Raw genomic sequence first — 57,671 nt, 5'->3', positions numbered from 1 at the left:
CACCAAGCTCCATGCCGTCTGCGACGCGAAAGGTCGCCCTCACGTCCTGCTCCTGACGCCCGGCAACGTCCATGACTGCAAGGTGGCGAGGCTGTGTATCGAAGCCCTGCCGCCCACCGCGCAGCTCGTCGCGGACAAGGGCTATGACAGCCAGGCTCTGCGCGAGTGGCTCGACGAGCGCGGTACCGAGGCTGTGATCCCGCCACGTCGAAATCGCAAGGTCCAGTACGAGTACGACCGCGCCGTTTACAAGCAGCGCAACGTCATCGAGCGTATGTTCTGCCGTCTCAAGGACTGGCGTCGCCTCGCCACCCGCTTCGATCGCAACATCAAAAACTTCATGGGTGCCGTCGCTCTCGCCGCAGCCGTCATCTGGTGGCTCTAGTGAGTCCGGACCCTAGGGTTGAAAGGCGCTCCACATTGCCCAGTCCTTTGCCCACAATGACACCATGTTCCGCAAGATCTCCGCGCAGAGCGTTCACCATCTGCGTTCGTTGGCCGACAAGAAGATCGCGAGTTCGGAATAGCATTGCCCGAGCTTGCTGATTTGACGTCTTCACAGCGACCGTCCGCATGGTCGGCCGCATCGCAGCTTCTGCAACAGCCTCAGCATCGGCAGCATCGTTCTTCTGGCGCTTGACGAAAGCCTTTACATAAACCGGCGGGATCAGCCGAACGTCATGGCCGAGCCCTGCCAACTCGCGCCCCCAATAATGGGCTGTGCCGCAGGCCTCCATCGCGACTACGCAAGGGGGCAGTGTCGCCATGAATTTTGGAAACTGAAGACGCGAGAGCTTCTTACGAAACAAAACCCGGCCATCCGATGCTGCGCCGTGAACCTGGAAAACCTGCTTTGCAAGGTCGACGCCGACGATGCTAACTTCCTCCATCGATGCCTCCTCCTCTGTGGGTGACGTAACGCATCACCATCTTGGCACACTGCGATGCCGGTGGGAGGGGCATCCAACCCATCAGTGCAAATCAACAGTCTGGAGCTTTCCCGGCAATCAGGGCGATCTCTACGTCTCCCCCGTCCTGCTGCAGGACTATGCCCGCTGGCAGAGCGTTAAGTTCGAAGCCATTGCCGGAGCCTTTCGCCAGGGGTTAGGAATGCTGAACGGCAACGAAAACCCGGAAGGAGGCGCTTCCGTGCCCCAGAACCGAGGGATGGGTTGAAGGCCGCCGATTGCGGAAACGCTCCTCAGCGGTCCCCGATGAGTCGGCTATCGGGATGTTTGCTTCCTCAATCGTCTGCTCCGATGCAGGGTCGGGCTGACACTTACCGGTTCGGCTCTCTGGCGCGCTTGGCTTCGCTGACGTCGTAAAACTCAGGTATCTTTCCGGAATGAAGCGCGGGCCGTTTTCTGTCTGTGGCGCATCCCGCGCCAATGCCTCGGCGATTTCCGCCGTCGATACCTGCAGGAACTGGCGCCTCGCCATCCCCACCGCGATTGCGGGAATCTCGAGGTGCGTGCCCATCCGCCGATACGCTGCGAAGCTGAGGCCCTCGATCAGCTCTTCGTCGACGACGAGGCGGTAGGTTCCGGCTTCCAACGGCTCCTCGAGGGCTTTCAGGTTGAACGGATGCATGAATGTGATTTCGGTTTCCGTGGTTCTTTCGGTCATTTCGATGCTGCTTTCCCATTGCGCCAACGACGGCCGACGAAGTGCGCCGGCTGAACCGGCCCTTTAGTCTTCGGGGCTCCGCCTTGCCGAGGCGCCCTCGTTTCCCCAGACATCGAGGTCGAGGTTGCGGTTTTTGTACCGGGCGTTTTGCGACAGGGGATACTTCTCGGCGCCGATCGTCACGCCCTTGATGAGGCGGATGAGATTGCGCGCTTCGCCATGTTCCGTGCCGACCCCGGCCGACAGGTTTTCCGTCTGGTAATCGGCGTCCTTGAAGATTTGCCGCAGAACGGTTCGTTGCCGGCTTGCAGCCGACCGCGCACCCTTGAAGACAAGGATCACCATAACCATCGCTCGATCAGAATGTAGACGACCATCGCAAGACTTGCCGCCGATACGGCGTAGCCGGCGATGTCCGCGTAACTTAACTTCCTGGTGTAGTGGAATACGGAAGACATGATGTCCTCCTCGCTTTGGGGCTAGGGTATTCAACCCTCAAACAGCAGCGCCCGTGAGATGGCTGCTGGAACGAAGACACTGGACCCGTTCCCCGGTCTTGGCAACAGATCAATTGCGGCGCAACCGTCGCGCGGATCAGGTTGAGGTGCGGCAAAGGTGGTGTCCGGCGCCCGAACAGCCCCGATTGTCGAGCGTAGGATAGAGGCCTACCCCTTGCTTGCCACTTCCCCGCTTTCCGCCAACACCACCAGCCGTGCGAGGGCAGGCAGGGAGCCGACCTGAAGTCGCCGCATGATCGCGGCCCGGTGCACTTCGACCGTTCGCTGGCTGACGCCCAGATCCATTGCGATCACCTTGCTGGGTTCGCCGGCGAGCACCCGGTCCAGGACTTCCCGCTGGCGCTCCGTCAGGCGCGCCATACGGGTCTTCGCCTCCTGCTGCCGGGCGGCCTGCTCGCCCTTGTCGCGGTTGGACTCCAGTGCCCGGGAAACGCTTGCCAGCAGCTCGGAAGGCCCGATCGGTTTCTCGATGAAATCGGAAGCGCCCGCCTTCATCGCCAGGACCGCGGTCGCGACGTCGCCGGCGCCGGTGATCATGACCGTTGGCAGCGTGGCCCCCCGGTCGCTCAGCGCCCGCAGTACGTCCAGACCGCTTATTCCCGGCAGCTTGACGTCCGCGACGAGGCACCCGGGCAACGCGTCGTTGAAGGCTGCGAGAAAGGTTTCCCCGTCGGAAAACGCCAGTACCCTGCGCCCGTCGGCCTCCAGGCTCTCGCGCAGCGCCTCGCGTGTCGTATCGTCGTCGTCGATGACATAGATCGCCGGCGCACCGGGGGGCGGCGCCTGCGGCTCGCCCTGCCGCTCGCCATGGGGCTCGATCCTGCCGGTGCGCAGCAGAAGCTGGATCGCCTTCAGGAGTTCGCCCAGACTTACCGGTTTCGGCATGTGCAGGCAGTTCTCGGCCGAAAGGATGCGCAACGTCTCCGCCCTGATGTCTCCCGTCAGAACGATCGCGGGAATGCTGCGGCCGAGAAGCGCACGAAGGTTTTTGGTGACGTCGAGGCCGTTCAGCTCATTCGGCAGGTTGTAGTCCGCCAGGATGAGCGCTGGTACCACCATGCCGCTGGAAACGAGCTCGATCGCCGCCGCGCTGCTGTCTGCGGCGTAGACCAGGTGATGTTCGTCGCGGAGCGCGATCTCGATCAGGCTGCGGACCTTCTGGTCGTCCTCGATGAGGAGCACGGTGCCGCGCAAAGGGGGCGCCTGCGTGTTTTGCTCGATCGGCGGCCGGTCCTCCTGCCGCTCCTGCCGCCCGAGCGCGACACGGAGCAAGAAGACCGAGCCCTTACCCGGAACGGAACGGACCTCGATCTCGTGGCCCAGCAACATGTTGAGGCGCTTGACGATGGAAAGGCCGAGGCCGAGGCCAAGGTCCGCCTCTTCGCCGGCGGCCTGGTGGTACTCGTCGAAAATCGCCTGGAGCTCTTGGGATGGAATGCCGACGCCGCTGTCCCAGACCTCGATGGCGAGTGCATCCTTGTGTCGCCGACAGCCGAGCAGGATCTTGCCTTGCCGGGTGTACTTGAGTGCGTTCGCCAAAAGGTTGCGAACAATCTGCTCCAGAAGGCGGGGATCGGTGCGCACCAGCAGGCTGGAAGGCACGAAGCGCAGGCGCAGGCCCTTCTCCGCGGCGCTGTAGCCGAATTCGTCGGCCAGCCGCTGCAGCACGTCATTCACGGGGCACGTAATGATACGCGGTTGGACCGTGCCGGCCTCTATCTGGTTGATATCGAGGAGGGCGTTCAGCATTCCGGACATGGAGCCGAGCGTATCGCCGAAGCTTCTGACCAGCTTCCGGGCCTGCTCGCCTTCCACCGATTGTTCCAGAAGGCCCTGAAGCAGGACCAGCGATTGCAACGGCTGGCGCAAGTCGTGGCTTGCCGCGGCGAGGAAACGGGATTTTGCCGCATTGGCGCGTTCGGCCGCCTGCTTCGCCCGGTCGAGCGCTTCGTGGGCACGATGCTGGGAGGTCACGTCGGCAAAGGTGATCACCACGCCTTCCATGCCCTCTTCCTGGGTTCGGTACGGCATGACCCGGCGCATGTACCAGGTGCCGTTTCCTGTCCTGACCTCGCGCTCCCGGGTGGCGCTACCATTCAAGATGGCGGAGGCGTCGCCGAGCAGGGTCGCGTCGGGCACGCGCGCGTTGAGGTCTACCAGCGGCCGGCCGATGTCGCCCATGATGACGTTGAAGATCGAGCGCGTCGCCGGTGTGAAGTAACGGATGTTCAATCCGGGATCGAGGAAGATCGTCGCGACGTCGGTGCTGTACAGCACGTTTTCGAGGTCGTTTGCCGTCGCGCGCTGGCGTTCCAGCGCTTCGTGAAGCTGGGCGTTGAGGGCGGTCAGCTCCTCGTTCAACGATTGCAGCTCCTCCTTGGAGGTCAGCAGTTCCTCATTGGCGGATTGATATTCCTCGTTGAGCGAGAGCGTCTCCGCATTGATCGCCTTCTGCTCTTCCGCCGCATTTTCCAGGTCCCGGATCGCCGCCTGCAGTTCCGTGCGTGTGGTGGCCAGCTCCCGCTCCAGGGCGCCGGACCGATCGTCGGGGGTGGCATCTTCGGGACGCTCACCGGCTTCAGGTGGCTGGGCGGTGTCGAGGAAGCTGACGAGAAACAGGTCTTCGCCGTCGCTGACGACGGGCTGAACCGCAATCTCGTAGCGCGACAGGGTGTCGTCCGCATCGTGGTAAAGGCCGGTCGCCACGATGCGGGCGTGCTCCTGCCGGGCGCGGTGGAGCGCCGAGCGGAGCTTGGTGTGCACGCTGCGCGGCGTCATTGTGAAGAGATCCTGGCTCGGATAGCCCTGGGCGATGCGCAGGTAGCGCTGTACGGGGCCAAGCGAATAGAGATACTCGTGTTTGCGGTTGATCAGCACCGTGGCCGGGGCATACGTGTCGAGAACCATGCGGCGGCAGAGATCGGCGAGCGCGGCCTGTCGGCTCGGCGCCTGCCCCTGCTGCGCCGGCACCCGGACATTGTCCGTTGCGTTGATGGCAAAGCCATAGCGGCCGCGCTGTCCCTTGCGGCGGAAGATCCTTGCTGACTTGTCGAGTACATCGAAGCGGTTGGTCGCCGTGCCCACCGTTTCCGTATTGCCGAGCAGCAGGATGCCGTTTTCGTTGAGGGCGAAGTGGCAGAGCGCGATGACCTTTGCCTGCGCCTCCGGGCCGAGATAGATCAGCAGGTTACGGCAGGAGATGAAGTCGACGTTGGAAAAGGGCGGATCGCTGAGGACGTTCTGGACCGCGAAAATGACGGACGAGCGAAGCTCCGAAGCGATCCGGTAGCCGTGTTCCTCCTGGGTGAAGAAGCGTTGCAGCCGCTCGGGCGAGACGTCCGCGTTGATCGCGAGCGGATAGAAGCCGTCGCGCGCGAAGGCGACCGCCGCCTCGTCCGCATCGGAGGCGAAGATCTGCATCTGGATGTCGCGTCTGGCCTGCGAAATGCACTCCTGGACGATCATGCCGAGCGAATAGGCCTCCTCGCCGGTGCTGCACCCTGCGACCCACAGGCGCAGCGTGCGCCCGGGCGGATGGTTCTTGACGAGTTCGGGCACGATCGTCGCGCGCAACCGCTCGAAAACCTCGGGGTCGCGGAAGAAGTTCGTCACATTGATCAGGATGTCGGTGGCAAGCTGGGACAGTTCAAGCGGGTTTTGTTTAAGGACGTCCAGGTAGCGTGCCGTGTCGGAGGAGGCGATCCCTGCCATGGCCATACGCCGTTCCATCCGGCGAAGCAGCGTTCCCTGCTTGTAGAGGGCGAAATCCTTGCCCGCCGTTTCGCGGAGCATGGTGAGGATCCTGTCGACGGTCGCCTCCTTCGAGGGCGGCCTAGCGTCGTCCCTGGCGGGCGGCGGCCGGTGCAAGGCCCCAGCGATTGCCGCCAGCGGCATGACGTGTTCAGCCATTCCTGAAGCGATCGCGCTCTTCGGCATCCCGTCATAGTCGGCTTCGTCCGGATCCTGGACATAGACCCGGCCGCCCGCCGCGCGGATGAGTCCGATGCCGATGCTGCCATCCGTCCCGGTGCCGGACAGGACCACTGCCGTCGCACGCGCGCCGTATTCCGCGGCGAGGGCCTGCAGGAGGAAGTCGAAGGGCATGCGCGTGCCGCGGCGGTCGGGCGGCGTGGTGAGGCGTATCGTGTCGGCTTGCACGCCCATGTAGCGGCCGGGCGGAATGATGAAGAGATGATCCGGCTCCAGCTTCTGGCCGTCCCTGGCTTGGATGACCGTCATGGGGGTGTGGCGGGAGAGGAGTTCGGCCAGCAGGCTCTCGTGGACGGGATCGAGATGCTGGACGAGAATGAAAGTGTTGCCGCCACCCGACGGCATGGCCTCAAGCAGGATGCGGCAGGCATCCAGTCCGCCGGCCGACGCGCCGATCGCGATAATCCTGCCGGAGGTGCCGTCGAACCCCGACGAGGCGTGCGCAAAGGGATGGCTCGAATTCATGGGCGACTTCTCGGGGATTTTGCACGCATTCTGAGGGTTCAATATGCGCGAATAGGAATTTGGCACAGTATGGGTATTGTCGCAGAAATTGTATACCCTTGACTATACGTATTATCCGAATCTGTTCGTGCAGATTTTTTTTGATAAATAATTAGTAACTAAAAAATAAATCGGACCGAACCGGATGGTGTTTTCTTGGCGAGTGTTTTTCACCTTGCCTCTCAAAGCATTTCTGCGTTGCATAAATATCTTCTTTTTTGCGGATACTATTCCCGGTTTAGATCGATTTTCCCGAAGGCGAGGCGCCTTCCATTGCCGGCGTCTACGCGTTCGAAGAAGAATTTTCGCGAGGCCGACGCTGCGATATCGAGGGGAACCAGACCCTGCCGATCGCGGAATCCCTCAAAGTGCTTGCGCAGCGCGCGGTGGCCGCAGGAATGCGGGACGGGCGTGTCACTTCGACCGATAGACGAATGAGGGCCACAATGGCGAAAGACAACGAGGGGGCTTGCGAAGAGGAGCCGATCAAAATTCTCCAGGCCCGAGATTTAGCCGGCAGCGATATGCGAGCCTATTCCAGGGAAAACGTGGACGGGGAGCCGGAGGGATATGCGCCGAGCGACTATGTCGCGATCTTCGACAAAAGGAACCTCGACCGGGAATGTCTTGCCAACAGTCTTGATACGCATCAGTTCGGCATCAGCATTTTCACCTTTTCCGGGCTTGTCAGCTGGCAGCAGCGCAAGGCAGGCCTTGGCACGCTCCGCGTCGCTCTTGTCAACATCGTCGGCAGGGACGTCGTGGCGCCGCAGTTCATGGACGAGATCGCGCAGTTCGTGACGACGCTTGAGCCAGTGCCTGTGGTGATATTGTCCGGCATTCAGACACTTGATCACGTACTGCAGGTCATCGACCGAGGCGTGCAAGGCTTCATTCCGAACACCGTCGATATCGATGTCTGCATCAAGGCACTTGCGCTTGCCATCGCCGGCGGTCGGTTTGTTCCGGCAAGCAGCGTGCTGGCGGTGCGCGGCCGTTTGGGCCGCTATTCCCGTGAGCGATGTGGCCATCACGTTTTCACGGCGCGTCAGCTGTCCGTTGCCGATGCGCTGCGCCGTGGCAAGGCGAACAAGCTCATCGCCCTAGAACTCAATCTCTGTGAGAGCACGGTGAAGGTGTATATTCGCAGTATCATGAAAAAGGTTGGCGCCACCAACCGGACGGAGGCCGCCTGCAAGGTCGGTGATATTATGTCCGACGAAGCCTGTGAAATCGGCAGGGCTTGAACCCGGACCCGGATCGGGCTCTGCCGGCTGCCGGATTTCTGGCCCGGGAGCTTTTATCCGGACCGGGCTTTTGCCGTCCTGATCGCGCTTCGGTCTATCGCGCGAGGATCAGGACAATGTACGCTCGCAGTCGAAGGTGACCTTGCTGAGAAGGTCCGCCGGCACCTGGATATCCGCCAAGGCGGCGGCGAGTTCGTCCCTCTTGGCGCGGATTTCATACCCCTTGACGGTTGCCAGATCGGTGCTGCTTGCGGTGGCGGAACATATGCCCTCAAGCGTCTCCACGCGCGCGAATTTCACGGCCTCGGCTTGTGCACTGGCGGTCGAAACCCATCCCGCGTTGAACGCGATGAGCGGCGCGGCGACAAGGCCGAGAATGAAACCCACCAGATAGTGTTTTGCATTTTCGATGCTGAGATGGAATGGCATGACTTTATTCCCTCTAATCGATGATTATCGGGATCTATAAGGCCCACGCTCGGACCTGGAGCCAATGGCAATCCGGACAGTTTTATCTTGCGCCTTGGGGCAGGGGAAGCAAATGAAACTCGCCGTTCTTCCTGTTAAATTGCCTTGAAGTTGTTGCTCTAATACCAACGCGCGCTGACGGCCTCTCGTAGAGGGGTTCCCAAATCATCGAATTTCTGACTCCCTGTGTCGAACGGAGGTTCGGCATGACGAGAGCGATCTCGTTGCGGATGGACTATGACGGCTCGACGTTGAGACGGCTTGCGAAGAAAGCCAGGGACGCCGCGCAAGTTCGCCGGCTTCTGGCTCTGGCTTCGATCTATGACGGCGGGTCCAGGCAGTATGCATCCGAGATCGGCGGCGTGACGGTACAGATCGTTCGTGACTGGGTCGTGCGCTTCAATGAGCGCGGTCCCGATGGATTGATGAACACCAAAGCGCCCGGGGCTCGGTCGAAACTGAACGACGCGCAGCGCAAGGCGCTGGCTCAACTTGTGGAAAGCGGCCCAATTCCGGCCATTCATGGCGTGGTGCGCTGGCGGCGCAAGGACCTGGTCCAGTGGCTGTTCGAGGAGTTCCGCATTTCCATCGACGAGACGACGGTGGGCCGCGAACTCAAGGCCCTCGGCTTTGCCAAGCTTTCGGCCCGTCCTCGTCATTATGCGCAGAACGAACTGGAAGGCGACGTTTTCAAAAAGACTTCCCCGCCGCTCTGGCAGCGATCAGGGAAAAATGCCCGCCCGGCACGGATAATCACCCCTGATGGGATCTCAAGAGCTTAATAAGGGCGTCTCATCGCTTCGATGATATGGTTGGGGTGCGAGGCATCGCACGCTGCAAAACAATGGCGAATCTGCGCACTGGAAGAGTGAACCGAATTGACCTTATTTGTACCCTTGCTTTCGGCACCAGGTGGGCCCACACTGATTTCTTCAGCAGCCAATGTTACGGGCACTGCTGTTTGAGGGTTGGTTACCCTGGCCCCAATCAAAGGAGGACGACATGTCTTCCGGTGCTGGAATTTCTGAAATCTCATCGCGGGAAATGGTCCGGTCCGCGCTGCGCATGGCGGGCTACAGCCCGGATGCCCTTGCTGAGAACGGGCAAAAATTCAACACGGCCACCAAACTGCTGATGCGGTTGGTCCACTCCGGCAAAGCCTCGCCGCACAGGCTGATGGAGCAACTTGAACGATCTTTCGGTCGCCCACTGAAGTACAAGGTACTCTTTGCCCCCCTTCGGCCTCGGCATGCTATCCAAGGCCTACCGCTTATTTGCAAGGCGGAATTTCGTCCGGTCAGCGTGCCCTTGCGATCTGGCGAAAACGATCTGCAGGGATGGGAGAATGAAGGCGGCGCTCCGAACCACGCCTCCCACAACAAATCTGTCCACCGATAAGCAGAGTGCGAAGCACACATACCTCCCGATGTGAATGGAGGACGACATGTCTTCCACTTATCCAAAACAATATACGCACGCCGCAGACATAAGACTGGTTCGCGATATTCTGAAGCGTTCGGATTATCAGATTGCGGAAGGAGGAACGGAGACGAAGCGCAGTCGCTCCGCCGCGAAGTTCGGGATCAGCCAGTTCAAGGCCGGTCTTATCGAACCGCCTTTCATGTTGCACAACCTCGAACATAGGGCGCGTCATCTGCCCCGAGCCGCAGATGATGCTGGCCTTCAGGTGTGGGAAAACGAGGGCGGCGCGACGAAAGGCGATGCGATATGATCAGTCGCTTGATGCTATCGGCCTTCCTCGTTGTCCTTTCGATCACCTTGGTCTGGATGTTTCGCCCTGAACAGAGCGCGTTCGAGCGACTGAATTCCACGCAGCTACGCCAGCCGGCGTCGACGCAGGCTGGAGGAGAGGTCATGCAGGACCCATGACACGGAAAAAGCACCGCCTCGCATTGGCCTTAGTTGATCGCCGCCGAGACTTCGCCGAACTTTACAGAAGGTTCCCGTCCCCACACGCGCAGCTTGCCGATTTCCGATGCGAAGGCGGAAAGCCCATACTCGCCGGGAAGGGCGACGACACCTTCATCATTCCCGGCGTCGGGCCGGTGGTTGCCGCCGGATGGCTTGCTGCCACGGCGGCGGGCGCAGTGGCAGGCGCGGTGGCCGGTGGCGCAGCAGGCGGGCTAATCGGCGCTCTTCCAGAGGCTCCGAAAGGGACTCGAGGTGAAACGGATGCGTGAATGTGATTTCGGTTTCGGTGGTTCTTTCGGTCATTTTGAGCACGGCTTTCTCGTCCTCCTTGCATTCAGGGTCATCGAAGCCCTCCCGCGGTCAGGATGTAGATGTGGTAGGCGCTTGTAACCGCGTTCAGGCAAAGCGCCGTAACCACGCTGTCACAAATAATGTGAGCGACGTCATCAACGACAGACAGCAAAAGAACAACCTGGATGCGCCTGACGCCAGCCTTGTCAGATGTCTCGATGACAATGTGTCTCTTGTCTTCGTGCGACCGGACTTCGCTTTTTATCGGCCGCGCTCCGAAATTGGGAAAAAGGTCAGCCGTGATGCTCTTGCGTGGCTTCAAAAACAGCAGGTGATTTCGCTTGGTGCGCATTGTTGCCTCACGCCTGTTGGGGCGGAAGCCTTGCGACCTTCAGCAATGGCGCACTTTTCAAAAGCCATCGATGACGAGCAGTACGCTTCGCCGTCTCATCCATCGACCACTGACTTCGGAGCGCTATCGGCATGAAACGGCCCCAATTGAGGGCTTGCCAATGCGTGGTATCGGGCGCAAGGTTGGTGTTCCAGCAGCCATTGACAAGGGCGCTGCTGTTTGAGGGTTGGTTACCCTGGCCCTGAAATGAAGGAGGACTCAATGTCTTCCATATTCTTCCACAAACAGCAAAGACATGTATGGACCACCGCGGGTGGCTATGTGTTTTTTGCAGCCAGCCTGACGATGATCCTCATCCTCTTCATGGAGGGTTGGCTATGGTAATCCTCATCTTCAAGGGCCCCGATATTCCGGGAACGCACCGCCGAACCGTCCTCCGGCAGATTCTCAAGAACGCCGACTATGAGACCCACAGCCTTGTGCTCGGGCAGGGAACCATGAATGAGGATGCGGCAAATCTTATCCGATTGATCAAGTCGGCGACGATCGATGCCGGAAACTATCCTCTATCTCGCAAAACGCGCGCGCAAGAACAGCGCGCCGGTGTCGAGGTTTGGGAAAACGAGGGCGGTTCCACCGCCGCGTGGCCACGATGCCCAATCGTCTGACGGTGATTCTTGTTGTCTTGGTTTTGGCGGTTGGTTTTGTTTGGTCCTACCGCCCGGACCAGAGCCGCTATGATCGCCTTCATCCCTCCCAATCGCGTCAGCCGGCAGCGTCCCAGTAATTATTCTTCATCAGGACACATCGCCATGGAAGACGGAAGAGCCGATATTGCCGAGCGTGTGAAAAACATCATCATCGGACAGTTGGCTGTCGAGAAATCGAAGGTCGTCGATGACGCTTCAATTGTCGATGACCTGGGCGCTGATTCCTTGGAGGTGGTCCAAATCGTGATGCTCATCGAAGACGAGTTTGGCATCGCCATTCCTGACGAGCCGGCCGAGGAATTCCTGACGGTTCGGGACGCCATCGACTTCGTGGTCGCATCACAATCGTGACAGATAAGCGGCGCCCGGATGACGATCAGTCGTTGCGGGGTGAAGGAGTTGACGGATGACAGCGAATAGCGAACGGTTTTTCAAGCCGACAAAGACTACTGCGGATAAAAAGGCGTCGGAGACCAACTCGGTCGCCTGGAGGATCATCGATCGGGAGGCCGCAACGTGGGAAAAGAAGACCGAGAAGCTGCGCGCGCTCCGCCTGGCGAAAGAGGTGTCCAATCCTGCACCCTTGCCGAAGTTGAAGCGAAAGTAGCAACGGAGCAGGTGTGGTCGGAAGCTGCATGACAGGCGCGGCTGTCTGCTCCAAATTCAAGCATTACTCCAACTGAAAGCCGAAGGCGAAAACGCCTTCGGCTTCGTATCTTGTGAGTTCAGTGCTTGTCAGGACAATGTGCGCCCGCAATCGAAAGTGACCTTGCTGAGAAGATCCGCTGGCACCTGGATGTCGGCCATCGCGGCGGCAACGAGTTCATCCCGCTTCGTACGGTTTTCATATCCCTTGTAGGTTGCCAGATCGGTGCTGCTGGCGGTGGCGATGCGGCTGGCCGAGGCAGAACATATGCCCGCAAGAGTCTCTACCCGTGCGGTCTTGACCGCCTCGATACGTGCGCTGGTGGTCGAAACCCATCCCGCATTGAAGGCGATGAGCGGCGCAGCCACGAGGCCGAGAACGAAACCCACCATGTAGGGTTTTGCTTTTTCCATGTTCAAACTGAATGACATGACGTTACTCCCTATAATCGATGATTATCGGGATCGATAAGGGCCCGCGCTCGGACCTGGAGCCAATGGCAATCCGGACAGTTTCAGTGTGCGCCTCAACGCGCAGAAAGCAAATGAAATTAAAGATTTTTCTTTGAATTCCCTCATTTTTTTCCGGTTGCAAAACAAAAACACATGATTTCAATTTTTGTGATATGATGAATTCAATCGAAAAACACATGAACTCGTGGGTTGTCGATGAGAATTTACAGTAATGAGTTACATGCTTTATTTGAGTTTTTGGAATTTTGTGCAGCCTGCATCAGATTTTTTGATGACATTATTTTTGAACAGCGCCGGCGGGATTATTTCCGGTGCTCATAGCGGCTTTTCGTATCGAAGAGGCGCCGTCACCGTAAGGAGCGTTCCATGAGTCTCAGTTTTCCAAACCAAAGCCGAAGCTATGAAGAGGCCGGCAAGCGTATCCGTTTTATTGGTCATGACGGCATGTTCGAGATTCCGTTCTTCGCGGGGGCGGACCTGTTCCCGGGAGTGATTTCCGAAGCCGGTTATCTCAGGGCTTTCGACGATGCCCGCGTCTCTGTCTACAAGGCGGCGCGGCGCGCCTATTCCGCTGGCCGAAAGCCGGTTTACGTCTTGACGCGCGCCGATTTCGGCTGAGAGCGTCCGCTCCCGGACGAAGCTTCGGCGACCTACATCCCCGACACGATTGCCGGGTTTCGCCCGGCCGGCTGCCTGGCCGCATCTGGGCAAAGGAATGATTATGGCCAGAGGCCAAGAGCGTGGCGTGCAAGACATCGGCAATTCGGAAACCGCCGTTGCCGAAAGGACCCACCATCCTGAGGTGGGCTCCAAGTCGGCGCCGGAGCCGCAAGTAGTTACGGACGGGAAAGGCGAGGGCAACAGTCCGTCGTCCGGATTCGGTTTCCGCCGGGCACCGGGCATGCCATGGAACGATCCCATGCCCGTGCGGGAGGAACTGTTCGGCATCGAACGGCTCGAGCAGCACGCCGCGACCCTTGCGCTTGCCCAACCGGTAACGAAGCGGCCGCCGTCCGTCCAGTCGCTGCACAAGCGCCTTAAGAGCAACGCGGCAGTCCTGCTTGCCGCCTACCGTGCCAGCGCCCTGGAGGTGGAGAACGAGCGCGGCGTCGTGCCGGCGGCCGAATGGCTGCTGGACAACTACCATTTGGTCGAGGAGCAAATCCGCGAGATACATGACGACCTGCCGCCCAACTATTACAGGCAGCTGCCAAAACTCGCCGAGGGGCCGTTCGCCGGATATCCGCGCGTCTTCGGCATTGCCTGGGCCTTCGTCGCGCACACCGACAGCCATTTCGATCCAGAGACGCTCGTCCGCTTCATCGCTGCCTATCAAAAGGTTCAGCCGCTGACTATCGGCGAGTTGTGGGCCGTGGCGATCACCTTGCGCATCGTGCTCGTCGAGAACCTGCGGAGGCTTGCCGACCAGATCACCGCCGGGCGCCGGATGCGTGCCGAGGCGGATGCGCTGGCCGACCGGCTATTGGCGAACGAGGGTCGCGGCAGCGCGCTTGAAAAGGTCTCCGCCGACCCCCTGCCCGAGCTCTTCGCGGCCCAGCTTGCCAAACGGCTGCGCGACCAGGACCCCAGCACGACACCGGCGCATGGCTGGCTGGAGGCGCGGCTGGCGAGGCAGCACAGTTCGGTTGACGCTGTGGTGCGGCATGCCCAGCAGCGCCAGGGCGCGTCGAATGTCACGATCAGGAACATCATCACCAGCATGCGGCTGATCAGCGATGTCGACTGGGCCGATCTTTTTGAAAAGGTCAGCCTCGTCGATGCGCGCCTTTCGGCCGACGGCAGCTTCGCCCGCATGGATTTCGCCACGCGCAACCTCTATCGCAGCGCCATCGAAGACCTCGCCCGCGGCTCGGACCTGTCGGAACTCGACATTGCCGGGCAGGCGGTGAAAGCGGCACAGGCCGCAGCGGTCACAGACGATACCGCCTCGCAGGCCGAACGTGTCGCGGATCCGGGCTACCATCTGATCGCGGAAGGGCGGCCGGCCTTCGAGCGCACGATCGGGTTCCGCCCGCCCCGGCACCTAATCGCCGGGCGGCTGGCGGCGCGCACGGGCATTGCCGGCTATGCCGGGGCGATCGGGTTCATGACGGCGATGCTTCTGGCGCTTGCGCTATGGCTGCTGTCTATCACTGGTCTCTCGGCGCCCGGCATGATCGTCTTCGCGATGCTGGCGCTGTTGCCGGCAAGCGATATCGCGACGGCGCTCGTCAACCGCTTCGTGAGCTGGAGCCACGGCGCGACCGGTCTGCCGGGACTGGAACTCGCGCAGGGTGTCCCATCGTCGTCACGCACGCTGGTCGTCGTGCCGACGCTCCTGAGCAATCGTGCCGACCTGCTGGAGCAGATCGAGCGGCTGGAGGTCCATCATCTCTCGGGCGCTGGCGGCGACCTGAGTTTTGCCCTGCTGACCGACGGGAAGGATGCGTCGCAGGAGACCGTCGAGGGCGATGGTGCGCTTCTCGCGCTCGCTGTCGAGGGCATGGCCGACCTCAATCACCGGCACGGGCCGGGTCCTTCTGGCGACCGCTTCCTGCTTTTGCACCGCAAGCGCCGGTTCAATGCCGGCGAGACCCTCTGGATGGGCTGGGAGCGCAAGCGCGGCAAGCTGCACGAGCTCAACCGCCTGCTGCGCGGCGCCACTGACACCAGCTTCATGGCGCTCGGCGGAAAGTCGCCGTCCGTCCCGCCGGACGTGCGCTATGTCATCACCCTCGACGCGGATACGAAACTGCCGCGCGACACGGTCCTGCGGCTGATCGGCAAGATGGCGCATCCTCTCAACCGGCCGCGCTTCGATATCGGGCAGCAGCGGGTCGTCGATGGTTATGCGATCATCCAGCCGCGTGTCACCCCGTCGCTTCCCATCGGCCGCGAAGGCTCGCTCTACCAGCGGGTCTTTTCCGCGCCCGGCGGCATGGATCCCTATGCCGCGGCCGTTTCCGACGTCTATCAGGATCTGTTCGGTGAGGGTTCCTATACCGGCAAGGGCATTTATGACGTCGATGCCTTCGAGGCGGCGCTGGCCGGGCGCATACCCGAGAATACCCTTCTCAGCCACGACCTTTTCGAGGGCACGTTCGCGCGGGCGGGGCTTGCCTCCGATGTCGAGGTGGTCGACGATTTTCCGTCGCGCTACGACGTCGCCGCCCGGCGCCAGCACCGCTGGGCGCGCGGCGACTGGCAGCTGCTGCCCTGGATATTCGGACGGCGGGCGCTTCCCGCACTCGGCCGCTGGAAAATGCTGGACAATCTGCGCCGTACCCTCATTGCACCATCGATATTCGCGGCGCTCGTAGCCTGTTGCGCGATGCCGTTGCAGGCGGGCGTGACAGGTGCGTTGCTCATCGCGGCCTGCATCGCGTTTCCCGCTTTCCTGCCGGTAGCCTTCGCCATCCTGCCGCGCCGCAGTGGCCTGCAGCTGAGCAGCCATGCCGTCAGACTTGCCGGCGACATCAAGCTCGCCGCGATGCAGGCCGCGCTTGTCCTCTCCTTCCTGCCCGATCAGGCATGGCGCAATTGCGACGCCGTGCTCAGAACCGCTGGCCGGCTGATGGTGACGCGCAGGAAACTCTTGGAGTGGACGACCGCCGCGACGTCCGGAAACCGGACACGGCTGACGCTTGCCGGCTTCTACCGCGACATGGCGGGCGGCACGGCGACCGCGCTGATCCTTCTCACTGCTGCCGTCGCGTTTTCGCCGGCCGCCTGGCCTCTGGCTCTGCTGCTGGCGCTCCTCTGGTCGGCCACGCCCGCCATCGCGCTCTGGGTCAGCCGGTCGCCGACAGCACGGCCGGGCCGGGCGCTTTCGGATGGCGATGCGGCGGAACTCCGGCTCGTCGCGCGACGCACATGGCGGTTCTTCGAGACCTTCGTTACCCCGCTGGAAAACATGCTGCCGCCGGACAATTTCCAGGAAACCCCGCTGCCCGCCATCGCCCACCGCACCTCGCCGACCAATATCGGCCTCTATCTTCTCTCGACGGTCGCCGCGCGCGACTTCGGCTGGGTGGGGACCCTTGAAGCGCTTGAACGGTTGGAAGCGACTTTCTCTACGCTCAAGCGGCTTGATCGTTTCAACGGACATTTCTTCAACTGGTACGATACGCGCGATCTCAGAACCCTCGCTCCCGCCTATGTCTCCTCCGTCGATAGCGGCAATCTCGCCGGCCACCTGATCGCGTTTGCGAATGCCTGCGAGGAGTGGGCCGGGACGCCGCCGGCGGAAGACGGGGAGGGTTTCGGTGATACGCTGGCGCTCACCCGCATGGCTCTCGGCGAGACGGCCGGCAATCCCGGTGCCAGCCTGACAGCCATTCTCGACGAGGCTGAAGCCCTCGTGCGTGGCCCCCAATCCATCGAGGCCGCAACACCGGCATTGACACGGCTTCTTGACAAGGCCTTGAAACTGGCCGAGCAGGCAGCACCTGCCGATGACGGCACGGCCGCCGATCTTACGTTCTGGATAGGCGCGCTCGCCCGATCCGTCACACAGGCCGCGCGCGACCGGCAGGTCTTCCGCGACGATGCCGCCTCCGTGAAAGCCCGGCTTCAGGCGCTTTCGGACACAGCCCGCACCATGGCGCTCGACATGGATTTCGCCTTCCTGTTCGATCCCGACAGGAAGCTCCTGTCCATCGGCTATTCGCTCGCCGACAACGGGCTCGACCCGAACTGCTACGACCTTCTCGCTTCGGAAGCCCGGCTTGCGAGCTTCTTCGCCATCGCTAAGGGCGATATCAGCACGCGCCATTGGTTCCGCCTCGGTCGGGCGGCGACGCCGCTCGGCAGCGGCTCGGCGCTGATCTCCTGGTCGGGCTCGATGTTCGAATATCTCATGCCTTCGCTCGTGATGCGCGCACCGGCGGGAAGCCTGCTCGACGACACAAACAGGCTGATCGTCGCGAGGCAGGAGGCCTATGGGCGATCGCGGCACGTGCCCTGGGGCATATCGGAATCCGCCTTCAATGCGCGCGATATAGAGTTCACTTATCAATATTCCAACTTCGGCGTGCCGGGGCTCGGCCTCAAGCGCGGGCTGTCAGGCAACATGGTTATCGCCCCCTATGCCACCGGCCTTGCCGCCATGGTCGATCCCCATGCCGCGCTCGACAACTACCGGCATCTCGAATCCCTCGGTGCGCGCGGCGTTCACGGTTTCTACGAGGCGCTGGATTTCACCCGCGCCCGCCTGCCCGAAGATGCCCGCGTCGAGATCATCCGCAGCTACATGGCCCACCATCAGGGCATGACCATCGTCGCCATTGCCGTCCTCCTGCAGGACGGGCGCATGCGGGCGCGGTTCCACCGCGAGCCGATGATCATGGCCAGCGAGCTTCTGCTGTCGGAGCGCATGCCGCGCGACGTGGCGATTGCCCGCCCGCGCGCCGAGGAGGTCAAGGCATCCGCAGGAATTTCCCTGAACCCGGCGCCGTCGGTGCGCCGGCTGGCGCTGCCCGTCGCCGGCGCGCCGGTCACGCATCTCCTGTCCAACGGGCGCTATGCGGTGATGCTGACGGCCTCGGGCGGCGGCTACAGCCGCTGGCGCGATATCGCCGTCACGCGCTGGCGCGAAGATGCGACCCGCGACGATTGCGGCGCCTTCATCTTTCTCAGGGACATGCAGACTGGCACAGTCTTTTCACTCACCCCCCTGGCAACGGGCGACAGGGCCGAGGCCTCGGTGGTCTTCGGCGAGGATCACGCGCAATACATTCGCCATGACGAGACGCTGACGACGGAGATGGATGTCATCGTCTCCGGCGAAGATGACGGCGAGGTGCGCCGGATCTGCCTCACCAATAGCGGGCGACGAGTGCGCGAGATCGAGCTGACCTCTTATGCCGAACTGGTGCTTGCCACGCCGGCGACCGACAACGCGCATCCCGCTTTCGACAAGATGTTCGTTGAGACCGAGTATTTGCCGGAGTACGGCGCGCTCATCGCCACGCGGCGCCGCCGCGCGCCTTCGGAGGCCGAGATCTGGGCCGCCCATTTCGCGGTGGTCGAGGGCGATGCGGTTGCCGATTCGCAATACGAATCCGATCGCGCCCGTTTCCTCGGGCGCGGCCGTTCCATCGCCACCGCCGCGGCCATCCACGACGGGCAGGCGCTGTCCAACACCGCGGGAACCGTTCTCGATCCGATCTTCGCGCTGCGCCGCAGCGTGCGGGTGCTTCCCGGCAAGGTGGCGCGCGTCGCCTTCTGGACGGTCGTCGCCGGCTCGCGGGAAGAGCTCCTCGAACGGATCGACAAGCACCACGACAGGAGCGCCTTCGAGCGGGCGAAGACGCTTGCCTGGACCCAGGCGCAGGTGCAGCTTCACCATCTCGACATGGATCTGGAGGAGGCTGCGGACTTCCAGCGTCTTGCCGCGCCCATCCTCTATGCCGACGCGCGCTTCCGCCCCGCGTCGGATGCCATCCTTGCCGGTGCCGGGCCGCAGTCGGGCCTGTGGCCCTACGGCATTTCCGGCGACCTGCCGATCGTGCTGCTGCGCATCGAGGATGCCGAAGACCTTCCGCAGCTGCGCCAGATGCTGCGCGCGCACGAATACTGGCGCATCAAGCGGCTCGCCGTCGATCTGGTGATCGTCAACGAGCGCGCTGCGTCCTATGTGCAGGATCTGCAGAACGCCGTCGAGGCCGCCGTGCGCTCCAGCCAGTCCCGCCCGCGTTTCGGCGACACGCCGGCACAGGGCGCGGTGCACGTGCTGCGCGCCGATTTCCTGAACCAGGAGACGAAAAACCTCCTGAACGCCACCGCGCGCGTCGTGCTTTCGGCCCATCGTGGCCTGATCGCCGATCAGTTGGCGCGTCTTTCCGACGGCATCGAGCGCTCGGCTCCTCTGCCGCCGCCCTTTCCCTCGAAATCCTCGGCCGAGATGGTCGCGCCACCGGTGGATCTAGAATTCTTCAACGGGCTGGGCGGGTTCGACAGGAACGGCACGGAATATGTGACCGTGCTGGAAAACGGCGCGACGACCCCGATGCCCTGGATCAACGTTATCGCGAATCCCGCCTTCGGTTTCCAGGTGTCGGCGGACGGCAGCGCCTATAGCTGGGCGGAAAACAGCCGTGAGAACCAGATCACGCAATGGTCCAACGACCCGGTCTGCGACCCCTCCGGTGAGGCCCTGTATATCCGCGACGAGGAGACACTCGACCTCTGGAGCCCCACACCCCAGCCGATCCGAGATTCCGGACGGTATGTGGCGCGCCACGGCTTCGGTTACAGCCGTTTCGCGCATCGGGCGCACGGGATCGAAAGCGACCTGCTCTCCTACGTGCCGCTTGCCGATCCCATCCGCATTTCGCGGTTGACGCTGACCAACCATTCGTCGCGGCCGCGCCGCCTGTCGATCACGAGCTATGCCGAATGGGTGCTCGGCACCCTGCGGGGTGCAAGCGCGCCGTTCATTGCAACATCCCTGGACGTCGAGACGGGCGCGATCTTCGCTAGCAATCGATCGGCCATGGGTTTTCCCGGCCGCGTCGCCTTCGCCGATCTCGGTGGACGGCAGACCGCATGGACCGGCGACCGCACGGAATTCCTCGGGCGGGGCGGGAGCTCCGCGCGACCGGCGGCGCTTACAAGACGAATGCCGCTCGGCGCCAAGGTCGGCGCGGGCCTCGATCCGTGCGCTGCATTGCAATGCACGATCGAACTCGACCCGGGTGAAAGCATCGAACTCGTCTCCTTCCTCGGTGAAGCCGCTTCGGCGGAGGAAGCCGGCGCGCTGATCACCCGCTACCGCGCCGCCGATCTCGGCGCGGTTCTTGCCGACGTGAACGCGCATTGGCAGACGCTGTTGCAGACCGTGCAGGTCAGGACACCGGATCGGGCGATGGACATCATGCTGAACGGCTGGCTGCTCTACCAGACGCTCGCCTGCCGCATATGGGCGCGCTCGGCCTTCTATCAGGCAAGCGGTGCCTATGGTTTCCGCGATCAGTTGCAGGACGGCATGGCGCTGGCTTTCGCCCGGCCGGAGGAGACACGGGCGCATATCCTGCGCGCGGCAGGCCGGCAGTTTGCCGTAGGGGACATGCAGCATTGGTGGCTGCCCCATTCGGGCGCGGGTGTTCGCACGCGAATTTCCGACGACCGCGTCTGGCTCGCCTTCGCCACCGCGACCTATGTCGGAACGGCCGGCGATGCGGCGATCCTCGATGAGGTCATCCCGTTTCTGGATGGACCAGTCCTCGCCGAGGGGGAACACGATGCCTTCTTCCAGCCGACGCCCTCCGGCGAGACGGCCTCGCTCTTCGAACATTGCGCCCGCGGCCTCGACCAGGCCGTCACGCTCACCGGCCGTCATGGCCTGCCCCTGATTGGCACCGGCGACTGGAACGACGGCATGAACCGGGTCGGCGAGGGCGGTGAAGGGGAAAGCGTCTGGCTCGGCTGGATGCTGATCGGCACAATCGACTTGTTCGCGCCGCTTGCGGAGAGCCGCGACCCCGAACGAGCCGCACACTGGAAGGCGCATGCAGAGAATCTCAAGGCTTCCATTGAACAGGAAACCTGGGACGGGGCTTGGTACCGGCGCGCCACCTTCGATGATGGCTCATGGCTGGGATCGAAGGACAATGACGAATGCCGGATCGACAGCATCGCCCAGACCTGGGCGGTTCTATCCGGCGCTGCCGATCCCGCCCGCGCCGCCGCCGCCATGGCGTCGCTGGAGCGCCATCTGATCCGCAAAGAGGAGGGGCTTGCCCTTCTCTTCACACCAGCTTTTGACGCGACTCCACGTGACCCGGGTTACATCAAGGGCTATCCGCCGGGCCTGCGTGAGAACGGCGGCCAGTACAGCCACGCTGCCATGTGGGCGATCCTCGCTTTCGCGCGGATGGGGCAAGGCGATAAGGCACACAATCTCTTCGCCCTGCTGAATCCGATCAATCATGCAAACACACCCGAAGCGGCAGCACGCTACAAGGTCGAGCCCTATGTGGTCGCCGCCGACGTCTACTCGGTCGCCCCCCATGTCGGGCGCGGTGGCTGGACATGGTACACAGGCTCCGCCGCTTGGATGTACCGCGCCGGCATCGAGGGCATCCTCGGCCTGCGCCGGGAAGGCGCAGTGCTCGTGATGGACCCTTGCCTGCCGGCATCATGGCCGCAGGTCGAGGTGGCGTTCAGAATGGGAGACACTTGCTACGATATCCAGGTCAGAAGGGCTTCCGATCGACCAAACAGCACGCCCTCCGCGACGTTGGACGGCGCGTCGTTGCCCTACGCTAGCGGTCCGATACGTTTGCCCGTGGATGGTGGCAGGCATGTTCTGGTGTTCGTTGTATGAAGTGGTGATCAAGCTCGAAAGTTGCGCCAGCTTGGAATTTATCACGATACAAACGGTAAGTTTGGTGCTCGAGGCCTGTTTGCCGGATTTTAGGATACATCTCCGGTAACCCGCCCCATGTTGCGCCGATCCATTACATCTATCAGAAACGGGTTTTCTACAGTTTTTCTTTGCCAGGAAAGAAGATAGACGACCTTCACTTCAGTCTACGCGCCCGCGTGGAGGTTGAGTAGTTGGTGACTTGGGGGGAATGGAAAAGCGTCTTTCTGGAGGGCCTCTACCGGGAATTGCCTGACGACGAAAAGGACCGGAGCGAAGATATGTACACCTGGCGGCTTCCGCAGGAGCGTGGCAACTGGTGTGAGCCAGGCGCCTGCAGCCTTGGAGGGCATGCGCATTCGGACGTACAAACACCCCCCATCTTCCAACGCGTAGAAATCCACAAATTTCCGGGCCGGCGGGCGGCGGTGGCCTGAACTTCAGGCACGGCATTCGTTCAACACGCCTCACGGCGCGGCGCTAGCCTCTACGTGTCGATATCACAACCGTGGTACCTGCCCCAAATTGTGCTTGCATGGGGAGTAGAGATGTAACCGCAATGCGGAGTCACGCTCGGCGAACAAGTGCTTTCATCAAACTGCACCTCGGCCGCAAGATGCGCAGCCACACAAGCAGCAAGACGATGGGTTGGTAAGAGAAATCCAATGCGGACGAGGATTCACCAACAGGGTCGCCAGTTCGCCCCTCATTAAGAGCCATATCCTGCAAAATGACCGCCTCGCGCGCAGTGGGCATCCTTGATGCCGGTGCGAAGGGCCGTTCCACACCATCACTTTTGCTGAAGCGGGATGGCTAGGTTGCGTCAATTGACATCGTGTCCGCTTCTTCCAGCGTCTTCAGCCGCCTGTCAGCTGAACATCCATGCCTCCGAACTTATAGACACTAGCATCGATGAGGCGCGCTTACGGTAAGGCTACGCTACTGGCGTGCCGGCCTCATACTCTTTCAGAAGGCCGAGATCTGTCTGTCCATGAAACGGTTGCGCTCCATTCTCTGGTCCTCTCGGGGGCCAGGGCTTAGTTCAAAATGGATGAGTTCAACCGGGAAAGGTCAACGGACCAATCGTACTTGAGCGAGTGATTTTGCAGACTTTTTGAAAGACTTGCGCTGCGTGTACCGAACACCACTACCAACCAGAAAACCTCGAAAGGACTTCGTCCGATATCGTTGGGAGCTCGAAGAAGGCTCTATCGAGCAGCTCTATTGCCTGGTGAATATCATTTTCTGTGATACTCAGCGGCGGTGTCATTTCCAACACATTGCCGTTCATGCCGACATAATAGAGCACGACGCCGAGTTCGTAGGCGCAGTAGATCAGCTTTGCGGTCTCCACGCGCGCCGGCGCACGGCTTTGGCGGTCGAGTACGAGTTCGACGCCGCAGGCAAGGCCCCGGCCGCGAATGTCGCCGATGAGGGTGTGGCGTTCGGCAAGCCACGCCAGACCGTCGCGCAGCAATTTTCCCTTGCGCTCCGCGCCTGCGGCAAGGTTTTCGCGGTCGATCGTTTCGAGCACGGCAAGGCCTGCGGCGGCGCAGACCGGATTGCCGTGCAGGGTCTGCATGGCAAATGCGCTGGCGCAATCGAGGATATTGGCCGGTGCGATGACGGCTGAGAGCGGCAAGCCGCCGCCAAGGCCTTTGCCGAGCACCAGGATATCGGGCACGAAGCCCTCGTGGTCGAAGCAATGCAGGCGGCCGCTGCGGGCAAGGCCCACCTTCACCTCGTCGCAGACGACGAGAATGCCATGGGCGCGGCAGATATCCGCGAACTTGCGCAAAAAACCATCGGGAGGAACGATCAAGCCGCCATCTGACTGGATCGGTTCGATAAAGGCCGCACCGATCGAGCCGGCCGGAACCACAGCCAGCTTTTCCCTGAGAAGCGTGAGGATGGCATCGCCCGTCGGATCGCCCTCATGGGGGCGGTAGGGATCGGGGTAGGGCAGAAGGATCAGCCCATCCGCCTTGGCTGCGCCGGCCTGAACGCTGTGGCCGGAAAATGCCATAGAGCCGACGGTGCAGCCGTGATAGGCGCCGACAAAGGCGATGACGCCGGTGCGGCCGGTTGCCTTCACGATCGCCCGATAGGCGGCTTCGTTGGCATCGGAGCCGGAATGGCCGAACCAGACCTTATGCCCGCCGCGACCGGGAAAACGCGCCAGCAGCCTTTCGGCAAGCGCCACGGCCGGTGCGTTCGAGGCGGAAAGGATGCTTGCGCCGGCAGGGTTGGCGATGGCGGTGGAGACGGCCTCGACGATGGCGGGATGGCCGTAGCCGAGGCTCGCCGCGCCCCAGGCGCCGGAGAGGTCGATGAGTTCGCGGCCATTCTCCTCCACAAGCCGCGCACCCTTTCCGCCGCTGATGGCAAGCGGGAAGAAGCGCAGTTTCTGCAGGGTGCCGATGGCCGCTTCATCCCTGTCGTAGAGACTGTCCTCCATCAGCCCTGCTCCTGCAATGCCGCCTTGAAACAGCGGGTGAGCCTGTCACCCCATTCGCCGACGCCGGAAAGCGTGTCGATCAGATCATGCCGCACCTCGATGAGGGCACCCGGCAGGCCGCGTGCGTCCGCATGGACGGGCACCGTATAGTCCTCATCCCGATGGATGATGTAAGGCTCGTTGTCGCCGATGGTGAGGCCGGATTCTGCCTGGAGTTCCCGGACTAGCATTTGGCCGAAGCCGGTTGCCTGTCCATAGAGGATACCGGCGTGCCATGGGCGTTGCTTGCCGAAATAAACAGGCGTGAAGGAATGGATCCCGACGACGATCGGGCGCTTGCCCTGTTGCTGCAACAGGTCTAGCCGTCTCGCGACGGCCTCGGCATAGGGCGTGAACAACGTCTCGATGCGCTGCGCCTTCTCGGCTTCCGTCAGGCCGATATTGCCGGGGATCTTGGTCGTTTCGCTGATTTCGGGCATGGCCGAGGGGACGCCGAGGGGACGGTTGCAGTCGATGACGAGCCGCGAATAGTTCGTCATGAATAGCGGCGCATCGAGCATGCGGCTGAGATGCTGGGACAGGGCGTTGACGCCGATATCCCAGGCGATGTGGCGTCGGCGCTCCGTCTCCGGCAGACCGAGGTCGCCGAGCGCCTTCGGGATACGGTTGGACGCATGTTCACAAAGCAGCAGGTAGGGTGAGGTCCCATTGGGATTGATCACGCTATAGGGCGGCGGCTCGTCGATGGCGAGCAGCGGCAGGGCCGGATCGTGCCGCCACCGGTTCTCGGGATGGGGAATGACATTGCTTGAGGTCATGATCTGCCCAATCAATAGACGGTGGCGTAGCGGGCGCAGAGGTCTTCGGGCGAAAGACCCTCGACGATTTCGATCTCCTTGCGCTTCATGGCGAAATAGCAGTCGAGGAAATCCTTCGAGAACCAGCCCGTCACCACGTCATCGGCAGCCAGCGTATCGAGTGCCTCCGAAAGACTGGAAGGCAGGCGGCGGATGCCGAGCCTCGCCTGTTCCTCGGCGGAGAATTCCGACGGGTCGGTGTTGATCAATGGCGGCTGTTCCAACCCGGCGCGAATGCCCTCGAGGCCGGCACGCAGCACGACGGCCAGCGACAGATGCGGGCTCGCGCAGGCGTCCGCAGCGCGGTATTCCATGTTGAACTGTTTGGCCGGGTTGCTGCCGGGCAGGTCGAGCGTCGGGCAGATGCGCAGCGTCGCTTCCCGGTTCTTTTCACCGAGGCAGGTATAGGCCGCGCTCCAGTGATGTGGCACGAGGCGCATGTAGGAGAGCACGGAGGGCGCGGTGAAGGCGGCAAGCGCCGGCAGGTGCCTGATGACGCCGGCCGCGAAGGACCCGGCGACCTTGGAGAGCCGTCCGGGGCGCGAGGCGTCGAAGGTCACGGGGTTGCCGTCGAGATCGGTGAAGCTGACATGCAGGTGCACGCCGTTGCCGACGCCGTTGGGGTCCGTCTTCGGCGCGAAGCTGGCGGTCCAGCCGAAGAGGGCGGCAACCTCGCGGGTCACGGCGCGGATCGTCGCGCCGCGGTCGGCGGCGACAAGGGCGGGGGCGGGGCGGCAGGTGACTTCGAACTGGTCCTTGCCATATTCCGGCAGGAACATTTCCGGCTCGGCGCCGGCTTCCTTCAGCGCGGTCATCAGCAGGGATCCGAAGGGTTCGGCGCGGCGCTGGGCGCGCAGGCCGAAGGCAGGGGCTGCGGGCCAGTCGGCGCCGAGCACCTGGAATTCCTGCTCGACCGCGCTGATGACCCTGAGACCGGCTTCTTTCTCGAATTCGGCCAGCGTCGCCTTCAGGAAGCTGCGCACGCAGCACTCCCATGGCTCGCCCGTGAGGTCCGTGATGTCGGCATGGTAGAAGTGCAGCGGCGTCTCGTCCGGCAGGCAGGTGACGCGCGCCTTGCTGGCGGGATCGGCCATCAGCCGCAGGTCGCCGGCCGAGCCCCAGGGGTTCGGGTCGGCAATGAGGTCGAACGGTGTCAGCGCGAGGTTCGCCGGCACCCAGCCCACGCCCTTGCGCAGGTAATCCTCGATCTCGGAGGCCGCGAAGCTGCGGCCGCGGGTGATGCCGGCAATGTCGGTCGTGACGAAGGTCGCAAGTTCCGTCAGGTCGGCGAAGGCCTTGCCGTTGCTGCTCTCGGTCATGGTGATCCCCTTCTTGAAACGATCAGGTGCGGCCGAGCCCGCCGAGGCGGCTGACGACGGTGTCGGTGTCCGTGATCCAGCAATAGCCGGCATAGGCGCGCATCGCCGCGTCGTGGCGTTCCTGGCTGTAGGTGGCGCAGGCATCCTCGACGACCGTGACGAGATAGCCGCGGTCGGCGGCATCGCGCACGGCCATGTCGACGCACTGGTCGGTGACGACGCCGGCGATGATCAGGTAGCGGGTGTTGAGGTTGCGCAGCACGTAGTCGATGTTCGTCGAGTTGAAGACGCCGGAGGAGGTTTTCGGCAGTACGATCTCGTTGTCGATGGGCGCGAGCGCCGGGATCACCTGTCCCTCGGGCGAGCCCTTCGGCACATGCATGTCGGAAAGCTTGTGGTCGAGCGAGCGGTCGCGGCCATCAAGCGTCAGGCTTTCGATGATGGTGTGCAGCACGTTGCAGCCGGCCTTGCGGCCCGCTTCGAGAATGCGGACCTGGTTGGGGATGACCTTTTCGCGCAGACGGCGGTGGTAGTAGCTGTCGGCATCCTGCGGATGGGTCGGGTCGAGGTTCGGCTCGCACCAAATGCGCTGCATGTCGACATAGAGCAGGGCCGTCATGCCGGCCTCGTAGGTGCTGTCGCGCCGCAGCAGGTCCTTGCCGTATTGCACTTCAATCGCAGTCATGTCTGTCCTCCAATGGATGTCGGTTCGCCGTTCGGGCGCAATGTCATTTGCTACCGTCGACCGGCGGGCTGTAGGCGTCTTCGGTGATGGCATAGCTGCGGCGCAGCTCCTCCATGCGCTCGATGCGGCCGCGCGACTGGTTGGCAAGGCGCGCGGTCAGGCCGGCGATCAGCGCCTCAGTCTGGGCGATGGCGGGCACCATCGTGTCATAGGGCGAGACCGTATCGACCGGCGCCATCAGCGTAACGGAGGCGAATTCGGCGATCGGCGAAACCCAGCGGTCGGTGAAGAGCACGATGCGCGCACCCTGCTTGGCCGCCTGTCGGGCAAAACGGATCGTGTCGATCTGGTAGCGTCGGTAGTCATAGACGAAGAGCACGTCGCGCTTGCCGAGATCGACCAGCTGGTCGACCTGATCGGCCTGCGAGCCGTTGATCCAGCGCGTTTCGCCGCGCAGCTGCTTCATATGCGACCACAGAAGACCGGCAAGGAAGCCGCTGAACCGTCCGCCGAGGCAATGAACGCGCATGTTGAGATCGGCGGCGGCATCGATGGCGGCCTCGAAATCATCGGGCGGCAGCATCTGCATCGACGCTTCCAGCGCGTGAATGCTGGCACGCAAAAAGTATTGGTAGAAATTCTCTTGTTCCAGGGACGGCTTGCGCGTGTCGAGCATGGAGAGCGGCGAGCTCATCCGCTCCTGCACTTCGCTGAGAAGCGCCGCCTGGAATTCTGGATAGCCTTCGAAGCCAAGCTTGTTGGCAAAGCGCACGACCGTAGGGTTGCTGACATCGGCGGCCGCGGCGAGATGCGCAACCGTGTTGAGCCCGGCTGCCGGATAGTTCGACAGCAGCTGCCGCACGATTTTCAGCTCCGCCCGTGTGAAGGCGATTTCCCCGTCCGTCAGGCGGTCTCGAATGGCCATTCCTTGCCTCCCTCTCGTGATCGGCGTTCGTGGCGCGATTTTAATTTTGTTACATTCTTGCTAGCAGACAATAAAAAATGAAACAAGATTGACATACGCGGTTTCTCGATTAACGTTTGTTGCGGGAACGGGCTCGACAAAAGAAGCCGCAAATCGGGAGAATGCTGATGGTGCGCATAAGGCGCGGAACCGTCGTCGGGATCATCGCGACGGTGCTCCCCCTGGTGGTCGCGGCCCTGGTGGCGAAAGGCCTCTTTCCAGGGGCAGGGGAACGGCTGGTGACGCTGTTCCTGATCAACGTGATCGCCGTCATCGGCATTGGCGTCTACAGCGGCAATTCCGGCATCATCTCGTTCGGCAATGTCGGCTTCATGGCCGTCGGCGCCTATGCGTCCGGCCTCCTGACCATCAATCCGATCGTGCAGAAGACAGCACTACCGAATCTGCCGGACTGGCTGATGGGCTGGGGCATGCCGTTTCTGCCGGCCCTTCTTGTGGCGCTTGTCGTCGTCGCGCTGGTGGCGGTCGCCATCGGCATTCCGGTTGCCCGGCTCGGCGGCTCCTCGGCCTCGATCTGTACGCTCGGCTTCCTCGTCATCGTGCATGTCGTGTTGGTCGCCTCCAGCGACTTTACCCGCGGCAGCCAGACCTTCTTCGGCATTCCCCGTGCGGTGAATATCTGGGTCGCGCTTCCTTTCGCCATTCTCGCGGTCGCCGTCGCGCGTATCTATCGCGATAGCGCCGCCGGTATGAAGCTGCGCGCTTCGCGGGAGGATGAGATTGCCTCGACGGCCGTCGGCGTCAATGTGCGCCTGCACCGCTTCCTGGCCTGGGTGCTGGGTGCGATCCTGTCCGGGGCGGCGGGCGTGCTGTTTGCGCATTTCATCGGCGCCTTCTCGCCGAAGGATTTTTATTTCAACTTCACCTTCATGCTGCTCGCAATGCTGATCCTCGGTGGCATCACCACCGTCTCCGGTGCGGTCGTCGGTTCGGCCGTCATCATGCTGATCGTGGAACTGCTGCGAAAGCTGGAAGGCGGCGTCGATCTCGGCGTCTTCTCGCTGCCGACGGTGTTCGGTCTCACCGATATCGGCATCGGCCTTGCCATCCTGCTTGTCATGTATCGCCTTCAGGATGGCCTGCTCGGCGTGCGCGAAATCGACGAGCAGGTGCCGTTCCTCAAGCGCCTCGCCGCGGGCGTCGTCAAGCCGATGGCCGGGCAGCCGGTGCAGGCAACGCCCAGGGATACCGGTACGCTGCGCGTCGAAAATGTCGGCAAGCGTTTCTCCGGGCTGGTCGCGCTGGAAAAGGCCGACTTCGAAATCCGTCCGGGCCTCGTTACGGGCCTGATCGGCCCGAATGGCGCCGGCAAGTCGACGCTCATCAACAGCGTCTCGGGTGTGGTGCCGCCGTCCACCGGCCGGGTGATGATCGATGGCACAGATGTCGCGTCGCTCCCGGTGCATCGGGTGCCGGTCACCGGCCTTGCCCGCACCTTCCAGAATATCCGTCTTTTCAAAAACCTCACCGTCTTGGAAAACGTCACGGTCGCCGCAAGCGCCGTCGCCGGCGAGCGCGATCCCGTGGGCCTTGCCCGCGAGGCGCTGGTTGAAGTCGGTCTCGGCACTGTCGAGGGCCAGCTTGCCGACACGTTGTCCTACGGTGCGCAACGGCGGCTGGAAATTGCCCGCGCGCTGGCGCTGAAACCCCGTTACCTGCTGCTCGACGAGCCCGCCGCCGGCATGAACCCGGCCGAAACGCAGGAACTGATGACCGTGCTCGACCGTATCCGCACGAAGCACCGCCTCGGGCTCCTCGTCGTCGAGCACGACCTGAAGCTCATCATGCGGCTCTGCGACGTGGTCGTGGTGCTCAACAAGGGCCAGCAGATCGCAATCGGCACGCCCGCTGAAATCCAGGCCAATCCCGCCGTCATTGAAGCCTATATCGGTCGCCGCCGTTCGACGGCACAGCAGACGAAGTCCGCAATCGACGCCGCCATGCCGGATCTCGATCCGCATACCGCCGGCAAGCCCGCATAACCACCAGAGGAGAATAAGAATGAAAACGACATTGAAGGCCTTGTTCTTGTCCACCGCGCTTGGCGCCCTCGCGTTCCCCGTACTTGCCGAGGACCTTGTCGTCGGGCTTGCGACCGCGCAGACCGGCGGCCTTGCGCCCTATGACCAGCCATCGCTGAAAGGCCTGCAGATGGCCGTCGACGAAATCAACGCGGCCGGCGGCATCGCCGGTAAATTCCCGATCAAGCTGATCGCCAAAGATACCCGCTCGGATGCCGCCCAGACCGCGCTCGTGGCGCAAGAACTGGTCGACGAGGGTATCAAGATCCTCATCACGCCCTGCGACGCCGACCCGTCGATCGCCGCCGGCCAGATCACCCAGGCTGCGCAGATCCCGGCCTTCTCCTTCTGCGCCACGACGCCGACCATGCCGCTCGCCGTCGGCGACTACATGTTCGGCAACTACCCGGCCGACAACGTGCAGGCCGCGGTGCTGGCGAACTATGCCAAGGAAAAGGGCTTCAAGACCGCCTATGTGCTAAAGTCGCCGGATACCGCGTATACGCTGAAGCTGCCGGAATATTTCGCGACCAGCTTCAAGGGCAAGGGCGGCGAAGTCGTCGGCGAAGGCACCTACAGCATGGGCCAGCAGGATTTCAGCGCCGAAGTCACCAAGATCAAGGCGCTGAACCCGGCGCCCGACGTCATCATGACCGCCGCCTATGAACCGGATTTCCCGGCCTTCATCCGCCAATTGCGCGGTGCGGGCGTCACCACGCCGATCCTCGGCAGCGATGGCATCGATTCCCCGACAACCTTCGGTCTCGGTCCGCTCGTCGACGGCGTGGTTTTCACCACGGCAGGCTTCGCGACGGAAGGCAGCCCGCTTGCCGCCTTCAACGAGAAGTACAAGGCGAAGTTCGGCCAGGACCCGGACACGGTCTACATCGCCAACGGCTACGATCTCGGCAAGGTCATCGAGGCGGCCGTCACCAAGGCTGACAGCGTGGACTCGACAGCTATCCGCGAAGCCATCGCGTCGCTCGACGGCGTCGAGGGCGTGACCGGCAAGATCAGCTATGTCGGTACGCAGGGCATGCCGCTGCGCTCCGTCTCGCTCGTGCGCATCGATGGCGGCAACCGCTCGCTGGTCAGCCAGGGTGTGCCGGCGGCCGAGGACGTTCCCGCACCGTGATGTTCAAGTGATGCCCTCCGGTCGTGCCGGAGGGCAATCTTCCTGCTGTTGGCCGGGGCGGATGAGCCGCGGCGAGGATTTGCCCGATGACGCGTGACATTTCCGACGAGACCCCGATGCTCGAGGTCAGCGGCCTCAAGGTCGCCTATGGGCCGGTCGAGGCGCTGAAGGGCGTCGATCTCAAGGTCCGCAAGGGCGAGATCGTCACCCTCCTCGGTGCCAATGGCGCCGGCAAGAGCTCGACGCTCAATGCGCTCGTTGGCCTTGCCGCCAAGAAAGCCGGCCGCGTGACCTTCGCCGGCAAGGACATTTCCACCTTGCCGCCCGAGATGATCGTGCGCATGGGTATGACCCTGACACCGGAAGGGCGCCGCATCTTCCCGACCCTCACGGTCGACGAACACCTTCTCCTCGGCGGTGCCATGCACAAGGGCAGGGGGCAGATCGACGCGGTGCGCGAGGACATGCTGTCGCGCTTTCCCATCCTGAGGGAGCGCCTGCATCAGAAGGCGGGCTCACTCTCCGGCGGCGAACAGCAGATGCTGGCGATCGCCCGCTCCATGATGTCCTCGCCCGATCTCCTGCTGCTCGACGAGCCGTCGCTCGGCCTTGCCCCGCAGATCGTCGACCAGATTTTCGAGCTGATCGCCGGCCTGCGCCAGCGTGGACTGACCATCTTGCTCGTCGAGCAGAATGTCTCGCTGTCGCTGGAGATCGCCGACGCCGGCTATGTCATGGCGAACGGCCGCATCGTGCTGTCAGGCTCCGCTGCCGATCTGCGCAATTCCACCGAAATCCAGGGCGCCTATCTCGGCGCGTGACCGGCAAGAAGGAAAACCATCCATGGACATGTTCCTGCAGCAGCTGGTCAATGCGCTGAGCCTCGGGGGTACCTATGCGCTGCTGGCGCTCGGTCTTGCCGTCGTCTTCTCGATCATGGGCCTCATCAACTTCGCCCATGGCGAACTGATGACGGTCGCCGGTTACGGCCTCTGCTTCGCACTGATCGTCGGGATGCCCTTCGGCCTTGCCGTCATCTTCGCGCTAGCCGTCGCGATCGTGCTGGTGCTGCTGATGGAGCGCACCGCCTTCCGGCCGGTGCGCGGCGCGAGCGGCACGACGCTGCTCCTGACGAGCTTTGCCGTCAGTGCCATCCTGCGCGTGCTGTTCCAGAACTTCATTTCCGCTCGCCCCAAGCCGGTACCGATGCCGATGAGCCTGTCCGGCACCATCGAGATCGGCGGTCTGCATATCGGCGTCATCCAGGCGATTTCCATTCTCGTCACGGTCATCATGCTGGTCGGTCTCAACCTCTTCCTGCGCACCACGGTGCTGGGCCGCGCCATGCGGGCGGCATCGGAGGATTTCGCCATCGTCCGCCTGATGGGCATCCGCGCCAATGCGGTCGTTGCCACGGCCTTCGCGATTTCCGGCCTCATGGCGGGTGTTGCCGGCATTCTCTGGGTGGCCCAACGCGGCAGCGTCGATCCGCTGATGGGCTTCCTGCCGGTGCTCAAGGCCTTCATCGCGGCGATCATCGGTGGCCTCGGCAGCCTTTCGGGCGCCGTCGCCGGCGGCTTTCTGCTCGGCTTCATCGAGGTCTTCTTGCAGGCCTACCTGCCGGAAAGCCTACTCAGCTATCGCGACGCCTTCACCATTCTGCTTGTCATTGCAGTTCTGTTGTTCGCACCGCAAGGCTTGTTGGCTCGCAAGGCGATCGTGAAGCTCTGAGCGAGGTGTCCTGCTCACCTGGGATGCCCTGGATTCGCCGGTGCAAAGACGAGGGCACAATGTGGGTGAAAAGAACTTGTTCCTGCTGGGCCCCGGATAGCTGAATATAGCGCTTTCAGGCGCCTGCAGAATTATAGAGAACCTCAGCCCGCCAAAGACGCAACTATCGGGCCGCTGGCTCGAGCCCATTCAAGAGCAAATCCATAACTGAATACCGGGATTGGTGGTTCGCACGCCTTCCAGTGTGTATAAGCACGAGAAATTGAACCCATTTGGCACCGGAGGGTGGCCCCGGCGGGTCTATGCTAACATTCGGAAATAGTGATCGTCTTTCGCGTTCGGCTGAGTATCGCGAGCTCCTTGAAATGTGTGATCAGGTGCACGTAATTGTCGTACCGTGAATTGCACTCTCCGGTAAAGTGAGATCGACCGCACCGTTGGGGCGGCCGATCATATCGTGCAAACGGTTTCACCAAATGGCGTTCAAGACAGCTTCTGCGCCAACCTATCACATGGATGGCAGAACTGCGATGTCGCGGATCTCGTTCTCAAGGCCATCGATAGCGCCGATCTCCGTTGCCGCACCCGTTTCCAGATTGACTGTGTAGAGAGCCTTGCTCGCTACGAGGAAAGCGGTGTTCTTGCCGCCCTCTTCACCCTGGATATCGAAGGCGTAGGTGGCGGGCTTCTCCTTGAGGCCGAGTTTTCCAATCGCCTTCAGCGTTCCGTCATTCGGCTTGGTCTGCTGGACGAGGGCGCCGATGGTCGCATCGATATTGTACATCGCCGTCTTTTCAGGCTTTCCAATCGAGTTTGTATAGGCCGCCGCAACGATGTCCGGCGTTTCACCCTTGTGCATATCGCCCTCTTCAAAAGCGAGCGTACCGTCGACGGTCACGGCACCTGTATCAGGATGGACGCGGTGGTTCGTGGTGCCTGTCATGAAACGCAGGCGATCTGCCACGGGATTGAAATCGACCACGACAGGCGCTTCCGTGAGCGTGAGCATCTTGTCCATCTTGGCGACTTCGGTTGCGGCGCCGGTCTCCAGATCGATGGACACGATCGCGTGTTCAGATGTCACGCCGATCACTGTCTTGTTTCCTGGGCGGAAATCGACGCCCACAAGCTTGTCAACGCCGGTAACCTCGATCGTCTTGCTGACGGCGGGTGTCGCCGTGTCGAACATGATCAAGGTTTTCTCACCCGTGAGGCCGAGGACCGGGGCAGCCATGACAGCAGTCGTGGATATGACGAGAACAGTTGAGGCGGCAAATGCGGTGCGAGCAATGGTCATGTTGGTCTCCAGTTGTGTTTCTGCTTGGTTGAGAGCCTTCGGCATGAGCCACCTGCGCGCTCTCCATCGTAAGACACCTGAGAGACTGCTCTGGATGCAGACCTGAAAAATATTTCCGACCCTGCATCCACGCGGCCCTGCGGTGTGTCGTCACGATATAGTGAACTCGGGGCCGGCCGAGCTTATGGACTGGACGAGCGGTTACCCGCATGGCAACAGCGACTACGACAGATATGCTTATAGCAAGCCACCAGGAGGAGACCGCGCTTGGCCTTGGTGACAGACCAGTCGACAGACCTTGAAGCAGCGCTTGCCGATTGTGCAAAAGGCGACCAGGATGCATTGAAGCGGATATTCGACCAGGAAGCCGGACGTCTCGTCGCCGTGGCGCAACGCATTTTGAGGCGCCGTGAGCTTGCCGAGGAAGTGGTGCAGGAAGGCTTTATCCGCATCTGGACCCATTCGCACCAATACTCGCCGGCACGCGGTTCGGCGCGGGGGTGGATTTATGCAATTGTCCGCAACCGGGCTCTCAATCTGCTGCGTGACGGGCGTCGCGAGGATTTGGTCGAAGACGGCCAGCTGGAGGTCTTGCGGGATGCCGACCAACTGGATGAGATCATGTCGGCTTGGCATAAGCTGGATCGGGGCAGCCGGTTGCACGAATGCCTGAGCAGGCTGGATGACGTGCGCAGACGCGGCATCCTGATGGCGTATGTGGGTGGGTACACCCACGGCGAGATTGCCGGACGGTTGCGGCTGCCGCTGGGCACCGCAAAGTCCTGGATTCGGCGGGGCCTTTCCTCGCTGCGGGAGTGCATGGCATGAACCTCGAATCCAACGAAATCTCCGTCATCGCTGACGAGTATGTGCTTGGTCTGCTCGAGGACGGCGACAGGGCATATGTTGAGGCGGAAATCGAGCTCAATGCAGCTTTGAAGCAGGCCGTGGCTGAGGCGTACGAACGGTTCTTGCCGCTCGATACAGGTCTCGCGCCGACGGATGTATCGCCGAGCCTATGGAATGCGATTTCCTCCAGACTGACCGAACAGCAACGGACATCGCTTGCGATTGCGGCAAATCCCGCCAAGGCGGTCAACGACAATCATCGCTCCGGTTGGCGAGCGGCCGCCGTATCGGCGATCGCTGCCTCGATCGTTTTGGCTATAGGCCTGACATGGAGCATAACGCGACAGGTCGAGCCCCTTGTTGTGGCGGTGCTTATGAATGAGGCCGGCGAAGTCCAGGCCGTAGTTGAGGACTTTGGAAACGACTCGGCCAATGTGAGGCTGCTCACGGATTTTACGGTTCCGGACGACAAGACAATGCAGGTCTGGACACTACCCTCGATCGAAATGGGGCCAATGTCTCTCGGGGTGCTGAACGGGTCACGTTCGGCAAGGCTAGCCGGGTGGTCACTTCCGAAGCCTGCAGATGCGCAGCTGTACGAGATAACCCTCGAGGAAGCGGGTGGTTCACGGAGCAAACGCCCCACCGGGCCTATTCTCGCGAAGGGGTTCGCCAAATTGACGCGGTAAGTATCTCTGTTTCCTCGCGAAATAAGCGGAACTGGCCTGCCGGGTAGACTGTCGCGCTCTTATTTTTGCGCCAACGTCGGTTGCTCAATCCTTCTACAACCTTCTTCAACTAATGTTCGGCTATCAACGAGGTCGAGCTTATGACGGGCGTTCAAATCCGCTTGGCGGAAATCATCGAAGCTTTGAGCAAGGCGCTCGATATGACCGAGGGGCAACCTGAGGGGCATTGCATCCGATGCTGTTATATCGGCATGCATGTCGGTCGCGAGATCGGCCTTGATGACGTTCAATTGCATGATCTCTATTATACGCTTTTGCTGAAGGATCTCGGCTGTAGCAGCAACGCCGCGCGCATCTGCGAACTCTATCTCGCCGATGATCTGAATTTCAAACGCGATTTCAAGCTGGTTGACGGCAGTCTCACCCAGGTCCTCCGGTTCGTCATCAGCCACACCGGCATGCAGTCAGGCCTTGCCGAGCGATTTCGCAGTATTTTGAACATTCTGCAAAACGGTGGAGAGCTCTCCACCGAACTCATTCAGACGCGTTGCCAGCGCGGCGCCGAGATCGCTCGACAGATGCGGTTCTCCGAAAGCGTAGCCCAGGGAATCCTTGGACTCGACGAGCATTGGAACGGGGGCGGAAAGCCGAATGGGCTCGCCGGCGACCAGATACCGCTGTTTTCCCGTATTGCTCTCCTGGCTCAGGTAATCGACATATTTCATGTCAGTGGCGGCCGGAAAAGTGCACTCAAGGAAGTCAAGAAGCGCAAGGGCGATTGGTTCGATCCCTCCTTGGTCAAGGCCTTTGTCCGCGTGTCAGAGAACCGCCTTTTCTGGGATGCCTTGTCCTCTTCCGATGTGGAGGCAATCGTGTTGGCCTCCGAACCGGGTCAACATGCAATTATGGCTGATGACGACTACCTCGATGACATTGCTGCCGGCTTCGCCAAGGTCATCGACGCCAAGAGCCCATATACTTCCGGCCACAGTGATCGTGTGGCACTCTTCACCGACCTGATCGCGGAGGAAATGGGCATCGGTTTCGAGGCCCGCCGGCTCCTCAAGCGGGCTGCCTTGCTGCACGACGTCGGCAAACTCGGTGTCAGCAACAGCGTACTCGACAAGCCCGGCAAGCTTGACGAGGATGAATGGCTCAAGATGAAGAGGCATGCCGAGTTTTCAGAGCATATCCTGTCTACCATCGGGGCGTTCTCCGAGGCGGCACTGATCGGGGGGGCACACCATGAACGGCTGGATGGGAAAGGCTATCCGCGTGGTTTAATGGCGGAGAATATTCCGATGGAGGTCCGAATTGTCTCGACGGCGGATGTCTTCGATGCTCTGACCGCCGACCGACCCTACAGAGCCGCTATGCCGATCGCCAAGGCCCTTGCGATCTTGTGGGAGGACGCAGGCAAGTCGCACGATCCGATCTGCATCGAGGCGCTTGAGCGTGCGCTGGCCAAAGTCGCGTTGGGAGACAGCGAAACCAGATCCGGTTCGGTACCGCTGCAAACCAAGCCGCAAGCTGCATAGCCGACTATGTCGACCAAGCGTGCTCCGAACAATGAAGCGATTTTCACTATGGAGGCGGTGCAAGTCGTATCGTGGGCACCACCGTTCTTCAGAGAAGCGTCTTGCGGATTTGCTCGAGAGCGCGATCGCGCTCAGCGCCATAAGGCAGCAGTCCCTTGAGGCGTCCGTCGGCGCCGATCAGCAGAAGCGACATGGTGTGGCTCATGTGGTAGTCGCCGTCCTCGCTGGGCAGCTTGGCCGCATAAATCATCCAGCCCTCGATGACTTTCTGCATCTCGTCGGGTCTGCCAGTGATGCCCCTGATCCTGTCCGTGAATGCCGTGACATAGCCGTGCATCACTTCCGGCGTGTCACGTTCGGGATCGACAGAGAAGAAGTAAGTCTTGAGGCCAGATCCCTCCGGTCCAAGATCTTTTAGATATCCGGCAACCTCGAAGAGCGTGGTCGGGCACACTTCCGGGCAATTCGTGTACCCGAAATAAACGAGCGACGGGCTTCCCTTGAACAGGCCTTGGTCGACCTGTTCGCCCTTGTCATCGACAAGTGAGAATTTGACGTCAAACGGTCCTGGACGAGGACTGTTCATGGCAACCCAGACGATCACGCCGACAAGAACCGCTCCAAAGATCGTTCCGATAGACGCAAAGATGAGTACGAACGGGTTTCGCGGTGTCATTTTGCATGCCCCTCGTGCTCACCATGTGCCGGGGCGTCGCCGCCCTCGACCATGACTGTGCCCTCGAAGCTCGCAAAGAGCGTGACTGTCTCCGGCGCGATATGCTTCTCCGCCTCGGCAAGCTTAGCCACAATCGACGTTGCATGCTCGTCGGACAAGCCCATCGTCTTGAGGGCATGGGGATCCTTTAGGCTGTCGCCGCTGCAGAGGTGGATGCTCCAACCGTCACCCTTTTTCTTCAGGAGCGCACGGCCGCCGCGTGCGTCTTGCGTCCAGCCGGCAATCGCCCAATCGCCCTCGACGACGACGGGTGCGACGGAAAGGGTCTTGTCCGGCGTTTCGAAGATCGACTTGAGTTTGGCAGGGATATCGAGTTGCGGATCGCCCGTGACAGCCGATGCCTCACTGAGCGGCTTGTGATGCTCGTGCGCATTGGCATGCTCGTCGTCGCTCGCCGCGGCCGCTGAGCCTGCGGCGGGGCCGACCTTGAACTCGACCTCAACCGATCCGGCCTTTTCGAATGTCAGGGTGGCCTTGATCTCTTCTCCTTCCTTGAAGCCTTCACTGACCTTCATGAACATGACGTGGTAGCCGCCCGGCTTCAGTTCGACCGTCGAGTGCGCGGGCACGGCTATGCCGTCCTTCAGCTCGCGCATCACCATGATCCCACCGTCCATCTTCATCTCATGAAGCTGCACGGTACCCGCGCGCTCGGCGGTCGCGCTCACCAAACGGTCATCGGCGCCAGTGTTGGTGATGTTCAGGTAGCCGCCCCCGACTTTTGCACCCGGCAGCATCGCGCGGGAATGGAGGTGGTTGATCTCAATGGTTCCGACCTTGAAGCCTTCGGCGAGGGCCGAGCCCGGCAAAGCCAGGCTCACGGTGACGAGGAGGAGTGTGGCGATAAGCGTCTTCATGGATAGTCTCCAATTTCTACGAATTAGGGGTTAGCTCAAAACGCGCTTGACCGGCCGCACATGCCGAATGAACAGCAGGTCAAGAGCAAGGACGGTGACGAGAACGATACCGGTGAGCGGGAAGAGCAGGGACACGGCGATCATAATGACGGCGGCGGATTTCCAGACGCCGATCTTCTCCGGCACAGCGGGTGCGACCAGGCGTCTTGCGCCGGACGGCCGACGCTTCCACCACATCACGACACCGCTGACCGAAATGAATATGACGGAGAGACAAAAGGCTGTGTTGAGTGCGATATTCCAGACGCCCATGTCGCCTTCATGGAACGCGATGCCGACAGCCATCGCCTTGCCTGCCGCGCCGTAATCGGAAAAGCCGACATCGGCGAGGATTTTGCCGGTATAGCGGTCGATGTGAACGGTACGGTCGGACGTCGGGTCCGCGCTGTCATTGCTCATCGTGTCTCGCGCGAGCGTCCAGACACCGCTATCACCGCTCGGGAACGAGAGCTGGAAGCGGCCGTCAAAGCCTATCGTGCGGGCGAGAGCGACGACGCTGTCGAGATCGACCGACTGTCCGTCCGGGATGCCTGCATGACCTTCGTGCGAGCCGGAGGCCGGCATGGGCGTCTGTTCGAGCGCCCAGGCGACGGCCTTCACCCCGCCATGGTTCATGCTGGCGTGGGTTGCGTCCGAAAGCGGGACGTTGTCCCATTTCTCCGCCGGAAATGTGCTCCAGGCCTGCGTCATGCGCTCGCCCCAGATGCCGGCCCAGCTAAGTCCCGACACAAGGAAAATCACGAGCACGATTGCGGCCCAGACACCGATTGTCTGATGAAGCGACTTCCACAGCTGTCGGCCGCGCCCCGACAGGTTGGGCACGAGCGAACGCGCCAAGCCGCGTCCGTCCCGCGGCCACCACAAAAACACGCCGGTCACGATCAGCACCACGCCGAAGCCGGCCGCGACTTCAATCAGCCGATCGCCGACCGTTTCAATCAGAAGCGTCCCATGGATGACGTTTGCGAGGTCATAGAGCGCATCCCGGCGATCCCATGACCCCAACGCGACGCCGGAATAGGGGTCGACAGCGACCATTGTCGACGTGTCGCCAGCGTTGATGCGGAACACCGCAGGCTGTTCGCCGGTTCTCGGCACGATATATTGCACGAGCGTTCCGCCCGGTACCGTCGCGGCTGCGGCGTCAGCCTGTACGGACACAGGGACCGCCTGACCGGAAGGGGTGACGGCAAAGATCTTCTCGCCGTCACGACCAACCAGAACCGACGACCAGAGCATGATCAAGCCGGTGACGGCGAGCATGATGAGAAACGGCGCGACATAGAGGCCGGCATAGAAGTGCCATCGCCAGGCGGCCACATAGAAGGACCGCGGTGAAGTTCCGTCCGCTCGGATTGGCGATGTGTCTGCTGTCATTGTCATGGATAGTTCCCCAGGGTTTTGGATCAGATCTGCGCGTGCCGGCCTGCTCGGCCAAGCGCGATCGCTTCCAAGGCGGCGCGATCGCGGATCGTGATGCGTTCGGGCTGGTCGAATGCGATCAGCTTGGAGCGCTTCAGCACCCCAAAACATCGGCTGACGGTTTCGAGCGTCAGTCCGAGCCAGTCGGCAAGATCGGCACGGGTGAGAAAGAGGGTGAACGTGGCTCGGCCGCCAGCCGTGTTTCTTCGTCTGCGGGTAAATTGTGCGGCTAGATCGAGTATGGCGCTTGCGACGCGTTCGACAGCGGTCTTGCGCCCGAGGAGCAAGGCATGCTCCTGTGCACGGCACAGCATCTGGCGTAGCGCGCCTTCGAGCGAAGATGGCTCGCGGAGGCTTTCGATCGTCTCGATCTGTGTCGAGGTTAGCGTGATCGCCTTGCACTGGCGCAGATCGAGAAGTTCGGCACTTACCTCCTTTCCTGGGCCGAGAATGTCGAGGATCAGTCGACGTCCGTCAGCGAGTTCCTGGAAGAGGGCGATGCAGCCGTCGACGATCCGCAAACCGCTCGGCCGCGTTGCGCCATGAAAGATGAACTGCGTGCGGGCCGCGATACGGGCAGGAGGCTTGCACCTCGGCCGTGTTGGAGAGTCGATGAGTATGACGGGTGCTGCGGCACCCACGATGGTCCTGTCGAACATGGAACATAATCCGGCAACGCACCGGAATGGATCCGTTCAGACGGATGACCCCGGCGCAGGCTGAGTTTGCCGCTGCAAGAGCAGCAGCGCTTCAGGCTGTCAGGCCGGACGGGGGGCCGCGCGGGGACGCGTTCGGGGGAAAGAGCTGACGGTAGAACGCTTCGACGCGCACCGGAACGATATGCTCGCCGGCGCGAAGGATACGCTCTCCAACGGCATCGGCAGGAGACGGCAGGAGGACAGAGGCTGAGAGCCGGCAGGCCTCGCAACCCTGTTTGCCGACGTGGTCCGTCTTCTTTGTCGATCCATCCTCGGAGGGAAGGCACAGAACCGGAAGAGTGCCATCAGGCAGTACGAACTCGGCGAGCTCGCTTGGCGAAAGGCCATGGCTGCCAATCGCCGGGGGCGTGTGAGCGAACCCGACAAGCAGCAAGGCAAGCGCGCAGAGTATGCGCACCCCAAACTGCTCAACTCGGTGAAAGCCCTCGACCATATGCCCCTCTGTGCCATCGGACACGGCGCGAACATAATCGGATTCTCCAACGCCCTCAATGCGGCAAGATGGCCTTGCCGCTATAAGTCATTAGTAACCCCTAAGCATGCGACGGTGAGGACGTGTCGCGTCCAGGCGTGCTTGCAGGTGGGCGTTGATTTATCTACCCTCCCTGTATTGGATTTGGAGATCGGTTAGGCCGGTGAAAACGCGTGCGCTTGGCATATTGACCGTCTTGTGCCTGTTCGCGGGCGATGCGTTCGCGCACCGCAACCGCGTGCCGCAGGATACGAGCGGTATCTCGATCCCCTTCGTCACGCATGGCGAAATGGCGATCCTGTCCGCCTATCGCACGCGGATTCTTGCGCTGGGTTCGCTCGGCTCCTACGACGATCGCGATCTCTACAAGCTCATGGTCTTTGCCAAGGCGCAGCACGCGCGCTGTCTCTGGACCCTCGTGCCTGGCACGCTGTCGGATGAGGCGAGCCCGTTCAACGAGTGCGGCCATGCCGATCTCGCGGGCACAAAGGCTGTCCTGCTTCGCGCACGGGAGGTGCCGCGCCTTGCCGCCCGTGCCACCCTTCTCATCTCGGAAATCGAACACGAGATGATTATGAGTGGCGCCACCCTCATCGGCTGCGCCTATAGCAATTCTTCCTTCAACACCGCGGAGATCGTCGGGCCGCACTGGCGCTCGGTACCTGAACACTGGCCGTCGTTCGTATCCCTCTCATCTTTGACGGTGGGGCTTGGCGGGTTGGGGATGGTAGGGGCGTTTGGCCTTCGCCGACAAGCGAAACAAATTGAAAAGACCGCAGCCGCGCCATCTCGATGATCACTATTGGCGGTGATGCGACAATTCGGCGGTGAATGGGCTCTGTTCAGTGTGTCAGCGCATTGCTAAGACATAATGCGAGAGGTCTGAATGACGAAGCGGCGAAGACATGGCAGGTTTGGATTGGTGGCAGTAGCCGTCGCCATCGTCATGGCGTTGCAGATCCTTCTCGGCACTTTCGCGATGGCGGCGAATGCCGCGACACCGATGGTCGATGCGTTCGGCAACATGCTGTGCATCAACAGCGCGGAAGGTGACGATTCCGGCTCCACGCCGAACAAGGATCGTCCATTACTCCCGGAATGCTGCACACTGGCTTGCGGGCTAGTCCATTCCTTCGTTCCGGCGGATACGTCTGTCGCGGTCCTGTTCAACCCGCTTTCCGAACCGCTTCAGCGGCCCGTCATCAGGTTTGCGGAACCTTTCCATTCTGTACTCGATAGCCTTCCCGGCAATCCTCGGGCGCCTCCCTTCGCCTGATGGGCGACCGTTCCTTACGACGAGCATGATGATGAAGACCTATCGCGAGTTTACTCGCGATCACGGTGCCTCTGCGTGAACGCAAGATAACGGCGATCGGATGTCCTGCGCCGCCATTATGTTCATCATCTCCTCGATGCCGTCTGGAAAGACCGAACTCCGCTATCTCCACCCGTTTCTAAAACCCGCCGGCGGGATGACCGGCAATTCAGGAGAATACCTATGCTGAAGCATACCCTCGTTACCATTGCAGCCCTTGCGGTCGGCACCTCGGCCGCCCTTGCCCATGTCTCCCTGCAGCTCAAGGAAGCCCCTGTCGGGTCGACCTACCGTGCCATCCTTCAGGTGCCGCACGGCTGCGAAGGCAAGCCGACCAATGTCCTTCGCGTGCAGATTCCGGAAGGCGTCATCGCGGTCAAGCCGCAGCCGAAGGCCGGCTGGACCCTGGAAAAGGTCAAGGGCGCCTACGCCAAGTCCTACGACTATTACGGCACGCCGACGAGCGAAGGCGTTAAGGAGATCGTCTGGAGCGGCGGCAACCTCGGTGATGACGAATACGATGAATTCGTGCTGCGCGTTTATCTGACGAAAGATCTGAAGGCAGGCGAAACGCTCTATTTTCCGGTCGTGCAGGAATGCCCGGACGGCGCTGCCGAGCGTTGGATCGAAATCCCGGCCGCAGGCCAGTCTGAAGACGATCTGGAGCTGCCGGCTCCAGGCGTCAAGCTGCTCGAAGCCGTGAGCGGCCACTGATAACTTCGGCTGGCGCTCTCGGGGCGCCAGCCAATCTACCCAGTCCGGAGAATGTGCATGCGAAACCACCGCCTCGGTCGGCTTGGCCTTCTGGCTTTGATCACAGGTCTCACCTGGTCCTGTCTGACAATGGCTGCGCTGGCGCATGCATCGCTGACATCAGCAACGCCGTCGGATGGCACGGTGGTTGCGACACCTCCGACGATGTTTTCGCTGTCCTTCAGCGAGCCCGTCTCGCCGCTCGTCCTGAAGCTCGTGCGTCCCGATGGCGCCACGACAAACCTTGAACGCTTCGCTCTTCGCGACAAGACGCTTGAGATCACGCCGCCCGATGATCTCGTGGACGGCACCTATGTCATGACATGGCGGGTTGTTTCGGAGGACGGCCATCCGGTCGGCGGTTCCAGCATCTTCTCCATAGGAGCATCGAGTGCGTCAAAGCCGAGAGCGACGGAGAGCGTCGACTGGTTCGTGCGCGCGGCCTTATGGATCTCGAAGATTGGTCTATACGCCGGGCTGTTCCTCGGCATTGGCGGCACCTTCGCACTTCGTTGGCTCATACCACCGACGGGCGGTGTGAAACGCTTGACGTCCGCGCTGATCGCGATCGGCGTGATCGCGACCCTGGCATCAGCAGGCTTGCAGGGTCTTGACTCGCTTGACCTTCCACTTTCCGAATTGGTCACGTCGGCGGCTTGGATGGCAGGATTCGAGACGAGTTTTGGCCGCACCGTCATTCTCCTGATCGGCGCTTTCTTCTTGCCGGTAGTGGCGCTGTGGGTCCAGGGTTCGGCCATGGGCCGAGCCGTCGCGTCAATTGCGCTGATCGCAGGCGCCGCCGCGTTGGCGCTGAGCGGCCATGCTAGTGCAGCCGCGCCTCAGTTGTTGATGCGGCCTGCCGTGTTCCTGCATTCATTGACAATCGCCATCTGGGCCGGCGCCCTTCTCCCGCTGATCCATGCCTTGCGGCATGATGCTGAAACCGGGCGGGCGGCGCTCGCGAGATTTGCTCGGTTGATTCCGGTCGCCGTCGGCATCCTCATCATTGCAGGCATTGCGCTCGCAATCGTTCAGGTCGAGAGACCGGCAGCCTTGCTCGACACCGCCTACGGAAACGTTCTGCTCGCCAAGCTGGGCCTCATACTGGTGCTGTTCCTGGTGGTCTCGTTCAATCGGTGGGCACTGACCAAACCCGCACAGGCTGGAGAGGGGAAAGCAAGGCACAGGCTTGCGCGCGTCGTTTTCGTGGAAACCATTCTGGTCTTGGCAATTCTGGCGGTTGCGGCCACTTGGCGGTTTACACCGCCGCCGCGGGCGCTCGCCGTCGTCGCCGCTCAGCCGGTGTCGGTTCACATTCACTCCGACAAGGCCATTGCAGAGGTAACCATAACGCCCGGCCGTGCCGGCCCCGTTGAGGTTTCCGCTTTGGTCATGGCGCCGGACTTTTCGGCGATGGTGCCGAAAGAGGTGGTGTTTGTATTCTCTAATTCTCAGGCTGGCGTCGAGCCGATGCGGCGCAAAGCCACCCTCAAAGATGGAACTTGGCGGAGCGAAGGCGTGGTCCTTCCGTTATCGGGGGAATGGCAGCTGAGGATAGATGTGCTTGTTAGCGACTTCGAGATAGTCAAATTACAGGTCGTAATTGAAATCGCGCGGTAACTACTCGGATTTGGCTGGGGCCAAAGGTACGCTTCCGTTTCAAGAGCCCCAAAGAAACCTCGAGTATGTAGTCCACGCTGACCGACAAACTCGACATGCGATAACCGCATTAAGCGAAAACCCGCCTCGGTCTGCGCACCGCTATGAACAGCAGGCAGGCAGCGCAAGTGCCGTGGCTCGCCAGGCGCCTGGATAGACGAGGATCTCGATCACCAGCATCATTGCCAGAAGCGCAGCGCGGACAATCGGCTGGCAAGGCCGAGCATCAGCAGGATCGGGGGAAATGCTCGCCGAAGGCCGCGAGACGGGCGGCAAGTCAAGACTGGACGAACGGTATCAACGCATGCCAGCGCTTATGACATAGGTCTTTACCATGTAGTCGAGTTCTTCTTCCGTCAGGTCCGTGTCAAAGTGCTGCCAACTGGAGGAAACCAATGACCATCATCCCAGTAAAATTCACGGTGAAGCATTCTGTTTTGGTCGAGGGACACAAAGTCGATGACGGAATCTACGTGGGGCAGAGGATTTCGGACACTGAGATTGAGCGACAGCACCGCCGGAAGCATTCCTTTTTTCTGCATTTAGTCGAACCGGTCCCTGGGAGGACGTCAAAGGCCGTAGAGCGGTTCGACCTCGACGTTACTGCCCTCGTGTTCACTGGGGCGATCACAGTGAGTTAGGGGAGTGGTTCATCGATAAGGCGTCGTCATCGAAGATTGAGGTTTGAGGGTGCCCCCCATAGGCTCGTGGCGCCATCTTGTCGTGTTTTTTACTGGCGCTGCTGAGACTGATCTTGAAACCGAAAACCTAGGAAAATACATCCTCGGTCGGTGCTCGATCCCGACACCACCCTTGTTGATCACCAACGTTTTCAGTGAGGTAGAGATGAACTCGAAGGTATTTGATAGGCCCGTATATCTGAGGGAACGCAGAGAACTGATCCGAGAGATAACGTGCCTGGAAGACGCCATAGATTTTCTGGAAGAATGGCCTGAAAGAGATCGTGATATCGTTCACGACGCGGCATTGAAGACCTGCTACATGGCCTTCGACGGTCACAAACCGGTAAAAACTGGGCGCAATGCCATTCGCTCTTTTGGAGAGAAGAAGGGCATTCTGGTGAAATCTCCCGGCGTCATGCCGTGGATGATCCGGTCGCGCTCCGGTGGTGGACGCCTGTCCGCATAGGAGCCCCTGGAGACTGGAGAGGCTGCCGATGCGGCCTCTCTTGCAAATAGCCCGCGTCGTGCCGCCGCCGCGAGTCGCGAGCGTTGCAGGATAGCCGGCGCACCGGTCGCGAAGACGGCTGATGATGCCTAGCTTGTAGAGCTTCAGCCCGTAATCGGCGCGGTTCACGTCTTACTTGATCCGCGCATCTGGCGACTTTCTCGTCGAGAAGATGGGCCTCTGTCATGCCGCGCTTCTCATGCAAATTTCATCGAACTGACACGGAACCACCTGCACACAATCTGCATTCATAGTCCCGATTTGACAGGGAAATACGAAATGCTTTCTGTAACTTGGGATCGCGATCTCGCCATTGTACTGCCAGGCATGCGCCGTGCCATGGAGATCAAAGACGTTCGAAACGCCATGTTCGTCCTGGCGGAAAAAGGGCCGGTGACCTATGGCCGAGCTTTCCAGCGCGCGCTTGTCTTTTGCGCTCGCGCTATTGAAGGAGAATGCTCTCTATCGCGTGCTCGACTGGCATTCCTTGCCGCAGCTCGCGAGGCAAATGTGGCCGTTGTCGCGTAAGCCTGACATGCCGCCTCGCAGTTTGCGACGCGCGGTGGCACTGGAACGCCGAGGCGTGAATCTTTGGGCGCACTTCGGCAGCGGATTCATTCTTGAAGACGACAGGAGGCCGGCGGTGATACAATTTCAGCCGCGTCACGGCGCGGACGCCGGCTGGTGTGAAGATGAGCGGGCGATAGAAATCTCGACGGGATCCCCATAGATCGCCTGGCCGTGCACGCAGTGAGCCATGAAAGTCCGTGCTCTTTGTACGTGACCACCACGTCGCACGTAGCTCCGGCCCTTTAGTGCTGAGTACATCTCCTTAAATGAATAGATTATCTGGCTGCGCCCGCCCGGGCCTTGTAGGTCGATGTCCGCGTTCTATCCATAGGCGAAGTCCTTTCGACGAAAGAGCCGACCGGCGCGCCCTCGAATGGATTAGGGCCGCCATATGGGGCAACCTCCCGCGCCGGTTCGCCTCTTCTAGCTTGCTTCGGCCAATACGGCACGTAGGCTATCAATCGTGAATGGCTTCGAAAGCTGATCGGCATCGACAATACCAGAAGCCGCTTTCGCGCTATCATCGCCACTGGCGAACACGATCCGTACATTCGGCCAGCGCTCCCGGACCCGTTGAGCGAGGTCAATCCCGGAAATACCGGGCAAACCCACGTCTGTCAGCAATACATCAATGCTTTGGGTTTCCACCAAGCCCAGTGCGACTTCAGCGGATTTGGCTTCGTGGACGGTATGGCCCAGTTCCTCCACCATATCGATCGTTGACATAAGGATGAGCGGTTCATCCTCAACGACGAGAACACGAAGCGCCGTATGTCGTTGAACCTGGGACTTCAACACAGACGGTCGCTCTTCACGCTCGAGGCGTTCCACTGCGATCTTGTGTTGCTGCGCGTTGCTCAAGACATGACGGACTTTGCGCGCGAGCGCGTCGCGGGTGTAAGGCTTGGATAGCAATTCAACGCCAGCATCCAACCTGCCACCATGGACGATCGAGTTTTCCGTGTATCCCGACGTATAAAGCACTGCCATATCGGGCAATAGTGCCTTGGCCCTTCTGGCGAGCTCCGTGCTGCGCATCGGGCCTGGCATCACGACGTCAGTAAACAACAGGTCGATGGGGATGCCGCTGTTCACGATGGCGAATGCCGACTGCGCGTCGTGGGCTTTGAGAACGCGGTATCCAAGATCAGTTAGCAGCGCCACCGAAATCTCCCGAACCGCGTCGTCGTCCTCCACAACGAGAACGGTCTCCGTGCCGCCCTTTGCCGGTATCGCATTTGCATCCGCCAGACTGTCCTCGGTCTGCATCGTGCGCGGCATATAGAGCTTCATTGTCGTGCCATGGCCAACTTCGCTGTATATCTTCAGATGGCCGCCGGACTGCTTCAGGAATCCATAGACCATGGACAATCCAAGTCCGCTTCCTTTCCCTTCCGTCTTCGTGCTGAAAAACGGTTCAAGGATATGCTCGATAATATCAGGCGATATGCCCGCTCCGGTGTCGGTGACCGCGACAAGAACGTACTGCCCGGGACGCACGTCCTCGTGTAGCCGCGCATAGTCGTCGTCGAGAATGGAATTCGCAGTCTCAATGGTGAGGCGCCCGCGGCCTTCCATCGCGTCCCTCGCATTGATCGCCAGGTTCAGGATCGCATTCTCCAGCTGACCGGGGTCGATCAAGGTATTCCAAAGGCCACCGGAGACGATGGTCTCAAGCTCTATTTCTTCACCCAATGCCCGCCGTAGCATGTCGTCCATGTTCTGGATAAGCTTGCGAACGTTGACGACCTTGGGTTCGAGCGGCTGACGGCGACCGAATGCCAACAGCTGTGATGCCAGCTTTGCCCCGCGGGCGACTCCCGCCAACGCGTTCTCAAGACGTTGCTCGGCTCGCAGGTTCCCGGAAATGTCGTTGGCTAGAAGTTGCAGGTTACCGCTTACGACCTGCAGAAGATTGTTGAAGTCATGGGCAACGCCGCCGGTGAGATTGCCCAGCGCCTCCATCTTTTGCGCCTGCCTTAATGCGACCTGAGCGGTTTCGCGCTCGAGGGTTTCCTTCTCCAGATCGAGGAGAGCGCTTCTCAGCTCGTGGGTGCGCTGCTCCACCCTCTGCTCAAGTGTGTGGTTGAGGCTCTGGAGCTGATCTTCCGCGCGCTTCTGGTGTGTGACATCGAAACCGTCCACGAAAATACCGGTGACGGCTCCATTCGCATCGAAAATCGGCTGGTAAATGACGTTGATGAACCGCTCATCCAGTCTATCTTCGCCTTCGCGTTGCAGCGATACCGGCAGGTTTCGGCCGATGTAAGGTTCTCCTGACTGGAAAACGCCATCGAGCAACTCGAAGAACCCTTGCCCGTTTACCTCCGGAAGTGCATCACGAACGCTCAGACCAACGATCTGGCGATGGCCAACCAGCTGCAGGTAGGCGTCGTTGGCTAGTTCAAATACATGGTCGGGCCCGCTCAATATGCACATAAAGCTCGGGGCTTGTTGAAAAAGGGCGCGCATGCGGTCGCGTTCCGCTGTGCGCAACTCGATTTCCGAGGAGAGCTGGCGGTTGAGTTGCTCAAGGGCGTCTGCCGCTCTTTCCCGCAATTCAGCGGCCTCGGCCAATGCGGCGGCTCGCCGCCTTTCTGTTTCGAATGCCTCGGCACTCGCCAGACGGGAGGTGATTTGGCCGGCAATCAGCTTCAGAAAATCGAGGTAGTCCTCGGTAACGGCTCGGTGAGGATTGAGCCCACTGATCAATATCCCTTTCGGCCTGTCTCCGCCCTGACCGGCGAGGGAAATTACCGCGGCTTGAGTTGGGCTTCTCGGCCATGGGCCGGATGGAACATCATTGGCCGTCGACAGGTCTATCAGAGCGACGTCCTGTTCCGACCAAGCGGGTTCAATATTCCACAAATCGGCACCACGGCGAATCTCTTCAGGCATGAGAGCGAAATCATCCGGCGCGCCGCAGATCCATTGACGCCTCGCATTTCTCTCGTCGTCAAATGTATAAAGGGCGCTAAATGGGAGGTCCTGAAGGTTCTCCCCGAGGGCTTCGCGTGAAACCTTGAACACGTCGTGTTTCGTGTCCGCCGCAGCGAGCCCGGAAGCAAGAGCCCGCATCGTCGCCATGCGGCGTTCACCGATGACCCGCTCGGTCTCCTCGGTGACCGCACAAAAAACACCTTCGACCTTACCGCCATCGCCGATAAGCGGGCTATATGAGAAGGTATGATAGGTCTCTTCGGGGTAGCCACTACGCTCGAGAAGAAGGAGGAGCGCTCTGTCCCATGTCGCCTGACCGGTGTGGTAGACGGTTTCCAGACGCTCTTTGATATCGTCCCAGATTTCGGCCCATAGTACTTTCGTTGGGACGGCAAGTGCATTGGGGTGCTTGTTGCCCAGTGTAGGGCGATAAGCGTCATTATAAAAGAAGGCGATGTCCGGCCCCCAGCCGAGCCACATCTCGAATTTCGATGTCAGCAAGAGCCGGACTGCAACCTTCAGTGCCTCAGGCCAAGTGTGCGGCAAGCCAAGAGATGTGCCCGCCCAATCGTGCTGGCGCATCATATGCGCCATCTCACCGTTGCCGACGAAAATATCCTGGTATCGAGCCGCAGCGTGTGGGGTCATGACATTTCCATTCGAGATCGTAGGCCTCAATTAGGCCATTGATAACGCTTTTCCAGCCCGGTAGTTCTGAAGCGAGGTCAGTTTTTGCATTGGGTGAAAGAGTTTGAGAAATGAGCCAAGCAAAGTCTCAGCCTGAATGGAGTGCAGACGAACTCAGGCGGGCGATCAAGTCGGCTGGGGTGGCCCTTTGGACCTGGATCATCCATGACGACACATTTGTGATGGATGCCAAGGCATACGAGCTATGGGACATTCCCTATGAGACCGAACTCACGTTCGAACATCTTTCTGCAAAGGTGCATCCAGCCGACAGAGATCGTGTCAGAGCGGCATTCGTCGCTACCCGTTCCATCGACGGACCATTTGAGATCGATTTCCGCATTCTGACCACCACGTCGGACGTTCGATGGGTTTCCGCGCGAGGCCAGGGTAACGAGGGGAATGCTGCGACCAACAAAATGACGGGCATCTTCCTTGATGTCACAGGACGAAAGCAGGCCGAGGAAGGTCACGAGCTGCTCGCCGGGGAGATGAGCCATCGCGTCAAGAACCTGCTCGCCCTAGCCGCGGGTCTCACCAAAATCACGTCGCGCTCGACCGATACCAAGGAGGAGATGGCCAAGCAGTTGACGCAAAGGCTGACGGCTCTTGGCCGCGCCCATGAACTTGTACGCCCCCTCCCGGATAGCCAGGGGAGCGCGGCCTTGCTTGGCGACCTATTTACAGTCCTGCTGGCGCCTTATGATGACGTGGGCGCCTTCGCCGGCCGCATTCGCGTAGCGGTCCCTCGCATGGGATTGGGCGAAAAGGCTGCGACCAGCCTTGCGCTGGTCATTCATGAATTGGCGACGAATTCGCTGAAATACGGTGCGCTCTCCAACGATACGGGATTACTCGACATTTCCGGGGCTTCGCTCGATGGCGATATCGAGATCGTATGGAGTGAGCATGGTGGCGAGAGTGCTCACCTGCCGAGATCGCCGGAAGGGTATGGCAGTAAGCTGTTGCATAGAACAATCTCGGGGCAATTGGGCGGCACGATCGACTTCAACTGGGTCGAGGGCGGCGTCGTTGTGACGCTTCGGATGAAGGAGAGCCTTCTTTCTTCCTGAAGGGGCAGTCCACCGATCGTTTCACTTTGATCGTGAAACCGTTCGTCTCGCTTCGACCCAGTATCGGACCGCGGCGCCATCATAAAACGATCCAGATTGACCCCTCGTGAGACCAGGACGAACGTTCAGGCTGCCACCGCAACCGCGAAGGAAAGAACACTCTATAGGTGCATTTAGGGGTTTTGAAAACTAAGCGTTGACGAGTGGCCCGAGACCCCATATAGACGGGTCATCGATCTTTTGCTTGCCGAGCTTTGTCTACCGCGCGATTGGCACCGCGCTCTAAGCGAACTTCTCTTTCAAAAATAGTCGGTTTTCGTCTGCGTGGCATCCGCTCCGCAGTTCTTCACTCTATGCTTGAAAGGGTTCACAATGACCACTGGCACAGTTAAATGGTTCAATTCCACCAAAGGCTTCGGCTTCATTCAGCCTGACGATGGCGGCGCTGACGCTTTCGTTCACATCTCGGCTGTCGAGCGCGCTGGAATGCGCGATCTCGTCGAAGGCCAGAAGATCGGCTTCGACCTCGAGCGCGACAAGAAGTCGGGTAAGATGTCGGCCTGCAATCTGCAGGCTGCCTAAGGATGGCTGCTTCCCTTTGACCACGGATGTACTGGCACTGCCGGAAGCAATTATCACTTTTAGGCCAGGCGCCATGCCTGGCCTTTTTCGTTCTGGCCTCAAGCCACATCAGGTCATTCAGTGAAAGAGACATATAGTAAATCTTGCCAGCAGGCCGAGACCGCCTTCGGCAATCTCCAGACGGAGTTCTTCGCCAAGAACAATGCGGCGGAAGAGCTCGAATCCGAAGCTCAAGCACGCGACGCCAAGACAGTCAGGCTGCGCGAAGCGCGCCTCGCCAAGGAGCAAGCAGACCGGATGTCTGCAACATCGGCGCTTCTTGCCAAACGATCCAAGGCCAGTTGATCATCCCAAACGCTAAATCAGGATAATGATTTGAGACCCGCCAAAAATAACGACCTCACCGACCGACGCTCCGCTGCTGCAGACGCCAAGGCCGCTCTTCTCACAGCCTACCGGGCCGCAAAGACGGCGGCAGAGCCGGTTCAAGCCGCCCGACAGGCGGAGCGCATCTCACTTGTTGAAGCCCGCGAAGCGCGCCGTGCGGAACGGGAACGACTGAAAATCGAGGAGCGCACCCGCCTCGAAACTCTTGCCACGCAAAAGCAGGCAGCCATCGAGGCAGCCGCCGCAGCCGAGATTGAGGCGCGACAGTCCGCTGAAAACGCTCGGATATCGCGTGTCCTTGAAGATGAGGCCGCTCGCAAGGCCGAACGCGACCGACGTTACGCCGCCCGGAAGGCCCGGCAGGCTTAACGTCCAAGCGCCCGCTTTCCAATGGAGGCGGCCGTGGAATAGATCAAGGCGTGATATACAGTCGCGCTCGAACTTACTCATTCCTTGGGAGCCTTTGATGGCACCGAACACGAACGAACTGCAGGCCATCAATACGGCCTGGCAGATAGCGATCCAGGAAATCCTGCGCATGGTCATCCGTGACATGTACCATGGTGCGGGTGAAGCAGCCTTCAGCGCCCATATAAAGCGGATCGAAGAAGCGGCCGTCGACAGCATCCAGACCGACTTGAGGCTTCGCGGAACCAGCGAGTGGACCGAAATGCTGGTCAAGGAACGGGCAAGCAATTTCGTGACGACGCTGCTGACCTCCTTTACCTACGATCGTGCCTGAACACGATAGACGGTCATCCGAACCGCCGGTCTTTATACGCTACCGTACCTGAACTTTTCTTGTGGTCTGCGAGGCTGCTATGTAAGGCTCCTGCCTAAATCACTCCAACGCCGCGATAAGCCAAGCGGTCGGCATGGATGAACACAGCACAGAACGCCTCGCGCCATCGTAGAGTTCTCCTTCGACGCAATCATCGGTAATATCTTTCAGGCACAATCGTACGCTGGAAGAAGGCCGCCGAACGCATGTTCGGCTACTGGGAAGCCGAGGTGGTCGCATCCACGCTATCGCCCGAATTCTATCTTGAGTGAACAGACAGCGTAAAAATGCCGGGACTGGTCCGCCCTTGTGCAGGACGGACCAGCGGTGTGTCGCTTAGAAATCCATGCCTGCGCTACCGGGGAGGGCAGGAGCGGTTTCCTTTTTGGGCTTCTCGGCGATCATCGCTTCCGTCGTTACGAGCAGGCCTGCTACGGACGCGGCATCCTGAAGCGCGGTGCGGACGACCTTCGCCGGATCGATCACCCCCTGAGCATATAGGTCGCCGTACTCACCGGTTTGCGCATTCCAGCCGAACGAAAGATCGGCCTTCTCGCGCAGCTTGCCGACGATGACGGAGCCTTCCGCACCGGCATTTTCGGCGATCTGCCGAACGGGCGCCTCAATGGCCCGGCGGATGATATCGATACCGACCCGCTGGTCCTGATTGGCCGCCTGGATGGTGTCGAGCGCCTTCACCGCCCGCAACAGCGCAACGCCGCCGCCGGGTAGGATGCCTTCCTCGACAGCCGCGCGGGTTGCATGCAGTGCGTCGTCTACACGATCCTTCTTTTCCTTCACCTCGACCTCCGTGGAGCCGCCGACGCGGATAACGGCCACGCCGCCCGCCAGCTTCGCGAGGCGCTCCTGCAGCTTCTCACGGTCGTAGTCCGAGGTCGTTTCTTCAATTTGCGCGCGGATCTGGGCGACACGTCCGTCGATCTCCGCCTTCGAGCCGACACCATCGATGATGGTGGTATTCTCCTTCTCGATGGCGACCTTCTTGGCGCGACCAAGCATATTCAAGGTGACGTTTTCCAGTTTGATGCCCAGGTCTTCCGACACAACAGTCCCGCCGGTCAGAATGGCGATGTCCTCGAGCATTGCCTTGCGGCGATCACCAAATCCCGGTGCCTTCACGGCTGCGATCTTTAGACCGCCGCGGAGCTTGTTGACGACGAGCGTCGCGAGCGCTTCACCTTCCACATCCTCCGCGATGATCAACAGCGGTTTTCCCGACTGGACGACCGCTTCCAGGACTGGAAGCATTGCCTGAAGGTTCGACAGCTTCTTCTCATGAATGAGAATGTAGGGTTCTTCGAGTTCGACACGCATTTTGTCCTGATTGGTCACAAAATACGGGCTGAGATAGCCGCGATCGAACTGCATGCCTTCGACCACTTCGAGTTCGGTGTCCGCGGTCTTTGCCTCCTCGACCGTAATGACGCCCTCATTGCCGACCTTTTCCATGGCTTGCGCGAGATAACGGCCAATTTCCTCATCGCCGTTCGCGGAAATGGTTCCGACCTGCGCGATCTCCGAGTTGCTTGTGATCTTGCGCGCATTCTTCTTGAGATCTTTCACCACGGCATCGACGGCGAGATCGATGCCGCGTTTCAGGTCCATGGGGTTCATACCGGAAGCAACCGCCTTGGCGCCTTCCTTGACGATGGCCTGGGCGAGCACAGTTGCGGTCGTCGTGCCATCGCCAGCGAGATCATTGGTTTTCGAGGCGACCTCGCGCAGCATCTGCGCGCCCATGTTCTCGAACTTGTCCTCAAGCTCGATTTCCTTGGCGACCGACACCCCATCCTTGGTGATGCGCGGCGCGCCGTAGGACTTGTCGATCACGACATTGCGCCCCTTGGGGCCAAGGGTCACTTTCACAGCATTTGCTAGCACATCGACCCCACGCAGCATGCGTTCACGGGCGTCGGTGCTGAACTTGACGTCTTTGGCAGCCATTTCTTTAACTCCTCAATAGGCAGCTTGTGACTGGTTGGATGGGTGGGACCGCTCAGGCGGCTTTCTTCTGTTCGGCTCGGCCCTTGAGGATGCCCATGACATCGCTTTCCTTCATGATCAGCAGATCCTCGCCGGCGATCTTGATCTCCGTGCCAGACCACTTGCCGAAGAGGATGCGGTCACCGACTTTGACGTCGAGCGGCTGAACCTGCCCGGCGTCGTTGCGCGCGCCCGGGCCGACGGCGATCACCTCGCCCTCTTGCGGCTTTTCCTTGGCAGTGTCGGGAATGATGATCCCGCCCTTGGTCTTTTCATCAGATTCAACCCTGCGAACGAGAATGCGATCGTGAAGCGGTCGGAACGACATGTTTTCCTCCAATGGACAAACAGTGATGACGATGTTCACCCGGAGCCGGACCGGATGACCGGTCCGGGCGGGTACAGGACCTCTCATGAGCGCCCTGCGCGCAAAAATCTGGATTGTCGATTTTCTCATTTCAAGAGGCTGGCCGAAAAAAATCAGCACTCGTCGGAAGTGGCTGCTAAAATACTGTAATGCTACGATAAAATCGAATTTGAACAATGAAATTTGTTGATGATCGTGAATGATGGCGGCATCATTCCGGGGTCGAACAACGGAGATGAAAGCATGCGGTTTGCATCAGATCTCGAGCGCCAGCTCCAAGGCTACGGCCTGACAACTGCGCATATCCTTTATCGCATTCCCGACTTCGAATCCGTTCTCCAGGCCTATGTCTGGCAGGACTACGATCTCGCACCGGACTTTCCCGAAATGCGCAAATTTCTCGACTTCTGGCAGACGTCGCTGGATGGGCCGCTGCACTCGGTGCGCTACACCCATCGGCGCCTGATCGGCGCGAACGAATGGCGGCGCGTCGAGGGCGAGTTCAGGCTGCATTGAACTGGTCTGAAAAAAATTCGGATGAGGCCCTTGAAGATCGACTAGGCAAAAACCAGATCGATTGCCGCCAGCCGCTGGATCAGGGCTGGCCTTGCTGGGAGCGCCGTCTTTCGGCGCCCCGTATCCATGTTGCTTCAAGGAGGATATGGTTATGGCAACATCCTACGATTATGCGCCGCTCTTTCGGTCGAGCATCGGCTTTGACCGTGTGTTTAACCTGCTGGAAAATGCGCAGCGTGCACGCTCAATCAGCGACTGGCCCCCTTACGACATCGTCAAGACCGGCGATGACAGCTATCGGATTGCGATTGCCGTCGCGGGGTTCGCGCGAGACGATCTCGACATAACCTTTCAGTCGAACCTGCTTACTGTAACCGGCAGGAAACAGGATGCGTCGGCGGAGGGCTACCTGCATCGCGGCATCGCGTCCCGGCCATTCGAGCATCGCTTCGAGCTTGCGGACCATGTGAGGGTCGATAGTGCAGACCTGAATAACGGTCTCCTCTCGATCGGACTTGTCCGCGAGATTCCCGAGGAGATGAAGCCGCGCAAGATTTCGATCGAGAGCGCGCCTGCGCTCGGAAAACTTGGTTCTCCCGCACAGATCGAGGGCCAGAAGGCCGCGTAAGAAGTGAACGATGCGACAACGGGTGCCGGTGGAGCGGCGCCCAACGGCATGACGGGTTGGGAAGGAGGACGATATGAAACCCGATGTGTTTAAGAGACCTGTCCAAATACTCGTTGGTCTCGGCTTTCCAATGGAAATCCGGACTGCGGCCGAGGCCTACAGACATTTGGTCGATCGGCCTCACCTGAACGTAACCGCGATTTTTGGGTCACCTATGAATCGGGGGAGCGCTTAGGCAGGTTGTGTCCACAAGCAACGTAATGGACA

48 protein-coding genes and 2 pseudogenes (1 of these 50 running past the window's edge) are annotated in these 57,671 nt (G+C 60.8%); 31 read left to right on the top strand and 19 right to left on the bottom strand.

Annotated elements, in window-relative coordinates; genetic code table 11:
• Positions 1–385, top strand: part of the annotated coding region (locus tag EXZ48_RS29320; RefSeq protein ID WP_130520417.1) for an IS5 family transposase (this coding region is incomplete at its 5' end). Its footprint begins 60 nt before the window's first position; 385 of its 445 annotated nt are in view.
• A 22-nt stretch (positions 386–407) separates the two neighbouring features.
• On the opposite strand, the pseudogene EXZ48_RS29315 reads toward EXZ48_RS29320, so the two are convergent.
• The 4 genes and pseudogenes from EXZ48_RS29315 to EXZ48_RS29300 form a co-directional block, all read right to left on the bottom strand.
• Positions 408–890 (bottom strand): annotated as a pseudogene (locus tag EXZ48_RS29315) (IS110 family transposase); the annotation flags it as partial.
• Positions 891–1,341: 451 nt separating this feature from the next.
• Positions 1,342–1,626: pseudogene (locus EXZ48_RS29310) on the bottom strand (hypothetical protein); the annotation flags it as partial.
• A 63-nt stretch (positions 1,627–1,689) separates the two neighbouring features.
• Positions 1,690–1,971: a hypothetical protein gene (locus tag EXZ48_RS29305; RefSeq protein ID WP_245462387.1), complete on the bottom strand. Its 282-nt coding sequence runs from the start codon at positions 1,969–1,971 to the stop codon at positions 1,690–1,692.
• 320 nt (positions 1,972–2,291) lie between these two features.
• Complete coding sequence (locus EXZ48_RS29300; protein ID WP_130520412.1) at positions 2,292–6,599, bottom strand: chemotaxis protein CheB; 4,308 nt, start codon at positions 6,597–6,599, stop codon at positions 2,292–2,294.
• Between the two features lie 485 nt (positions 6,600–7,084).
• On the opposite strand from EXZ48_RS29300, the gene EXZ48_RS29295 reads away from it, so the two are divergent.
• Complete coding sequence (locus EXZ48_RS29295) at positions 7,085–7,885, top strand: response regulator transcription factor (protein ID WP_245462386.1); 801 nt, start codon at positions 7,085–7,087, stop codon at positions 7,883–7,885.
• A 108-nt stretch (positions 7,886–7,993) separates the two neighbouring features.
• On the opposite strand, the gene EXZ48_RS29290 is transcribed toward EXZ48_RS29295, so the two are convergent.
• Positions 7,994–8,314: a hypothetical protein gene (locus tag EXZ48_RS29290; RefSeq protein ID WP_130520409.1), complete on the bottom strand. Its 321-nt coding sequence runs from the start codon at positions 8,312–8,314 to the stop codon at positions 7,994–7,996.
• A 245-nt stretch (positions 8,315–8,559) separates the two neighbouring features.
• Here EXZ48_RS29290 and EXZ48_RS29285 point away from each other — a divergent pair, with 245 nt between their 5' ends.
• From EXZ48_RS29285 to EXZ48_RS29250, 7 genes are all read left to right on the top strand, one after another.
• Positions 8,560–9,135 (top strand): winged helix-turn-helix domain-containing protein, encoded by a 576-nt coding sequence (locus EXZ48_RS29285; RefSeq protein WP_130520407.1) that lies wholly within the window; start codon positions 8,560–8,562, stop codon positions 9,133–9,135.
• Between the two features lie 220 nt (positions 9,136–9,355).
• Positions 9,356–9,751 carry a hypothetical protein gene (locus EXZ48_RS29280; protein ID WP_130520405.1) on the top strand — a complete coding sequence of 132 codons (396 nt, stop codon included), beginning with the start codon at positions 9,356–9,358 and terminating at the stop codon, positions 9,749–9,751.
• Between the two features lie 46 nt (positions 9,752–9,797).
• Positions 9,798–10,085: a hypothetical protein gene (locus tag EXZ48_RS29275; protein ID WP_130520403.1), complete on the top strand. Its 288-nt coding sequence runs from the start codon at positions 9,798–9,800 to the stop codon at positions 10,083–10,085.
• Positions 10,086–10,718: 633 nt separating this feature from the next.
• Entirely contained in the window at positions 10,719–11,063 is a 345-nt protein-coding gene (locus EXZ48_RS29265) for a hypothetical protein (RefSeq protein WP_130520399.1), read from the top strand.
• A 242-nt stretch (positions 11,064–11,305) separates the two neighbouring features.
• A complete protein-coding gene (locus EXZ48_RS29260; protein ID WP_130520397.1) occupies positions 11,306–11,596 on the top strand; it encodes a hypothetical protein in 291 nt (96 codons plus the stop codon).
• Positions 11,597–11,740: 144 nt separating this feature from the next.
• Positions 11,741–11,989, top strand: coding sequence for an acyl carrier protein (locus tag EXZ48_RS29255; RefSeq protein ID WP_130520426.1), 249 nt, complete (start codon positions 11,741–11,743; stop codon positions 11,987–11,989).
• 55 nt (positions 11,990–12,044) lie between these two features.
• Complete coding sequence (locus EXZ48_RS29250; protein ID WP_130520396.1) at positions 12,045–12,245, top strand: hypothetical protein; 201 nt, start codon at positions 12,045–12,047, stop codon at positions 12,243–12,245.
• A 128-nt stretch (positions 12,246–12,373) separates the two neighbouring features.
• Here EXZ48_RS29250 and EXZ48_RS29245 read toward each other — a convergent pair whose 3' ends face one another.
• A complete protein-coding gene (locus EXZ48_RS29245; protein ID WP_130520394.1) occupies positions 12,374–12,715 on the bottom strand; it encodes a hypothetical protein in 342 nt (113 codons plus the stop codon).
• A 408-nt stretch (positions 12,716–13,123) separates the two neighbouring features.
• Between EXZ48_RS29245 and EXZ48_RS29240 the strand changes: the two genes are divergently transcribed.
• Together EXZ48_RS29240 and EXZ48_RS29235 are read left to right on the top strand one after the other, a co-directional pair.
• A complete protein-coding gene (locus tag EXZ48_RS29240) occupies positions 13,124–13,375 on the top strand; it encodes a DUF1488 family protein (RefSeq protein WP_130520392.1) in 252 nt (83 codons plus the stop codon).
• A gap of 103 nt (positions 13,376–13,478) precedes the next feature.
• Positions 13,479–22,085 carry a GH36-type glycosyl hydrolase domain-containing protein gene (locus EXZ48_RS29235; protein ID WP_130520390.1) on the top strand — a complete coding sequence of 2,869 codons (8,607 nt, stop codon included), beginning with the start codon at positions 13,479–13,481 and terminating at the stop codon, positions 22,083–22,085.
• 1,186 nt (positions 22,086–23,271) lie between these two features.
• On the opposite strand, the gene EXZ48_RS29230 is transcribed toward EXZ48_RS29235, so the two are convergent.
• Genes EXZ48_RS29230 through EXZ48_RS29210 form a run of 5 tightly spaced genes read right to left on the bottom strand, consistent with a single transcriptional unit; the run spans position 23,272 to position 28,368 of the window.
• On the bottom strand, positions 23,272–24,582 hold the full coding sequence (locus tag EXZ48_RS29230) for an aspartate aminotransferase family protein (RefSeq protein ID WP_130520388.1): 1,311 nt from the start codon (positions 24,580–24,582) through the stop codon (positions 23,272–23,274).
• Positions 24,582–25,400: an N-formylglutamate amidohydrolase gene (locus EXZ48_RS29225; protein WP_130520386.1), complete on the bottom strand. Its 819-nt coding sequence runs from the start codon at positions 25,398–25,400 to the stop codon at positions 24,582–24,584. Before EXZ48_RS29225 ends, EXZ48_RS29230 begins: the two co-directional genes overlap by 1 nt.
• Positions 25,401–25,411: 11 nt before the next feature.
• Entirely contained in the window at positions 25,412–26,758 is a 1,347-nt protein-coding gene (locus EXZ48_RS29220) for a glutamine synthetase family protein (protein WP_130520384.1), read from the bottom strand.
• Positions 26,759–26,780: 22 nt separating this feature from the next.
• Positions 26,781–27,443, bottom strand: coding sequence for an isochorismatase family cysteine hydrolase (locus EXZ48_RS29215; RefSeq protein WP_130520381.1), 663 nt, complete (start codon positions 27,441–27,443; stop codon positions 26,781–26,783).
• Positions 27,444–27,486: 43 nt separating this feature from the next.
• Positions 27,487–28,368, bottom strand: a complete 882-nt coding sequence (locus tag EXZ48_RS29210; protein ID WP_130520379.1) for a MurR/RpiR family transcriptional regulator — start codon at positions 28,366–28,368, stop codon at positions 27,487–27,489.
• Between the two features lie 167 nt (positions 28,369–28,535).
• On the opposite strand from EXZ48_RS29210, the gene EXZ48_RS29205 reads away from it, so the two are divergent.
• The 4 genes from EXZ48_RS29205 to EXZ48_RS29190 all read left to right on the top strand — a co-directional run bounded on the left by EXZ48_RS29205 (position 28,536) and on the right by EXZ48_RS29190 (position 33,315).
• Positions 28,536–30,410 (top strand): branched-chain amino acid ABC transporter ATP-binding protein/permease, encoded by a 1,875-nt coding sequence (locus EXZ48_RS29205; protein ID WP_130520377.1) that lies wholly within the window; start codon positions 28,536–28,538, stop codon positions 30,408–30,410.
• A gap of 19 nt (positions 30,411–30,429) precedes the next feature.
• Positions 30,430–31,584 carry an ABC transporter substrate-binding protein gene (locus EXZ48_RS29200; RefSeq protein ID WP_130520375.1) on the top strand — a complete coding sequence of 385 codons (1,155 nt, stop codon included), beginning with the start codon at positions 30,430–30,432 and terminating at the stop codon, positions 31,582–31,584.
• Positions 31,585–31,700: 116 nt separating this feature from the next.
• Positions 31,701–32,405, top strand: coding sequence for an ABC transporter ATP-binding protein (locus EXZ48_RS29195; RefSeq protein WP_165909459.1), 705 nt, complete (start codon positions 31,701–31,703; stop codon positions 32,403–32,405).
• Between the two features lie 22 nt (positions 32,406–32,427).
• Entirely contained in the window at positions 32,428–33,315 is an 888-nt protein-coding gene (locus EXZ48_RS29190; protein WP_130520372.1) for a branched-chain amino acid ABC transporter permease, read from the top strand.
• A 508-nt stretch (positions 33,316–33,823) separates the two neighbouring features.
• Here the strand turns inward: EXZ48_RS29190 and EXZ48_RS29185 are convergent.
• On the bottom strand, positions 33,824–34,549 hold the full coding sequence (locus EXZ48_RS29185; RefSeq protein ID WP_245462388.1) for a DUF4394 domain-containing protein: 726 nt from the start codon (positions 34,547–34,549) through the stop codon (positions 33,824–33,826).
• Positions 34,550–34,888: 339 nt separating this feature from the next.
• Between EXZ48_RS29185 and EXZ48_RS29180 the strand changes: the two genes are divergently transcribed.
• The 3 genes from EXZ48_RS29180 (at position 34,889) to EXZ48_RS29170 (ending at position 37,688) form a co-directional block, all read left to right on the top strand.
• Positions 34,889–35,440 carry a sigma-70 family RNA polymerase sigma factor gene (locus EXZ48_RS29180; RefSeq protein ID WP_130520423.1) on the top strand — a complete coding sequence of 184 codons (552 nt, stop codon included), beginning with the start codon at positions 34,889–34,891 and terminating at the stop codon, positions 35,438–35,440.
• Positions 35,437–36,150: an anti-sigma factor domain-containing protein gene (locus EXZ48_RS29175; RefSeq protein WP_130520370.1), complete on the top strand. Its 714-nt coding sequence runs from the start codon at positions 35,437–35,439 to the stop codon at positions 36,148–36,150. The genes EXZ48_RS29180 and EXZ48_RS29175 overlap by 4 nt, the downstream gene beginning before the upstream one ends.
• A gap of 140 nt (positions 36,151–36,290) precedes the next feature.
• On the top strand, positions 36,291–37,688 hold the full coding sequence (locus tag EXZ48_RS29170; RefSeq protein ID WP_130520368.1) for an HD-GYP domain-containing protein: 1,398 nt from the start codon (positions 36,291–36,293) through the stop codon (positions 37,686–37,688).
• An 88-nt stretch (positions 37,689–37,776) separates the two neighbouring features.
• Here the strand turns inward: EXZ48_RS29170 and EXZ48_RS29165 are convergent, their stop codons facing one another.
• From EXZ48_RS29165 to EXZ48_RS29150, 4 genes are read right to left on the bottom strand one after another with little or no spacing between them, the layout of a single operon-like run.
• Positions 37,777–38,364, bottom strand: coding sequence for an SCO family protein (locus EXZ48_RS29165; RefSeq protein ID WP_130520365.1), 588 nt, complete (start codon positions 38,362–38,364; stop codon positions 37,777–37,779).
• The gene (locus tag EXZ48_RS29160; protein WP_130520364.1) at positions 38,361–39,281 is read right to left on the bottom strand and encodes a copper uptake system-associated protein; all 921 of its coding nucleotides are present in this window, start codon (positions 39,279–39,281) and stop codon (positions 38,361–38,363) included. The genes EXZ48_RS29165 and EXZ48_RS29160 overlap by 4 nt, the downstream gene beginning before the upstream one ends.
• A 30-nt stretch (positions 39,282–39,311) precedes the next feature.
• A complete protein-coding gene (locus EXZ48_RS29155; protein ID WP_130520362.1) occupies positions 39,312–40,724 on the bottom strand; it encodes a PepSY domain-containing protein in 1,413 nt (470 codons plus the stop codon).
• A gap of 23 nt (positions 40,725–40,747) precedes the next feature.
• Positions 40,748–41,422: a helix-turn-helix domain-containing protein gene (locus EXZ48_RS29150; RefSeq protein WP_130520360.1), complete on the bottom strand. Its 675-nt coding sequence runs from the start codon at positions 41,420–41,422 to the stop codon at positions 40,748–40,750.
• A gap of 695 nt (positions 41,423–42,117) precedes the next feature.
• Here EXZ48_RS29150 and EXZ48_RS29140 point away from each other — a divergent pair.
• The 6 genes from EXZ48_RS29140 (at position 42,118) to EXZ48_RS29115 (ending at position 47,397) form a co-directional block, all read left to right on the top strand.
• Entirely contained in the window at positions 42,118–42,750 is a 633-nt protein-coding gene (locus EXZ48_RS29140) for a hypothetical protein (RefSeq protein ID WP_130520354.1), read from the top strand.
• Positions 42,751–42,840: 90 nt separating this feature from the next.
• Positions 42,841–43,230: a DUF2946 family protein gene (locus tag EXZ48_RS29135; protein ID WP_130520352.1), complete on the top strand. Its 390-nt coding sequence runs from the start codon at positions 42,841–42,843 to the stop codon at positions 43,228–43,230.
• Positions 43,231–43,452: 222 nt separating this feature from the next.
• Positions 43,453–43,983 carry a YcnI family protein gene (locus EXZ48_RS29130; protein ID WP_130520350.1) on the top strand — a complete coding sequence of 177 codons (531 nt, stop codon included), beginning with the start codon at positions 43,453–43,455 and terminating at the stop codon, positions 43,981–43,983.
• 57 nt (positions 43,984–44,040) lie between these two features.
• Positions 44,041–45,642 (top strand): copper resistance CopC/CopD family protein, encoded by a 1,602-nt coding sequence (locus EXZ48_RS29125; protein WP_245462385.1) that lies wholly within the window; start codon positions 44,041–44,043, stop codon positions 45,640–45,642.
• 885 nt (positions 45,643–46,527) lie between these two features.
• The gene (locus EXZ48_RS29120) at positions 46,528–46,830 is read left to right on the top strand and encodes a DUF982 domain-containing protein (RefSeq protein ID WP_130520345.1); all 303 of its coding nucleotides are present in this window, start codon (positions 46,528–46,530) and stop codon (positions 46,828–46,830) included.
• A gap of 318 nt (positions 46,831–47,148) precedes the next feature.
• Positions 47,149–47,397 (top strand): DUF982 domain-containing protein, encoded by a 249-nt coding sequence (locus EXZ48_RS29115; protein ID WP_130520343.1) that lies wholly within the window; start codon positions 47,149–47,151, stop codon positions 47,395–47,397.
• Between the two features lie 465 nt (positions 47,398–47,862).
• Here EXZ48_RS29115 and EXZ48_RS29110 read toward each other — a convergent pair whose 3' ends face one another.
• Positions 47,863–50,973 carry a response regulator gene (locus EXZ48_RS29110; protein WP_130520421.1) on the bottom strand — a complete coding sequence of 1,037 codons (3,111 nt, stop codon included), beginning with the start codon at positions 50,971–50,973 and terminating at the stop codon, positions 47,863–47,865.
• Positions 50,974–51,137: 164 nt separating this feature from the next.
• Between EXZ48_RS29110 and EXZ48_RS29105 the strand changes: the two genes are divergently transcribed.
• From EXZ48_RS29105 to EXZ48_RS29085, 5 genes are all read left to right on the top strand, one after another.
• On the top strand, positions 51,138–52,139 hold the full coding sequence (locus tag EXZ48_RS29105; RefSeq protein WP_130520342.1) for a sensor histidine kinase: 1,002 nt from the start codon (positions 51,138–51,140) through the stop codon (positions 52,137–52,139).
• 372 nt (positions 52,140–52,511) lie between these two features.
• A complete protein-coding gene (locus EXZ48_RS29100) occupies positions 52,512–52,721 on the top strand; it encodes a cold-shock protein (RefSeq protein ID WP_130520340.1) in 210 nt (69 codons plus the stop codon).
• Between the two features lie 120 nt (positions 52,722–52,841).
• The gene (locus EXZ48_RS29095) at positions 52,842–53,066 is read left to right on the top strand and encodes a hypothetical protein (protein ID WP_130520338.1); all 225 of its coding nucleotides are present in this window, start codon (positions 52,842–52,844) and stop codon (positions 53,064–53,066) included.
• Positions 53,067–53,096: 30 nt separating this feature from the next.
• Positions 53,097–53,477: a DUF6481 family protein gene (locus EXZ48_RS35590; protein WP_130520336.1), complete on the top strand. Its 381-nt coding sequence runs from the start codon at positions 53,097–53,099 to the stop codon at positions 53,475–53,477.
• A gap of 97 nt (positions 53,478–53,574) precedes the next feature.
• The gene (locus EXZ48_RS29085; protein ID WP_130520334.1) at positions 53,575–53,850 is read left to right on the top strand and encodes a hypothetical protein; all 276 of its coding nucleotides are present in this window, start codon (positions 53,575–53,577) and stop codon (positions 53,848–53,850) included.
• A 375-nt stretch (positions 53,851–54,225) separates the two neighbouring features.
• Here EXZ48_RS29085 and groL read toward each other — a convergent pair whose 3' ends face one another.
• Positions 54,226–55,854: a chaperonin GroEL gene (gene groL / locus EXZ48_RS29075; protein WP_130520332.1), complete on the bottom strand. Its 1,629-nt coding sequence runs from the start codon at positions 55,852–55,854 to the stop codon at positions 54,226–54,228.
• A gap of 52 nt (positions 55,855–55,906) precedes the next feature.
• Positions 55,907–56,221 carry a co-chaperone GroES gene (locus EXZ48_RS29070; RefSeq protein WP_130520419.1) on the bottom strand — a complete coding sequence of 105 codons (315 nt, stop codon included), beginning with the start codon at positions 56,219–56,221 and terminating at the stop codon, positions 55,907–55,909.
• Between the two features lie 282 nt (positions 56,222–56,503).
• Between EXZ48_RS29070 and EXZ48_RS29065 the strand changes: the two genes are divergently transcribed.
• Together EXZ48_RS29065 and EXZ48_RS29060 are read left to right on the top strand one after the other, a co-directional pair.
• On the top strand, positions 56,504–56,776 hold the full coding sequence (locus EXZ48_RS29065) for an usg protein (RefSeq protein ID WP_130520330.1): 273 nt from the start codon (positions 56,504–56,506) through the stop codon (positions 56,774–56,776).
• Between the two features lie 151 nt (positions 56,777–56,927).
• Positions 56,928–57,404, top strand: a complete 477-nt coding sequence (locus tag EXZ48_RS29060; RefSeq protein ID WP_130520328.1) for an Hsp20 family protein — start codon at positions 56,928–56,930, stop codon at positions 57,402–57,404.
• Positions 57,405–57,671 lie beyond the last annotated feature (267 nt).

It is taken from the genome of Shinella sp. JR1-6 (genome assembly GCF_004284735.1).
In the GTDB taxonomy this organism is placed as follows: Bacteria; Pseudomonadota; Alphaproteobacteria; order Rhizobiales; family Rhizobiaceae; genus Shinella.
The sequence above is the reverse complement of the archived record's forward strand: the minus strand, read 5'-3'. Positions and strand labels throughout refer to the sequence as shown.

Coding starts and splice junctions, on each gene's coding strand:
- EXZ48_RS29305 (WP_245462387.1), bottom strand. CDS start 1,971: ATGGTGATCCTTGTCTTCAAGGGTGCGCGGTCGGCTGCAAGCCGGCAA.
- EXZ48_RS29300 (WP_130520412.1), bottom strand. CDS start 6,599: ATGAATTCGAGCCATCCCTTTGCGCACGCCTCGTCGGGGTTCGACGGC.
- EXZ48_RS29295 (WP_245462386.1), top strand. CDS start 7,085: ATGGCGAAAGACAACGAGGGGGCTTGCGAAGAGGAGCCGATCAAAATT.
- EXZ48_RS29290 (WP_130520409.1), bottom strand. CDS start 8,314: ATGCCATTCCATCTCAGCATCGAAAATGCAAAACACTATCTGGTGGGT.
- EXZ48_RS29285 (WP_130520407.1), top strand. CDS start 8,560: ATGACGAGAGCGATCTCGTTGCGGATGGACTATGACGGCTCGACGTTG.
- EXZ48_RS29280 (WP_130520405.1), top strand. CDS start 9,356: ATGTCTTCCGGTGCTGGAATTTCTGAAATCTCATCGCGGGAAATGGTC.
- EXZ48_RS29275 (WP_130520403.1), top strand. CDS start 9,798: ATGTCTTCCACTTATCCAAAACAATATACGCACGCCGCAGACATAAGA.
- EXZ48_RS29260 (WP_130520397.1), top strand. CDS start 11,306: ATGGTAATCCTCATCTTCAAGGGCCCCGATATTCCGGGAACGCACCGC.
- EXZ48_RS29255 (WP_130520426.1), top strand. CDS start 11,741: ATGGAAGACGGAAGAGCCGATATTGCCGAGCGTGTGAAAAACATCATC.
- EXZ48_RS29250 (WP_130520396.1), top strand. CDS start 12,045: ATGACAGCGAATAGCGAACGGTTTTTCAAGCCGACAAAGACTACTGCG.
- EXZ48_RS29245 (WP_130520394.1), bottom strand. CDS start 12,715: ATGTCATTCAGTTTGAACATGGAAAAAGCAAAACCCTACATGGTGGGT.
- EXZ48_RS29240 (WP_130520392.1), top strand. CDS start 13,124: ATGAGTCTCAGTTTTCCAAACCAAAGCCGAAGCTATGAAGAGGCCGGC.
- EXZ48_RS29235 (WP_130520390.1), top strand. CDS start 13,479: ATGGCCAGAGGCCAAGAGCGTGGCGTGCAAGACATCGGCAATTCGGAA.
- EXZ48_RS29230 (WP_130520388.1), bottom strand. CDS start 24,582: ATGGAGGACAGTCTCTACGACAGGGATGAAGCGGCCATCGGCACCCTG.
- EXZ48_RS29225 (WP_130520386.1), bottom strand. CDS start 25,400: ATGACCTCAAGCAATGTCATTCCCCATCCCGAGAACCGGTGGCGGCAC.
- EXZ48_RS29220 (WP_130520384.1), bottom strand. CDS start 26,758: ATGACCGAGAGCAGCAACGGCAAGGCCTTCGCCGACCTGACGGAACTT.
- EXZ48_RS29215 (WP_130520381.1), bottom strand. CDS start 27,443: ATGACTGCGATTGAAGTGCAATACGGCAAGGACCTGCTGCGGCGCGAC.
- EXZ48_RS29210 (WP_130520379.1), bottom strand. CDS start 28,368: ATGGCCATTCGAGACCGCCTGACGGACGGGGAAATCGCCTTCACACGG.
- EXZ48_RS29205 (WP_130520377.1), top strand. CDS start 28,536: ATGGTGCGCATAAGGCGCGGAACCGTCGTCGGGATCATCGCGACGGTG.
- EXZ48_RS29200 (WP_130520375.1), top strand. CDS start 30,430: ATGAAAACGACATTGAAGGCCTTGTTCTTGTCCACCGCGCTTGGCGCC.
- EXZ48_RS29195 (WP_165909459.1), top strand. CDS start 31,701: ATGCTCGAGGTCAGCGGCCTCAAGGTCGCCTATGGGCCGGTCGAGGCG.
- EXZ48_RS29190 (WP_130520372.1), top strand. CDS start 32,428: ATGGACATGTTCCTGCAGCAGCTGGTCAATGCGCTGAGCCTCGGGGGT.
- EXZ48_RS29185 (WP_245462388.1), bottom strand. CDS start 34,549: ATGGCTGCCCCGGTCCTCGGCCTCACGGGTGAGAAAACCTTGATCATG.
- EXZ48_RS29175 (WP_130520370.1), top strand. CDS start 35,437: ATGAACCTCGAATCCAACGAAATCTCCGTCATCGCTGACGAGTATGTG.
- EXZ48_RS29170 (WP_130520368.1), top strand. CDS start 36,291: ATGACGGGCGTTCAAATCCGCTTGGCGGAAATCATCGAAGCTTTGAGC.
- EXZ48_RS29165 (WP_130520365.1), bottom strand. CDS start 38,364: ATGACACCGCGAAACCCGTTCGTACTCATCTTTGCGTCTATCGGAACG.
- EXZ48_RS29160 (WP_130520364.1), bottom strand. CDS start 39,281: ATGAAGACGCTTATCGCCACACTCCTCCTCGTCACCGTGAGCCTGGCT.
- EXZ48_RS29155 (WP_130520362.1), bottom strand. CDS start 40,724: ATGACAATGACAGCAGACACATCGCCAATCCGAGCGGACGGAACTTCA.
- EXZ48_RS29150 (WP_130520360.1), bottom strand. CDS start 41,422: ATGTTCGACAGGACCATCGTGGGTGCCGCAGCACCCGTCATACTCATC.
- EXZ48_RS29135 (WP_130520352.1), top strand. CDS start 42,841: ATGACGAAGCGGCGAAGACATGGCAGGTTTGGATTGGTGGCAGTAGCC.
- EXZ48_RS29130 (WP_130520350.1), top strand. CDS start 43,453: ATGCTGAAGCATACCCTCGTTACCATTGCAGCCCTTGCGGTCGGCACC.
- EXZ48_RS29125 (WP_245462385.1), top strand. CDS start 44,041: ATGCGAAACCACCGCCTCGGTCGGCTTGGCCTTCTGGCTTTGATCACA.
- EXZ48_RS29120 (WP_130520345.1), top strand. CDS start 46,528: ATGAACTCGAAGGTATTTGATAGGCCCGTATATCTGAGGGAACGCAGA.
- EXZ48_RS29115 (WP_130520343.1), top strand. CDS start 47,149: ATGCTTTCTGTAACTTGGGATCGCGATCTCGCCATTGTACTGCCAGGC.
- EXZ48_RS29110 (WP_130520421.1), bottom strand. CDS start 50,973: ATGGCGCATATGATGCGCCAGCACGATTGGGCGGGCACATCTCTTGGC.
- EXZ48_RS29105 (WP_130520342.1), top strand. CDS start 51,138: ATGAGCCAAGCAAAGTCTCAGCCTGAATGGAGTGCAGACGAACTCAGG.
- EXZ48_RS29100 (WP_130520340.1), top strand. CDS start 52,512: ATGACCACTGGCACAGTTAAATGGTTCAATTCCACCAAAGGCTTCGGC.
- EXZ48_RS29085 (WP_130520334.1), top strand. CDS start 53,575: ATGGCACCGAACACGAACGAACTGCAGGCCATCAATACGGCCTGGCAG.
- groL (WP_130520332.1), bottom strand. CDS start 55,854: ATGGCTGCCAAAGACGTCAAGTTCAGCACCGACGCCCGTGAACGCATG.
- EXZ48_RS29070 (WP_130520419.1), bottom strand. CDS start 56,221: ATGTCGTTCCGACCGCTTCACGATCGCATTCTCGTTCGCAGGGTTGAA.
- EXZ48_RS29065 (WP_130520330.1), top strand. CDS start 56,504: ATGCGGTTTGCATCAGATCTCGAGCGCCAGCTCCAAGGCTACGGCCTG.
- EXZ48_RS29060 (WP_130520328.1), top strand. CDS start 56,928: ATGGCAACATCCTACGATTATGCGCCGCTCTTTCGGTCGAGCATCGGC.